The organism is Ancylobacter aquaticus (assembly GCF_004339465.1).
GTDB classification, from domain to species: domain Bacteria; phylum Pseudomonadota; class Alphaproteobacteria; order Rhizobiales; family Xanthobacteraceae; genus Ancylobacter; species Ancylobacter aquaticus.
In genome coordinates this window covers 1,172,231-1,228,596 of the sequence record NZ_SMFY01000002.1, presented here as the reverse complement: position 1 = coordinate 1,228,596, position 56,366 = coordinate 1,172,231, and the positions used below count along the sequence as shown (strand labels likewise).

51 protein-coding genes and 1 riboswitch (1 of these 52 cut by a window edge) are annotated in these 56,366 nt (G+C 68.7%); of the genes, 31 read left to right on the top strand and 20 right to left on the bottom strand.

Annotated elements, in window-relative coordinates:
- Positions 1 to 38 precede the first annotated feature (38 nt).
- A complete protein-coding gene (locus EV667_RS15335; protein ID WP_245516166.1) occupies positions 39 to 383 on the top strand; it encodes a hypothetical protein in 345 nt (114 codons plus the stop codon).
- Positions 384 to 435: 52 nt separating this feature from the next.
- Complete coding sequence (gene copM / locus EV667_RS15330) at positions 436 to 843, top strand: CopM family metallochaperone (RefSeq protein WP_131836159.1); 408 nt, start codon at positions 436 to 438, stop codon at positions 841 to 843.
- A 212-nt stretch (positions 844 to 1,055) separates the two neighbouring features.
- Here the strand turns inward: copM and ctrA are convergent, their stop codons facing one another.
- Positions 1,056 to 1,757 carry a response regulator transcription factor CtrA gene (gene ctrA, locus EV667_RS15325; RefSeq protein WP_131836158.1) on the bottom strand — a complete coding sequence of 234 codons (702 nt, stop codon included), beginning with the start codon at positions 1,755 to 1,757 and terminating at the stop codon, positions 1,056 to 1,058.
- 522 nt (positions 1,758 to 2,279) lie between these two features.
- On the opposite strand from ctrA, the gene EV667_RS15320 reads away from it, so the two are divergent.
- Entirely contained in the window at positions 2,280 to 2,678 is a 399-nt protein-coding gene (locus EV667_RS15320; protein WP_131836157.1) for a flagellar export protein FliJ, read from the top strand.
- A gap of 6 nt (positions 2,679 to 2,684) precedes the next feature.
- Here EV667_RS15320 and EV667_RS15315 read toward each other — a convergent pair whose 3' ends face one another.
- Positions 2,685 to 3,311, bottom strand: coding sequence for a GNAT family N-acetyltransferase (locus EV667_RS15315; RefSeq protein WP_131836156.1), 627 nt, complete (start codon positions 3,309 to 3,311; stop codon positions 2,685 to 2,687).
- 166 nt (positions 3,312 to 3,477) lie between these two features.
- Between EV667_RS15315 and EV667_RS15310 the strand changes: the two genes are divergently transcribed.
- Entirely contained in the window at positions 3,478 to 4,578 is a 1,101-nt protein-coding gene (locus EV667_RS15310) for a sulfate/molybdate ABC transporter ATP-binding protein (protein WP_131836155.1), read from the top strand.
- A gap of 6 nt (positions 4,579 to 4,584) precedes the next feature.
- Here the strand turns inward: EV667_RS15310 and tmpT are convergent, their stop codons facing one another.
- From tmpT to recQ, 4 genes are all read right to left on the bottom strand, one after another.
- Positions 4,585 to 5,223 carry a thiopurine S-methyltransferase gene (gene tmpT / locus EV667_RS15305; RefSeq protein ID WP_131836154.1) on the bottom strand — a complete coding sequence of 213 codons (639 nt, stop codon included), beginning with the start codon at positions 5,221 to 5,223 and terminating at the stop codon, positions 4,585 to 4,587.
- Between the two features lie 60 nt (positions 5,224 to 5,283).
- Entirely contained in the window at positions 5,284 to 6,249 is a 966-nt protein-coding gene (locus tag EV667_RS15300) for a YVTN family beta-propeller repeat protein (RefSeq protein WP_425359034.1), read from the bottom strand.
- Positions 6,250 to 6,441: 192 nt separating this feature from the next.
- Positions 6,442 to 6,987, bottom strand: coding sequence for an SRPBCC family protein (locus EV667_RS15295; RefSeq protein ID WP_131836153.1), 546 nt, complete (start codon positions 6,985 to 6,987; stop codon positions 6,442 to 6,444).
- Positions 6,988 to 7,115: 128 nt separating this feature from the next.
- The gene (gene recQ, locus EV667_RS15290) at positions 7,116 to 8,954 is read right to left on the bottom strand and encodes a DNA helicase RecQ (RefSeq protein WP_131836152.1); all 1,839 of its coding nucleotides are present in this window, start codon (positions 8,952 to 8,954) and stop codon (positions 7,116 to 7,118) included.
- 151 nt (positions 8,955 to 9,105) lie between these two features.
- Here recQ and cbiB point away from each other — a divergent pair, with 151 nt between their 5' ends.
- Positions 9,106 to 10,086 carry an adenosylcobinamide-phosphate synthase CbiB gene (gene cbiB, locus EV667_RS15285; protein WP_131836151.1) on the top strand — a complete coding sequence of 327 codons (981 nt, stop codon included), beginning with the start codon at positions 9,106 to 9,108 and terminating at the stop codon, positions 10,084 to 10,086.
- A 3-nt stretch (positions 10,087 to 10,089) separates the two neighbouring features.
- Here the strand turns inward: cbiB and EV667_RS15280 are convergent, their stop codons facing one another.
- The 4 genes from EV667_RS15280 to cobU form a co-directional block, all read right to left on the bottom strand.
- On the bottom strand, positions 10,090 to 11,529 hold the full coding sequence (locus tag EV667_RS15280) for a cobyric acid synthase (RefSeq protein WP_207907777.1): 1,440 nt from the start codon (positions 11,527 to 11,529) through the stop codon (positions 10,090 to 10,092).
- 229 nt (positions 11,530 to 11,758) lie between these two features.
- Positions 11,759 to 11,983 carry an NINE protein gene (locus EV667_RS15275; RefSeq protein WP_131836149.1) on the bottom strand — a complete coding sequence of 75 codons (225 nt, stop codon included), beginning with the start codon at positions 11,981 to 11,983 and terminating at the stop codon, positions 11,759 to 11,761.
- A gap of 123 nt (positions 11,984 to 12,106) precedes the next feature.
- Positions 12,107 to 12,727, bottom strand: coding sequence for a cob(I)yrinic acid a,c-diamide adenosyltransferase (gene cobO / locus EV667_RS15270; protein WP_131836148.1), 621 nt, complete (start codon positions 12,725 to 12,727; stop codon positions 12,107 to 12,109).
- Entirely contained in the window at positions 12,724 to 13,239 is a 516-nt protein-coding gene (gene cobU / locus EV667_RS15265; RefSeq protein ID WP_131836147.1) for a bifunctional adenosylcobinamide kinase/adenosylcobinamide-phosphate guanylyltransferase, read from the bottom strand. The genes cobO and cobU overlap by 4 nt, the downstream gene beginning before the upstream one ends.
- 169 nt (positions 13,240 to 13,408) lie before the next feature.
- A riboswitch (cobalamin riboswitch) is annotated at positions 13,409 to 13,617 on the top strand.
- A gap of 115 nt (positions 13,618 to 13,732) precedes the next feature.
- Between cobU and cobW the strand changes: the two genes are divergently transcribed.
- From cobW to EV667_RS15235, 6 genes are all read left to right on the top strand, one after another.
- A complete protein-coding gene (cobW, locus tag EV667_RS15260) occupies positions 13,733 to 14,800 on the top strand; it encodes a cobalamin biosynthesis protein CobW (protein WP_131836146.1) in 1,068 nt (355 codons plus the stop codon).
- Between the two features lie 124 nt (positions 14,801 to 14,924).
- Positions 14,925 to 18,434, top strand: coding sequence for a cobaltochelatase subunit CobN (gene cobN / locus EV667_RS15255; RefSeq protein ID WP_131836145.1), 3,510 nt, complete (start codon positions 14,925 to 14,927; stop codon positions 18,432 to 18,434).
- Complete coding sequence (gene cobG / locus EV667_RS15250) at positions 18,431 to 19,639, top strand: precorrin-3B synthase (protein ID WP_131836144.1); 1,209 nt, start codon at positions 18,431 to 18,433, stop codon at positions 19,637 to 19,639. Before cobN ends, cobG begins: the two co-directional genes overlap by 4 nt.
- The gene (locus tag EV667_RS15245; protein ID WP_131836143.1) at positions 19,640 to 20,275 is read left to right on the top strand and encodes a precorrin-8X methylmutase; all 636 of its coding nucleotides are present in this window, start codon (positions 19,640 to 19,642) and stop codon (positions 20,273 to 20,275) included.
- On the top strand, positions 20,272 to 21,006 hold the full coding sequence (locus EV667_RS15240) for a precorrin-2 C(20)-methyltransferase (RefSeq protein WP_131836142.1): 735 nt from the start codon (positions 20,272 to 20,274) through the stop codon (positions 21,004 to 21,006). Before EV667_RS15245 ends, EV667_RS15240 begins: the two co-directional genes overlap by 4 nt.
- Complete coding sequence (locus tag EV667_RS15235) at positions 21,006 to 21,767, top strand: precorrin-3B C(17)-methyltransferase (protein WP_131836141.1); 762 nt, start codon at positions 21,006 to 21,008, stop codon at positions 21,765 to 21,767. The genes EV667_RS15240 and EV667_RS15235 overlap by 1 nt, the downstream gene beginning before the upstream one ends.
- Before the next feature lie 155 nt (positions 21,768 to 21,922).
- Here the strand turns inward: EV667_RS15235 and EV667_RS15230 are convergent, their stop codons facing one another.
- A complete protein-coding gene (locus EV667_RS15230) occupies positions 21,923 to 22,705 on the bottom strand; it encodes a cobalt-precorrin-6A reductase (RefSeq protein ID WP_131836140.1) in 783 nt (260 codons plus the stop codon).
- Between EV667_RS15230 and cbiE the strand changes: the two genes are divergently transcribed.
- The 10 genes from cbiE (at position 22,704) to glgX (ending at position 39,028) form a co-directional block, all read left to right on the top strand.
- Positions 22,704 to 23,975, top strand: a complete 1,272-nt coding sequence (cbiE, locus tag EV667_RS15225; RefSeq protein ID WP_131836139.1) for a precorrin-6y C5,15-methyltransferase (decarboxylating) subunit CbiE — start codon at positions 22,704 to 22,706, stop codon at positions 23,973 to 23,975. The two genes, EV667_RS15230 and cbiE, sit on opposite strands and share 2 nt — an antisense overlap.
- On the top strand, positions 23,972 to 24,370 hold the full coding sequence (locus EV667_RS15220; protein ID WP_091435872.1) for a cobalamin biosynthesis protein: 399 nt from the start codon (positions 23,972 to 23,974) through the stop codon (positions 24,368 to 24,370). Before cbiE ends, EV667_RS15220 begins: the two co-directional genes overlap by 4 nt.
- Positions 24,367 to 25,125, top strand: a complete 759-nt coding sequence (gene cobM, locus EV667_RS15215) for a precorrin-4 C(11)-methyltransferase (protein ID WP_131836138.1) — start codon at positions 24,367 to 24,369, stop codon at positions 25,123 to 25,125. Before EV667_RS15220 ends, cobM begins: the two co-directional genes overlap by 4 nt.
- Positions 25,126 to 25,261: 136 nt before the next feature.
- On the top strand, positions 25,262 to 26,596 hold the full coding sequence (locus tag EV667_RS15210) for a cobyrinic acid a,c-diamide synthase CobB (protein WP_131836137.1): 1,335 nt from the start codon (positions 25,262 to 25,264) through the stop codon (positions 26,594 to 26,596).
- A complete protein-coding gene (locus EV667_RS15205) occupies positions 26,593 to 26,970 on the top strand; it encodes a DUF423 domain-containing protein (protein WP_131836136.1) in 378 nt (125 codons plus the stop codon). Before EV667_RS15210 ends, EV667_RS15205 begins: the two co-directional genes overlap by 4 nt.
- A gap of 90 nt (positions 26,971 to 27,060) precedes the next feature.
- Complete coding sequence (locus EV667_RS15200; protein ID WP_131836135.1) at positions 27,061 to 29,562, top strand: glycogen/starch/alpha-glucan phosphorylase; 2,502 nt, start codon at positions 27,061 to 27,063, stop codon at positions 29,560 to 29,562.
- A gap of 260 nt (positions 29,563 to 29,822) precedes the next feature.
- The gene (gene glgB / locus EV667_RS15195; protein WP_131836374.1) at positions 29,823 to 32,063 is read left to right on the top strand and encodes a 1,4-alpha-glucan branching protein GlgB; all 2,241 of its coding nucleotides are present in this window, start codon (positions 29,823 to 29,825) and stop codon (positions 32,061 to 32,063) included.
- A gap of 15 nt (positions 32,064 to 32,078) precedes the next feature.
- Entirely contained in the window at positions 32,079 to 33,347 is a 1,269-nt protein-coding gene (gene glgC, locus EV667_RS15190) for a glucose-1-phosphate adenylyltransferase (RefSeq protein ID WP_131836134.1), read from the top strand.
- A 51-nt stretch (positions 33,348 to 33,398) separates the two neighbouring features.
- Positions 33,399 to 34,856, top strand: a complete 1,458-nt coding sequence (glgA, locus tag EV667_RS15185; RefSeq protein WP_131836133.1) for a glycogen synthase GlgA — start codon at positions 33,399 to 33,401, stop codon at positions 34,854 to 34,856.
- Complete coding sequence (gene glgX / locus EV667_RS15180; protein WP_131836132.1) at positions 34,853 to 39,028, top strand: glycogen debranching protein GlgX; 4,176 nt, start codon at positions 34,853 to 34,855, stop codon at positions 39,026 to 39,028. Before glgA ends, glgX begins: the two co-directional genes overlap by 4 nt.
- A 4-nt stretch (positions 39,029 to 39,032) precedes the next feature.
- On the opposite strand, the gene EV667_RS15175 is transcribed toward glgX, so the two are convergent.
- A complete protein-coding gene (locus EV667_RS15175; protein WP_131836131.1) occupies positions 39,033 to 39,332 on the bottom strand; it encodes a hypothetical protein in 300 nt (99 codons plus the stop codon).
- A 241-nt stretch (positions 39,333 to 39,573) separates the two neighbouring features.
- Between EV667_RS15175 and EV667_RS15170 the strand changes: the two genes are divergently transcribed.
- The 4 genes from EV667_RS15170 to modC all read left to right on the top strand — a co-directional run bounded on the left by EV667_RS15170 (position 39,574) and on the right by modC (position 42,743).
- Entirely contained in the window at positions 39,574 to 39,813 is a 240-nt protein-coding gene (locus EV667_RS15170) for a hypothetical protein (protein WP_131836130.1), read from the top strand.
- Positions 39,814 to 39,987: 174 nt separating this feature from the next.
- On the top strand, positions 39,988 to 40,794 hold the full coding sequence (modA, locus tag EV667_RS15165) for a molybdate ABC transporter substrate-binding protein (protein ID WP_131836129.1): 807 nt from the start codon (positions 39,988 to 39,990) through the stop codon (positions 40,792 to 40,794).
- Positions 40,795 to 40,932: 138 nt separating this feature from the next.
- Positions 40,933 to 41,622: a molybdate ABC transporter permease subunit gene (gene modB / locus EV667_RS15160; RefSeq protein WP_131836373.1), complete on the top strand. Its 690-nt coding sequence runs from the start codon at positions 40,933 to 40,935 to the stop codon at positions 41,620 to 41,622.
- A 2-nt stretch (positions 41,623 to 41,624) separates the two neighbouring features.
- Positions 41,625 to 42,743 carry a molybdenum ABC transporter ATP-binding protein gene (gene modC, locus EV667_RS15155; RefSeq protein WP_131836372.1) on the top strand — a complete coding sequence of 373 codons (1,119 nt, stop codon included), beginning with the start codon at positions 41,625 to 41,627 and terminating at the stop codon, positions 42,741 to 42,743.
- Here modC and EV667_RS15150 read toward each other — a convergent pair.
- The gene (locus tag EV667_RS15150; RefSeq protein WP_131836128.1) at positions 42,727 to 42,921 is read right to left on the bottom strand and encodes a hypothetical protein; all 195 of its coding nucleotides are present in this window, start codon (positions 42,919 to 42,921) and stop codon (positions 42,727 to 42,729) included. The genes modC and EV667_RS15150 overlap by 17 nt on opposite strands.
- Positions 42,922 to 43,014: 93 nt before the next feature.
- On the opposite strand from EV667_RS15150, the gene EV667_RS15145 reads away from it, so the two are divergent.
- On the top strand, positions 43,015 to 44,133 hold the full coding sequence (locus EV667_RS15145) for a glycosyltransferase (protein ID WP_131836127.1): 1,119 nt from the start codon (positions 43,015 to 43,017) through the stop codon (positions 44,131 to 44,133).
- Positions 44,134 to 44,165: 32 nt separating this feature from the next.
- On the opposite strand, the gene EV667_RS15140 is transcribed toward EV667_RS15145, so the two are convergent.
- From EV667_RS15140 to xylF, 7 genes are all read right to left on the bottom strand, one after another.
- A complete protein-coding gene (locus EV667_RS15140) occupies positions 44,166 to 44,576 on the bottom strand; it encodes a winged helix-turn-helix domain-containing protein (RefSeq protein WP_131836126.1) in 411 nt (136 codons plus the stop codon).
- Positions 44,577 to 44,645: 69 nt separating this feature from the next.
- A complete protein-coding gene (locus tag EV667_RS15135) occupies positions 44,646 to 46,013 on the bottom strand; it encodes a PepSY-associated TM helix domain-containing protein (RefSeq protein ID WP_131836125.1) in 1,368 nt (455 codons plus the stop codon).
- A 104-nt stretch (positions 46,014 to 46,117) separates the two neighbouring features.
- Positions 46,118 to 46,675: a copper chaperone PCu(A)C gene (locus EV667_RS15130; RefSeq protein WP_131836124.1), complete on the bottom strand. Its 558-nt coding sequence runs from the start codon at positions 46,673 to 46,675 to the stop codon at positions 46,118 to 46,120.
- Between the two features lie 86 nt (positions 46,676 to 46,761).
- Entirely contained in the window at positions 46,762 to 47,175 is a 414-nt protein-coding gene (locus tag EV667_RS15125) for a hypothetical protein (protein WP_245516165.1), read from the bottom strand.
- Between the two features lie 84 nt (positions 47,176 to 47,259).
- Positions 47,260 to 48,078 carry an ATP-binding cassette domain-containing protein gene (locus EV667_RS15120; protein WP_131836122.1) on the bottom strand — a complete coding sequence of 273 codons (819 nt, stop codon included), beginning with the start codon at positions 48,076 to 48,078 and terminating at the stop codon, positions 47,260 to 47,262.
- Between the two features lie 10 nt (positions 48,079 to 48,088).
- Positions 48,089 to 49,441: a sugar ABC transporter permease gene (locus tag EV667_RS15115; RefSeq protein ID WP_131836121.1), complete on the bottom strand. Its 1,353-nt coding sequence runs from the start codon at positions 49,439 to 49,441 to the stop codon at positions 48,089 to 48,091.
- A 120-nt stretch (positions 49,442 to 49,561) separates the two neighbouring features.
- On the bottom strand, positions 49,562 to 50,557 hold the full coding sequence (xylF, locus tag EV667_RS15110) for a D-xylose ABC transporter substrate-binding protein (protein ID WP_245516198.1): 996 nt from the start codon (positions 50,555 to 50,557) through the stop codon (positions 49,562 to 49,564).
- A gap of 336 nt (positions 50,558 to 50,893) precedes the next feature.
- On the opposite strand from xylF, the gene EV667_RS15105 reads away from it, so the two are divergent.
- The 5 genes from EV667_RS15105 to EV667_RS15085 all read left to right on the top strand — a co-directional run.
- A complete protein-coding gene (locus EV667_RS15105; protein WP_207907755.1) occupies positions 50,894 to 51,931 on the top strand; it encodes a LacI family DNA-binding transcriptional regulator in 1,038 nt (345 codons plus the stop codon).
- Between the two features lie 35 nt (positions 51,932 to 51,966).
- A complete protein-coding gene (gene xylB, locus EV667_RS15100) occupies positions 51,967 to 53,424 on the top strand; it encodes a xylulokinase (protein ID WP_131836119.1) in 1,458 nt (485 codons plus the stop codon).
- Positions 53,421 to 54,740 carry a xylose isomerase gene (gene xylA / locus EV667_RS15095; RefSeq protein ID WP_131836118.1) on the top strand — a complete coding sequence of 440 codons (1,320 nt, stop codon included), beginning with the start codon at positions 53,421 to 53,423 and terminating at the stop codon, positions 54,738 to 54,740. The genes xylB and xylA overlap by 4 nt, the downstream gene beginning before the upstream one ends.
- Positions 54,741 to 54,904: 164 nt before the next feature.
- Positions 54,905 to 55,540: a L,D-transpeptidase gene (locus EV667_RS15090; RefSeq protein WP_131836117.1), complete on the top strand. Its 636-nt coding sequence runs from the start codon at positions 54,905 to 54,907 to the stop codon at positions 55,538 to 55,540.
- Positions 55,541 to 55,587: 47 nt separating this feature from the next.
- Positions 55,588 to 56,366 carry the 5' portion of an amino acid ABC transporter substrate-binding protein gene (locus EV667_RS15085; RefSeq protein ID WP_131836116.1) on the top strand. 235 nt of this gene lie beyond the right edge of the window, so only the first 779 of its 1,014 coding nucleotides appear in the window; the start codon lies at positions 55,588 to 55,590; its stop codon lies beyond the right edge, outside the window.

The window sequence follows — 56,366 nt, the reverse complement described above, 5'->3', positions numbered from 1 at the left end:
GGGATGACTGGATGCACGCGCGGAGATGGCTTCGACTGATGCTGGCGCTGCTCGCGCTGGGCGCCGCTCTGGCGAGCCCGGCGGCGGCGACCCGGGCGATGGCCGCGCCCGCCATATCTTCCTCCGCAATATCTTCCTCAGCCGTGCCTTCGTCCGCCATGCCCTGCCACGAGGCGATGCTCGATCAGGCTCCGCCCTCGCTCCACGGCGTGCCGACGCCCTTGCACCTGTGCTGCGTGCTGAGCCAGAACGTGGCGACACCGTTGTCCGCGCCGGTGCTGCCCATCCCAGTGGCCGCCCGGGTGACACTGGCGCCGCCGGCGGGAGTGCCGTTGGCGGGCCTCGCCCCGCCAATCCCGGTGCGGCCGCCCCGCGTCCTCTGAGCGTCCCGCGCGGCCGGACCGGCCGCTCTCCCACCCTCAGAGGATTTTCAACATGAACCGTCTTATTCGCGCCGGGCTTCTGGCCACCGGCCTTGCCGTCTTCGCGACACCGTCTTTGGCGCAGGACGCGGCGTCACCGCCGTCTTCCGCCCACGGCATGGACCATGGCGCGATGGATCACAGCACTCACACGGGTGCCGCCGCCAGCCCCTCGACGCAGGCATTCGAGGCTGCCAATGCCCGCATGCACAAGGACATGGCGATCCCCTTCACCGGCAACACCGACATCGACTTTGCCCGTGGCATGATCCCCCATCATGAAGGGGCCATCGCCATGGCGCGGGTCGAACTCGAACACGGCAAGGACCCGGAGTTGCGGGCACTGGCGGAGGAGATCATCAAGGCGCAGGAGGGCGAGATCGCCTTCCTCAAGGCCTGGCTGGCCCGAAACGCCAAATAGGCGACGGCAGGGGCTTTTAAAAGAGACGTCATCCCGGACGGCCGAACGGCCGATCCGGGATCGCTCGCACGAGGGGGCAATCGCGACTCTCGCCGTGTGCGGCCGGTAGGACGGCCGGCGAGGGCGCGCCACCACGCCAACCGGACCCGCCAAACAAAAACCCCGCCTTGCGGCGGGGCTCAAGTTTGGGAGGGTTCGACAAACGCGAGAAATCAGGCGGACATGCGGTCCGACTCGTTGCCGGCGTCGCGCAGCACATAGCCGCGGCCCCAGACGGTCTCGATGAAATTGTGCCCCTGCGACGCGTTGGCGAGCTTCTTGCGCAGCTTGCAGATGAACACGTCGATGATCTTCAGCTCCGGCTCATCCATGCCGCCATAGAGATGATTGAGGAACATCTCCTTGGTCAGGGTGGTGCCCTTGCGCAGCGAGAGGAGCTCCAGCATCTGGTACTCCTTGCCGGTCAGGTGAACCCGGTTGGTGGCGACCTCGACCGTCTTGGTGTCGAGATTGACCACCAGATCGCCCGTGGTGATGACCGACTGGGCATGGCCCTTGGACCGGCGCACAATGGCGTGGATGCGGGCCACCAGCTCGTCCTTGTGGAACGGCTTGGTAAGGTAGTCGTCGGCGCCGAAGCCGAGGCCCTTCACCTTGTCCTCGATGCCGGCGAGGCCGGAGAGGATGAGGATCGGCGTCTTCACCTTGGCGACGCGCAGTCCCTTGAGGACGTCATAGCCCGACATGTCGGGCAGATTGAGGTCCAGCAGGATGATGTCGTAATCGTAGAGTTTGCCGAGATCGACGCCCTCTTCCCCGAGATCGGTCGTGTAGACGTTGAAGTTCTCGGACTTAAGCATCAACTCGATGCTTTGCGCGGTCGCGCGGTCGTCCTCGATGAGCAAGACGCGCATGCCAATCCCCTTCCCTCGCCATGGCCCCGGGGGGTTCAGCGCTCAACCGGACTCTTCCAAGCCGAGCGTGACCCCACCCCGCGCCCGGCTCGACACACACCGATTCGTTACTTCGTGAAACAAGGGGTAACAAAAACCGATTCCCGAGCACAAGCGGCGACACGAATTATCTTCGAGTCTTCCCGCAAGAGTTTGTCCGAAAATCGGAATTTCTCATCCCGATCTCTGAAGTTGAATCTTAACAAGTGTGCCTAAGTGAGTCCCTCGACTCCGCTTTCACGGGCGCCGCGACCCCACCGGACGACATCGCGATCATTAATGAGCCCGGTAAACAAATCGTTTCGATCCGGAGGGCTTGTGACGCTTTCCCCGGCCCCCGCTACCTTTTCAGCAAAAAGAGTAAGGAAGCGGCAACATCTGTTGGCGAAAATGCCCCTGCCGCGGCGTGATGGCGGCACGTGACGACCGCCTTGTCGCGCCCATCGGGGAAGCGGGCGGACGACGGAACGGAGTAAGCCGACCATGAAGTCGCTCGACACCCTCATCCGCCTCAAGCGGTTCCAGGCGGAAGAAAAGCGCCGCCATCTGGCGCAGATCGAGACCATGATCGCGGAGTTCGGCCGCATGTCGCGCGATCTCGAACGCGAGATCGACGCCGAGGAGCAGCGCTCGGGCATTACCGACACCCAGCATTTCGCCTACTCGACCTATGCCCGCGCCGCCGCGACCCGTCGCGACAATATGCGCCGCTCCGCCGACGAGCTGAAAGGCCAGCTCAGCGAGGCGCGCCTTGCCCATGACGAGGCGCTGGACGAGTTGAAGAAGATGGAGGCGCTCGGCGAGCGCGAGCGCGTCGAGGCGCCGGTCGAGATGGCGCCGCGCAATATCGCCGGCCGCGCCCGCGCCGTGCTTGGCGCCTGAGACGGATCAGTCGGCCTCTATGACAGGCACATGCGGCGCCGCCGCGCGCGCCAGCAGCCCCGTGAGCCGGGGATCGTCGACGATCTCCACCGCGCTCGCATAGGGGCGGAAACCCGCCTTGAGGTAGAAATTCAGCGCCCCCTGCTTGTCATGGGTGCAGGTGTGGACATGCACACGTCGCGGCTGGCGCGCCCACGCCAGAGCCAGCGCCCGGTTCATCATGAAACGCCCGGCGCCGCTGCCCACCATGTCAGGCACCAGCCCGACAAAGGCGAGCTCGATCTCGCCCGGCACGCGGCAATCGAGCTCGATATAGCCGACCTCCACGCCGTCCTTGCGCAGCACCAGCACATCCACCTCCGGGTCATCGAGGATGGCGGCGAGTCCCGCGTCGACCATCGCCAGTCGCGAGAACCACAGCCAGTCCTCGCCGACGCGGCGAAACAGGGCGCGGTACCAGCCCGGCGCGGGTGCGTGCTGCCGCTCCAGCGTCAGGCCCTCGCTGGCCCGCTCCGGCAAAGGCGGTGGCGGGCCGGTCATTTCCAGCATCGTCACCACGGCCGCGATCTTGCCGGGCGGCAGCGGCGTATAGCCATCGAGATTGAGGACAAGCGGGGCAGCGGGGTCGGTCATTCCAGGGGGTATCCGGTGAGGCGTGCCCCCGTTCTAGCGCCAATCCCCCGTTCGCCGCCATGGGGAGGCCGCGCGACCCCGTTCGGCGTCGGGCGGGGTTCACAGCGGCGAATTTTCGGATATCTTGCGGATAATTCCATTTAGTACATCTAATGAGAGTGAATTCATGACGGTCGCCGTCACCATCGATCAGGTCGGCAAGAGCTTCGGCAACGGTGCGCCGGCGCTTTCCAACGTGTCGCTGGATGTGAAACCCAGCGAGCTGGTGGCGCTTCTGGGGCCTTCCGGCTCCGGCAAGACCACGCTGCTGCGCATCGTCGCCGGGCTGGAGCAGCCGAGCCATGGCCGGGTGCTGTTCGACGGGCATGACGCGCTCTCGGTGCCTGTGCGACGGCGCGGCATCGGCTTCGTTTTCCAGAACTATGCGCTGTTCCGCCATATGACGGTGGCCGAGAATGTCGCCTTCGGCCTGCGCTCGCGCCCGCGCGCCGAGCGGCCCTCCGAAGCCGAGATCCGCTCGCGCGTGGCCGATCTTCTCGCGCTGGTGCAACTGGAGAGCTTTGGCGGGCGTTTCCCGGCGCAGCTTTCCGGCGGCCAGCGCCAGCGCGTGGCGCTCGCCCGTGCGCTCGCCATCGAGCCCAAGGTGCTCCTGCTGGACGAGCCCTTCGGGGCGCTCGATGCGCTGGTGCGCAAGGAACTGCGCCGCTGGCTGCGCGAACTGCACGACCGGACCGGCCACACCACGCTGTTCGTCACCCACGACCAGGAAGAGGCGCTGGAACTCGCCGACCGGGTGGTGGTCATGGGCAAGGGCAAGATCGAGCAGATCGGCACGCCGGACGATGTGTATGACCGGCCGGAAACCGCCGCCGTGTTCGGCTTCATGGGCGAATCAAGCCGCATCGAGGTCGACGTGAAGAACGGCGTCGCGCTTGCCGGTTCCACCGCCATCGCGGCGGCGACCCTGGCGGTGCCGGACGGGCCGGGCCTGCTCTATGTGCGTCCGCACGACGTGACGCTGGGCCTGCACGGCACGGCGGGGCTGAAGGGGCAGGTGCGCGCCTTCCGCCGCCACGGCGCTATCCGCCGCGTCGAGATCGCGGTCGGCACCGCCGTCCTGGAGGCCGACATCGCCCCCACCGTGCGGGTGCCAATCGGCGAGAAGGTTGCGGTGCGGCTCGACCGCGCCCGCCTCTTCGCCTCCGATGGCCCGGGCGTCGACACCAAGGCTCCGCCGGCCCACCAGCCGGGCGATTACGCGATCTGAAGAACTTCAGCGCCGCTCCAGCTTCCACACGTCCTCCACCACCGGCTCCTTGCCGCGAATGCCGCCCTTGAGAGGGTGCTTTTCCAGCAGCGAGGGATGGTAGGGCGCGCCATAGAGCCGGCGCACCTCGTGCTCATCGACGGCGAAGGGCGGGCCGACGGTGAGGCTCTGGTCGTAGTCGAAGGTGATCAGCAACTGCCGGGCGCTGTGCGTGAGATGCACGAGATGGCCGGCATAGCGTTCGCGCATGGCCTCCGGCAGGGCGACCAGCGCGGCGCGGTCATAAATGGCGTCGACAGGCCCCAGCACGTCGCGCGTGAGGTCGAAGATGTCGCCGACGAAGACGGTGATTCCCTCCGCCGCGAAGCGCTCCAGCGGGCCGATCTCGGAAATCTCGGGCGCGACGCCGAGTTCGGTGAACAACTGCTCGACGGCGAGGCGGCTCAGCTCCGCCCCGGCGACTGTGAAGCCGTGGGCCAGAAGCCAGTGCAGATCATGGCTCTTGCCACAGAGCGGCACGAACACCCGCGCGCCGGGGTGGACGCCGAGTGCCGAAAAATGGCGGACCAGCAAGGGGTTGGCCGCGCCCTCGTGAAAGGCGATCTCGTTCGCTTCCCATTGCTTGTGCCAGAAATCGGGGTCCATGGCGGTAGCTTCCTCTTGTGCCGGTGGCGTCATAGGGAGCCGGGCAGACGCCCATTTATGTCACTGCTGTGTCCGGCGGATGAAGGCGCCGAAGGCGCGCGGGCCGTCGGCGACAGGGATCGTCTCCACCACTTTCAGCGTCGCGCTGTCGATGATCTCCAGCGTGTTGGCCTCCCAGCAGGCGACGGTGACGAAGGCGCCGTCGCCGCTGGCCGCGATGCCCTCGGGATAGTCTCCGACCGGAATGGCCGCGAGTTTTTCCAGCGTCTGCGTGTCGAACACGGTGACGGTGGAATCATACTGGTCGGTGACGAAGGCGCGGCCCTGAGCCAGCGCCACCGCATAGGGGCGTTCGCCGACCTTTACCGTCGCCACCACCTTGCGCGCGGCAAGATCGATGATGCTGACGTCGTTCGAGGCAACATTGGCGGTGTAGGCACGGGTGCCCGCCGCGTCGACGGTGATGCCGAAGGGGCGGGCCCCGACGGGGATGGAGGCGAGGCGGGTGAGGGTGGCGGTGTCGATCAGGCTCACCGCGTCGGAATCGCGGTCGGCGGAGAGAAGCAGCGCGCCATCCGGCGTCACCGCGAGGCCGGAGGGGGACTGGCCCACCTTCACCTCGCCGGTGACGGCGCCGGTTGCGGCATCAACCGCGAGGATGCGGTGCTGGTACCAGTCGGCGACATAGGCCGGGCTGCCGGAAGGGTGGACGGCGACGCCGAGCGGCCCGTCGCCGAGGTTGACGCGGTGGGTCACGGTGCGGGTCGTGGCGTCGACAATGCTCAGCGCCTTGCCGTCGGGCGAGGTGACGAAGGCGCGGGCGCCATCCGGGCTCACCGCGATGCCGGCCGGCTTGCCGGGGATCGGCAGGGTGGCGACGACCTTGCGGGTGGCGAGATCGACGATGGAGAGGGTTTCCGCCGGCTGCGAGGTGACGAAGGCCTCATCCGCATGGGTGGGCGGGGCGAGGAAGAAGAGGACGCTGGCCGCGAGTACGGGCAGAAACCGCCGCCATGCGGCCGTCACCCCGGACGACCGAAGGTCGATCCGGAATCGCGTTGAGGCCTCGGGCGATCCTGGCGCACGCTGGTGCGCGGCCGGGATGATGCCGGGCGGGAGGGAAGGCCCTGCGGGGCGCCAGGTCCCCTCACCCCAGCCCTCTCCCCGTCGGGGAGAGGGCGCGAGGCGCGTTCGCATCGGTGCCGACGCCGTCACGGCTCAGCTGCCGCCCTCGATCTGCTTCTTCAGCTCGCCGAGCCCGGCCTTGTAGAGGCCCGTGACCGCGTTGACGGCGGCTTCGTCGTTCAGCTCCGGCGGCGGGTCGTTGTTGGGGTAGCCGCGATAGAAGGCGCCGCGCCACTCTACCTCGGACTTTGCCCCGCCATCGGCCGGGGTGACGATGAGCCAGGACGAGTAGTTCGTCACCGGCAGCACCGCGACGTCGACCTTCTCGATCCGGTACATCAGGGTCATCTTTTCCGGCTCGAACTTGGCGACCTCTTCCTCGACGGTGGCGCCGTTCTTCAGGGTGAGGGTGCGCTTGGCGCCCGGGGCGTTGCCGCCGGTGCCCTCGGTCTTGGCGACCACCGGAATCCAGCCACCATCCTGGAAATTGGACACTACGGCCCACACCTTGTCCGGCGGGGCGTTGATCTCGATTTTTTCGGAAATCTTCTGGCGGGTCGGGCCGTGGGCGCCCGCCACACCGAGGGTGGCCAGCATGGAGGTTGCGGCCAGCGCCGCAGTCAACAGTTCAAGCTTCATCGTTTCCATCCCGGAACAGGGTTCATTCCGGACTTTTGCGTCCGTTGCCCCGCAGTCTAGGGAGGGATTCGGCGTTCGTGAACTCTCTTGCGTGTGGAAAATTTCCCGGGTCGAATTCTTTTGGGCTGTTACGAGAATTCTTTGAGAATCTTAAGAAACGCCGCGCCGAAGGCTTCGAGCTTGGCGGCGCCGACGCCCTTGACGCCGGCCAGCTCGGTGCGGCTGCGTGGGTGCTCCACCGCCATCTCCTCCAGCGTCTTGTCGGCGAAGACGACATAGGCCGGCACGTTGCGCTCCTTGGCGAGATCACGGCGCAGCGCCTTGAGCTTGCCGAGCAGCGCCGCCTCGGCCGGAGCCAGTTCAGCCCCGCTGTCGGAGCGGGCGAAACGCTCGCGCGAACGCTTCACCGGGGCGCGCAGGGTGAAGGTGCGGGTGCCGCCGAGCACGGCGAGGCCGATCTCGGTGAGGGTGAGCGCGCCGAAGCGCGTCGGGTCCGCGTGCAGCGCGCCGGTTGCGACGAGCTGGCGCAGCAGCGCCCGCCATTCGGTGGCCGGCTTGTCGCCACCGGCGCCGAAATCGGCGAGCTTGTCATGGCCGCGCCCGCAGATCTGGTCGGTGCGCTGGCCGGTGACGACGCTGGCGAGATAGGCGGCGCCGAAGCGCTCGCCGGTGGCGCGCACGAGCCGCAGCACCAGCTGGGCGTCGGCGCTGGCGTCGATCACCTTGGGCGGGTCGCGACAGACATCGCAGGCGCCGCAGGCCTTGGCCCGCTCGCCGAAATAGCCGAGCAGCACGGCGCGCCGGCAGGTGACGGCCTCGCAGAAGCCGACCATGGCGTCGAGCCGGCGGGCCTCCACCATCTTGCGCTCGGGCGGCGAGGGCTCCTCGTCGAGGAAGCGGCGGCGGGTGGCGATGTCGCCGGCGGAATAGAGCAGCAGCGCTTCCGCCGGCTGGCCGTCGCGGCCGGCGCGGCCGATCTCCTGATAGTAGGATTCCAGCGTGCCCGGCGCATCGGCGTGCAGCACATAGCGCACATCCGACTTGTCGATGCCCATGCCGAAGGCGACGGTGGCAACCATTACCACCCCGTCCTCGGCCAGAAAGGTTTCCTGATTGGCGGCGCGCGCCTCCGGGCTCATGCCGGCATGGTAGGGCAGGGCGCGGATGCCCGCAGCGGAGAGCCGCTCGGCGGTCTCGTCCACCTTCTTGCGCGAGATGCGGTAGATGATGCCGGCCATGCCGGGGCGGGCGCGCACATAGCTTTCGATCTGCCGCGCCGGGTCCTTCTTGTCCTCGACGGCGATGAAGATGTTGGGCCGGTCGAAGCCGGAGACGAAGACGCGCGCCTGCCCGCCGAACAGCCGCTCGACAATGTCGTCGCGGGTCGCCTTGTCGGCGGTGGCGGTCATCGCCACCAGCGGCAGCCCGGGGAACATCTCGCGCAGCCGGCCGAGGCCGAGATATTCGTTGCGGAAGGAATGGCCCCATTGCGAGATGCAATGCGCCTCGTCCACCGCCACCAGCCCGAGGCTGAAGCGGGAGAGGGCGGCGAGCATGCGCTCGGTCAGCAGCCGCTCGGGGGCGAGATAGAGCAGGCGTACCTCGCCCGCCGCCACCCGCCGCCAGATCGCGACATTTTCCTCGCGCGGCTTGCCGGAATGGATCGCCTCGGCGGCCACCCCCTGCAGCTTCAGCGCGTTCACCTGATCGTCCATCAGCGCGATGAGCGGCGAGACGACGATGGAGAGCCCGCCCTTCACCAGCGCGGGCAGTTGGTAGCACAGCGACTTGCCGGCGCCTGTGGGCATTACGGCAAGCGTCGGCACACCGGCGAGGATCGAATCCACAACTTCCTGCTGGCCCGGCCGGAAACGGTCGAAGCCGAACACCTCGGCCAGCCGCGCCCGCTTCGCCTCCTCGATGTGAGGCGGCAGGATGCCGTGCGATGAGGTGACGGGAATGTTCATTCCGCGCGTATTCGTCCGGTTAGGCGGGCATGGCGGCGCCGCAGGTCTTGATAGCGGTCGCGCGGGCGGAAATGGTGGTGCCGCGCGGCCGGCGGATTCGTTTGTCCCGGAAGCGGTGACGAGAGAATCACGTCCGAGAGAATCACTTGCGATGAGCCTCGAACTTACTCTTGGTTTAACCCTCGCGGCGCTGCTGTTCGAGGCCGCCTTCGGCTATCCCTCGTTTTTGCTCGCCCGGATCGGCCATCCGGTGACGTGGATCGGTCGCCTGATCGGCTGGCTCGACCGCCATGTCAACCGCGACGCTGCCGCCCCCCGCGAGCGGCGCCTCGCCGGGATGGGGGCGCTGATCCTCATCATAGCAGTGAGTGGCGGGGCGGGGCTGCTGGTGCAGGGCCTCGCGATGAGAGTGCCGTTCGTCGGCCTGCTGCTCGCCGCGCTGGCGGGTTCCAGCCTGCTGGCCCAGCGCAGCCTGTACCAGTTCGTCGGCGCCGTGGCGGAGGGGTTGGAGACCAGCCTTGAGGAGGGACGGCGGGCGGTTTCCCACATCGTCGGGCGCGACCCGGACAAGCTCGACGAGGCCGGGGTGGCGCGGGCGGCGATCGAGAGCCTCGCCGAGAACTATTCGGACGGCGTGGTGGCGCCCGCTTTGTGGATGGCGGTTGCCGGGCTGCCGGGGGCGGCGATCTACAAAGGCGTGAACACCGCCGACAGCATGATCGGCCATCGCGATGCGCGGCACCTCTATTTCGGTTGGGCGGCGGCGCGCTTCGACGACCTGATTAACCTGCCGGCCTCGCGCCTTTCCGGCGCGCTGATCGTGATCGGGGCGCTGTTCGTGCGCGGGGCCTCGCCGTGGCGGGCCATCACCGCGATACGGCGCGACGCGGCGCGCCACCGCTCGCCCAATGCCGGCTGGCCGGAGGCGGCGATGGCCGGGGCGCTCGGCATCGCCATTGCCGGGCCGCGCCATTATGGCGGCACGCTCTCGGTGGACGGGCTGATGGGCGAGGGCGGGCGCTATGAGTGCACGGCCAAGGATATCCGCCGGGCGCTGGCGCTCTACCGCGCGGCGGATGCGGTAATGGTGGGGCTGGTGGCGGTGCTCGCGCTGGTCGTGTGGGGGTGGTGAGGGCTAGCGCGCCAGTTTGAGCAGCCGATCCAGGTCGACATGCCGCTCCAGATGCGCGGCGAGGGCGTCGAGAGTTGATTCCACGCCGGCGTCGTAGTCGAGCCCGCTGGGCGGCGCGCCGAGCGTCGTGAGCCAGTGCGCGCGCTGGCGGTCGTCGGCGAACAGGCCGTGCGCATAGGTGCCCATCACGCGTCCGTCCGGCGATATCGCGCCCTCTTCGCCTGCGCCGTCGATCGCACAGAAGGGCCGGGCGCGGCCGGGGCCTTCGGTCACGCCCATATGCATCTCATAGCCGGAAAACGGCACGCCGCCGGCGGTGCCGGTGACGGCCACCAGCCGCTTTTCGCCCGAGAGCACCGTGTCGACAGCGAGCAGGCCGAGGCCGGGCACGGTCGAGGGCGGGCCTTCCACCCCTTCCGGGTCGGCCAGCGTGCGCCCCAGCATCTGGTAGCCGCCGCACAGGCCGAGCACCCGTCCGCCGCGCCTGATATGGGCGAGAAGGTCGATGTCCCAGCCCTCGCGCCTGAAATCGGCGAGGTCGGCAATGGTGGATTTCGAGCCGGGCAGCAGCACCAGCGCCGCATCGGCCGGGAGCGGCGTGCCGGGGCGCACGCGCACCACCTCCACGCCGGGCTCGGCCTCCAGCGGGTCGAGATCGTCGAAATTGGCGATGCGCGGAAGCAGCGGCACGGCAATGCGGATTCTCGCGCCGGGCTTTGGCAGGGCGGCGGCGTCAAGCGCCAGCGCGTCTTCCGCCGGCAGGCGACGGGCCTCGGGAAAGAAGGGGATGAGGCCGAGCGCCTCCCAGCCGGTACGGGAGGCGATCGCGCTCATGCCGTCGGCGAACAGCGCCGGGTCGCCGCGAAAGCGGTTGACCAGGAAGCCGACGATCATCGCCGCGTCGTCCACCGGCAGCACGGTCCTGGTGCCGACCAGGCTGGCGATGACGCCGCCCCGGTCGATATCGCCGATGAGGATAACCGGCATATTCGCCACGCGGGCAAAACCCATATTGGCGATGTCGTTGGCGCGCAGATTGATTTCGGAGGCAGAGCCCGCGCCTTCCACCAGCACGAGGTCGGCCTCGCCGCGGAGGATGCCGTAGCTTTCCAGCACAGCGGCCATGAGGCCGGGCTTGAGTTTCTGATAGTCGGCCGCCTTCGCAGTGCCCTGCGCGCGACCCTGCACCACCACCTGCGAACCGATATCGCTTTGCGGTTTCAGCAGCACCGGGTTCATGTGGACCGAAGGGGCCACCCGGGCGGCGCGGGCCTGCAGCGCCTGCGCGCGGCCGATCTCGCCGCCGTCTGACGTGACGGCGGCGTTGTTCGACATGTTCTGCGGCTTGAAGGGGCGGACGCTCAGCCCGCGCAGCGTGAAGGCGCGGGCGAGGCCGGCGACGATCAGCGACTTGCCGACATCCGAGCCGGTGCCCTGGAACATCAGGCCGAGGGGCGCGCGACGGGGAGGGCTCATAGGCTCCTCCCTGACGACCCATCACAGCGGTCATGGCCGGGCTTGGCCCGGCCATCCACGCCTTTGATCGGCGCGAAGACGGCGCGGATCCCCGGGTCAAGCCCGGGGATGACGATGGTAAATGGGAAGGCGCGTGGGAGATTCCGGAAAGTCGTGGATCCCCGGGTCGAGCCCGGGGATGACGGCGTGCCGGCGCCTAGCCGCGCCGTGCTTCCAGATAATCCACGCGGCGCTCCAGATTGACCTCGCGCACCATGCCGGGAATGAGGAACAGGTCGATGATCTGCCCGATGCCGAGCAGGCCGACGGTCAGCAGCCAGAGCGCACCCGTCCAGTAGCGGCCGGTATAGAAACGCTGGATGCCGCAAACGCCAATCAGGCCAAAGCACCAGAAAAGATAGGCGATGGGGGTGGAACGCATCGAAGCGTTTCTCCATGAAAGCACCACGCCGCAACACTCGGCGTCCAACATCACATAAGAATGTCGAAGCGGAATTGCGAGATCGCCCGCTGCAATTTCTTGCAGTTTCTTGCTGGCCGCGCATCAGAACTCGATGCCCTTCTGCGCCTTCACCCCGGCTTTGAAATGGTGCTTGACGAGGCCCATCTCGGTGACGAGGTCGGCGGCCTCGATCAGTTCCGCCTTGGCGTTGCGGCCGGTGACGACGATGTGCAACCCCTCGCGGCGGGCGCTGAGCGCCGCCACCACCTCGGTGAGCGGGAGATACTCATAGCGCAGGGCGATGTTCAGCTCGTCGAGGATGAGCAGGCCGATATGCGGGTCGTCCATCATCTCGCGCACCTTATCCCAGGCGCGGCGGGCGGCCGCGATGTCGCGGGCGAGGTCCTGCGTCTCCCAGGTGAAGCCCTCGCCCATGGAATGCCATTCCACGCGCGGCCCGAAACTCTCCAGCGCGGTGCGCTCGCCCGATTGCCAGGCGCCCTTGATGAACTGCACCACGCCGACCTTGGCCCCGTCCGGCTGGCCGAGCGTGCGCAAGGCGAGGCCGAAGGCGGCGGTCGACTTGCCCTTGCCGGGGCCGGTGTGGACGATGAGCAGGCCCTTCTCGACGGATTTCGCCGCCACTTCCGCGTCCTGCACCGCCTTGCGCTTTTCCATCTTGGCGCGGTGGCGGGCGGCTTCTTCGGGGGAAATATCGCTCATAGGGCGCTTCCTTTCACGAACAGCGGCAGGCCGGCCACCATGAAGACCACGCTGTCGGCGCGGGCCGCGACCTGCTGGTTGAGCCGGCCCTGCGCGTCGCGGAAGCGGCGGGCCAGCGCGTTGTCCGGCACGATGGACAGCCCGACCTCATTGGAAACGGCAATCACCGGCCCGTCATGGCTTGCCAGCGCCTCCACCATGGCGGCGCTCTCCGTTGCCAGATCGGCCTCCGCCAGCAGGCGGTTGGAAAGCCAGAGGGTCAGGCAATCCACCAGCACCGGCCGGCCGGGGGGCAGCGCCTTCAGCGTGGCGGCAAGGTCATGAGGGGCGTCCAGCGTCTGCCAGCCGGCGGCGCGACGGGCACGATGCTGAGCGATGCGCTCTTCCATCTCGCTATCCCACGCCTGCGCGGTGGCAATGTAGCTCCAGGGCGAGGGGCGTTGCGCGAGAAGGGTTTCGGCGTGCAGGCTCTTGCCGGAGCGGGCGCCGCCAAGCACAAGCGTCAGTGCCATGGGGCACCGGCAAAGGCCGGGCGATGCGTCGTCATCCCAAGAGGCTCCCCAATATCTGCCCAAGCGCTACCGGCGCCGATCCGGCGAGCGGCGGACTATAGCCGGGGAGGACAGCCGGGCAACCGCCCGCCAGGGTCAGCTCGGTTTGACATTGCCGGCCAAGCCTCCTTAAGTGGCCGCGACCGTCGGTTTCCTCCCGCCAGGGAGGGACGAAGAGGGAATGCGGTGCGGGGCATGCTTAGGGCCCCAATTCCGCGGCTGCCCCCGCAACTGTGAGCGGCGAGCCTCAGCCGGAAGCCACTGGAGATTCTCTCCGGGAAGGCGGCGACGAGGCAGCGACCCGCGAGCCAGGAGACCTGCCGGTGGTCCGGTCGTACGTGCCGGCGGGGTGCCCGGCAGACAGGCAGAGCCGTGCTCAGGCGCGCGGCTTCGCGCGGGAATTCCTTTCCGCGACCGACGCATCCCGCGAATCCGTTGCTCGTGGAGATGCCCTATGTCCGTCGCCGATTCCCATCCCGCCGCGCTCGACCGTGTGCCCTGCACCATCGTCACCGGCTTTCTCGGCTCGGGAAAGACCACCCTCATCCGCCATGTGCTGGAGAATGCCGGGGGACGGCGCCTCGCGGTGATCGTCAACGAGTTCGGCGATGTCGGCATCGATGGCGAGATCCTGAAGGGCTGCGGCGTCGAATCCTGCCCGGAGGAGAACATCGTCGAGCTGGCCAATGGCTGCATCTGCTGCACCGTGGCGGATGATTTCGTGCCCGCGCTCGACGCCATCCTCGCGCTGGAGCCGAAGGTCGACCACATCCTGATCGAGACCTCCGGCCTCGCACTGCCCAAGCCTTTGGTGCAGGCGTTCCACTGGCCAGCGATCAAGAGCCGGGTGACGGTGGACGGGGTGGTCGCGGTGGTGGATGGCGAGGCGCTGGCCTCCGGCCGCGTCGCCCACGACCATGACGCGCTGGCGGCGCAACGCGCGGCCGATGACAGCCTCGACCATGACGACCCGATCGAGGAAGTGTTCGACGACCAGATCGCCTGCGCCGATCTCGTCCTCCTTACCAAGGCTGACCTGATCGACGCCGCCGCGCAGGCGAAGGCTCGCGCCGCGCTCGACGCCGAGCTGCCCAAGGGGGTGCGGGTGGTGAGCGTGACCGACGGGCGGATCGACCCGGCAATCCTGATGGGCCTCGGCGTCGGCACCGAGAACGACATCGAGAACCGCAAGACCCATCACGATGACGAGCTCGACCACGACCATGACGATTTCGACAGCTTCGTCGTCGATGTCCCGGAGATCACCGACCCTGCCGAGTTCGCCGCCCGGGTGGCGCGGGCGGCGGACGAGGCCGACGTGCTGCGGGTGAAGGGGTTTTTGCCCGTCGCCGGCAAGAAGATGCGGCTGCTGGTGCAGGCGGTGGGCCCGCGCGTGGCGCATCATTTCGACCGGCCCTGGGGCACGGGCGCCCGCACCGGCCGCCTCGTCGCCATCGGCCTGAAGGGGCTGGACCGGGCGAAGGTGGAGGCGATCCTCGCCGGGGAGAGCGTGGCGGCGTGAGCCTCCCGTCATCCCGGACGGCCGCGAGGCCGATCCGGGATCGCCAGCCGGCATGAACGGCAACCGATCCCGGCTCTGCGCTGCGCTTCGGCCGGGATGACGATTTCAGGAGAGCCGCCACCCCATGCATATCCTCACCACCACCTCCTCCAGCCTCGACGATCTGGTCGAGCCGGTCGATCTCGGCCAGACGCCGGGCGAGATGGTGGTGGTGTCCTTCGCCGACAGCGACCTCGGCGCGCTCGCCGCCGCGATGGCGCAGGCGCCGCAGGGAGGGGCCGGGCTGCCGAGCCTGCGGCTGGCCAATCTGCGCGACCTCCGGCACCCGATGTCGGTCGATCTGTGGGTCGACAAGGTGGGGTCCCGAGCCCGCATCGTGGTGGTGCGGCTGCTCGGCGGGCTCGACTGGTGGCGCTATGGCGTCGACCGGCTGGCGGCCGAGGCGCGGGCGCGCGGCTTCGCGCTCGCGGTGCTGCCGGGCGAGGACCGCGACGACCCTCGCCTTGCCGAGGCCTCGACCCTGGAAGCGGCCGAGTTGGCGGCGCTGCTAGGTTATTTCCGGGCCGGCGGGCCGGCGAATATGGGCGCGCTGCTGCGGGTTCTCGCCGGACATGCAGGCCGGGAGATGGATGCCGCTCCGCCCGCAGCGTTGCCGCTGGCGGGATTTTATGAAGGGGGCGGTGCTTCCCTCCTCACGACCGGGCTTGACCCGGCCACCCAGCCGTCCCGACCGGTCCTCGCGGAAAAACTGGGGCCCCGGGTCAAGCCCGGGGACGAGGGGGGCGCTGAGCGGGCCCGTCCCGCCATCCCCCTTATCTTCTACCGCTCCATGGCGCTGGCGGGCGATACGGCGCCGGTCGACGCACTGTGCGCCGCGCTGGTCGCGCGGGGGCTCGACCCCCGGCCGATCTTCGTCGCCAGCCTCAAGGAGCCGAGCTCCATCGCCTTCCTGAAAGGGGCGCTGGCAGGCATGGAGCCGGCCGTCATCCTCACCCTCACCGCCTTCGCTGCCGCCGATCCCGGGGAGGCGACCGTGCTCGACGGGCCTGACGTGCCGGTGCTGCAGGCGGTGGTCGCCACGACAAGGCGCGAGGCATGGGCGGAGGGCGCGCGTGGGCTCACCAGCGCCGACCTCGCCATGCATGTGGTGCTGCCGGAACTGGATGGGCGGGTAATGGCCGGCGCGCTCTCTTTCAAGGCGCCGGAGGAAACACCCGCCGTGCCGGGCTTCGCGGCGCTGGCGAACCGGCCCGAGCTGGACCGGGTGGAGCAGATCGCCAACCGGGTCGCTGCGCTGGCGCGGCTGCAACGCCTGCCGCGCGCGCAGCGGCGCCTCACCGTGCTGATGCCCGATTATGCCGGTGCCCCCGGCCGCACCGGCTGGGCGGTAGGGCTCGACGTGCCGGCGAGCGTTCTCGCGCTACTGGAGGATTTGAGCGCGGCCGGCTACCGGGTGGAGGGGATACCAGCGGATGCGCGGGGGCTGGTGGAGGTGGTGCAGGGCGGGAATCGGACGCCACCGTCATCCCGGACGGCCAGCGGCCGCTCCGGGATCGCGGCCAGCGCCGAGGCGTCAGGCGATCCTGGCCTTGCGCACGATCCCGGCTCTGCGGCTTCGCCTTCGGCCGGAATGACATATTTTGAGGCCGGCCATGGCGCAGCGCCTGCTTCTCTCGCCCTCGCCGCCTACCGCGCGCACCTCTCCGCCCTTCCGCCCGAGGCGGTGGCGGCGGTTGAGGCGGCGTGGGGCCCGGCGGAGGACGACCCGGATGTGATCGACGGCGCCTTCCGTTTCCGCGCCGCCCGCTTCGGCAATGTTGCCGTGGCGCTGGCGCCGGAGCGTGGTTCGGTTGCCGAGCGGCGGGCGCAGTATCACGACCCCGCGCTTCCGCCGCGTCATGGGCTGCTGGCCTTCGGCCTGTGGCTGCAAGGTGGAGCGGATTCTCTGGTCCATATGGGCGCGCACGGCACGCTGGAATGGCTGCCGGGCAAGCATGTGGCGCTCACCCGTGGCTGCTTCCCCGAGCTTGTGCTCGGCGCCCTGCCGGTGGCTTATCCCTTCATCGTCTCCAATCCCGGCGAGGCGGCGCAGGCGAAGCGGCGGATCGCAGCGGTGACGCTTGGTCATCTCCCGCCCCCGACCGTCGAGGCCGGGCTTGCCGATGAACTGGGCGCGCTGGAGCGTCTGGTGGACGAGTATGCGCAGGCCGACGGGCTCGACCGCCGCCGCCGCGAGCGCCTTGCCCGGTTGATCGTCGAGGAGGCGACCCGCACCGGGCTCGCCCGCGATGCCGGGCTCGACGCCGGGGCGGATGCCGACGAGGCGCTCAAGCAGATCGACGCCTTTCTTTGCGACATCAAGGAGATGCGGCTTAAGGACGGTTTCCATGTCTATGGCCGGGGCGCCTGCGGGGAGGCCGAGCGCGACGGGCTGCTGGCGGCACTGGACGGGCGGCGCGTGGCCGCCGGGCCTGCCGGCGCGCCGGGGCGCGGGCGCACGGACGTGGTGCCGACCGGGCGCAACCTCTTCACCAGCGACCCCCGCGCCCTGCCGACCCCCACCGCCATGGACCTCGGCCGGCTGGCGGCGGAGGAAGTGCTGCGCGCCTATGCGCAAGCACATGGCGACTGGCCGCGCGCGCTGGTGCTCGATCTCTGGGGCAGCGCCACGCTGCGCACCGGCGGCGAGGAAATCGCGCAGGGGCTGGCGCTGATCGGCGCGCGGCCGGTGTGGGACCCCGGTTCGGGCCGCGTCACCGGCATCGAGGTGCTGCCGCCGGCCGCGCTGGGGCGTCCGCGCGTCGATGTCACGTTCCGCATTTCGGGGCTGTTCCGCGACCTGTTTCCGGCGCAGATCGCGCTCATTGACGCCGCTTTGCGCGCGGTGGCGCGGCGCGAGGAAACCGAGGACGAGAACCCGCTGCGGGCGGCGGGCGAGGGCGCGGCCCGCATCTTCGGCACGGCGCCCGGGGCCTATGGGGCCGGGCTGGAGAGGGCCAAGGGCGGCATCGAGCGGGAGGCGCTGGGCGCCGCCTATCTCGCCAGTGCCTCGCACGCCTATGGCGGCCCGGAGGGCATTGCGCGGCAGGCGGAGGGGTTCGCGGCCCGGGTGGCGACGGCGGATTTGCTGGTCCATGGCGCCGACGATCCCGGCCGCGACCTGCTGGAGGGCGATGCCGACCTCGCTTTCCTCGGCGGCTTCGCGGCGGCGGCGGAAATGCTGGGCCGTACGCCGGATATCGTGGTGCTCGACACTTCCGACCCCGCCCGGCCGGTGGCGCGGCCGCTGGAGACGGCGCTCGCCCGCCTTGTGAGGGGCCGCACCAGCCCGCGCTATATTGACGGGCTCAAGCGCCACGGGCCGCGCGGGGCAGCGGAAATCGCCGAGACTGTGGACCGGCTGATCGGCTTTGCGCAGGCGACCCGCGCCGTGCCAGGCCATCTGATCGACGCGCTTCATGCCGCCTATGTCGGCGATGTTCAGATGCGTGATTTCCTTATCGAAGCCTCGCCCGAGGCGGCGCAGTTCGTCGCCGGCCGGCTCAAGGGCGCGCGGGAAAACGGGCTCTGGCACCCGCGCCGCAACGATGTCGCGGCCGATCTCGCCCACCTCGCAGGGGAGGCGGCGGAATGAGTGCTGTCGAGACCCCGAGGCGCGGCGCCTGCCCGAGCCTTCCCGAACCGATGCAAACCGGCGACGGGTTGCTGGCGCGGCTTCAGCCTCTGGCGCCGCTGAACCTCGACCAACTCGCCGGGCTGGCGCGGCTCGCCGCCGAACTCGGCAATGGAATCATCGAGGTGACGGCGCGCGGCAAGCTGCAATTGCGCGGGCTGCGGGCGGAGACAGTGCCGGGCCTTCCTGAGGCGGTGGCGGCGCTCGGCATCGAGGTGCCGCAGGGGTTTCCGGTGGAGGTGAGCGCGCTGGCCGGGCTCGACCCGATGGGCCGTGTTGACCCGCGTCCGCTGGCGCGGGCGATCTCTGATGGTGCCGCCCACCTCGTGCCGCGCCTCGCGCCGAAAGCATCCGTGGTTGTGGATGGCGGGGGGCTCTTCCGGCTCGGCGGGCTGAAGGCGGATATCGCGGTGAGTGCCGGTGCCGGGTGGCATTCGGTCGCGCTGGCGGGCGTGCCGCTGGGAGAGGTGGAACCGGCGCGGGCGGCGGAACTGGTGATCGCGCTGCTGGAGCAACTCGCCGCGCGAGGCACCTCGGCGCGGATGGCGGAACTGGTGGCCGGGGAAGAAATCGAGAATCTTCGCACCGTCTTCGGCCTTGCCCCGCCCGCCGCCACGCCGGATGAAGGCATCGACCCGGTGGGGCGGCATGCGCTGGGCGATGGCCGCTTTGCCTTGGGCGTCGGCCTTGCCTTCGGGCAGGTCGAGGCGAAGGCGCTGGCGGCTTTGGCAGAGGCGGCGGCGCAGGCCGGGGTGCGCCACGCCGAACCCGCCGCCGGCCGGGCGCTGCTGCTGGTCGGGCTCACCACCGAGGCGGCGCGGGGGCTGCGGGAGGTGGCAGCCGGGCTCGGTTTCCTCACCGACGCCACAGACCCGCGCCGGCGCGTCTATGCCTGCGCCGGGCGGCCCGCCTGCGGCTCGGGGCGGATTGCGACGCATGAGCTGGCCGCGGAACTGGCGCCGCTGCTGGATGGGCGCGATCTCCACGTTTCCGGCTGTTCAAAAGGCTGCGCGCACCCCTCAAAGGCAGCGCTGACCATTGTGGGGCTGGACGAGGGGGCGGGTCTCGTGGTCGAAGGCACGCCGCGCGATGTTCCACGGGCGGTGCTGCCGTTCGACGGACTCGCGCGCCACGTGCACGCGCTGATGCAGAAGGATCTGGCCTGAGTGTCCACCCCGTTCGACTATGAGCGCGACGGCAATGCGATCTATGAGCGCTCCTTCGCCATCATCCACGAAGAGGCCGAACTCGGCCGCTTCACGCCCGACGAGGCGGATGTCGCGGTGCGGATGATCCATGCCTGCGGGCTGGTGGAAGCCGCCTTCGCCATTGATTTCGACCCCGGTCTCGTGCGTGCCGCCCGCAACGCCTTGCAAGCGGGTGCGCCGATATTGTGCGACGCGCAGATGGTGGCGCATGGCGTCACCCGCGCCCGCCTGCCGGCGAACAATGAGGTGATCTGCACCCTGCGCGAGCCCGCCGTTCCTGAACTCGCCGAGCGGCTCGGCACCACCCGCTCGGCCGCCGCGCTGGAACTGTGGCGCGATCATATGGAAGGCGCCGTCATCGCCATCGGCAATGCGCCGACCGCCCTTTTTCGCCTGTTGGAAATGCTGGACGCCGGCGCGCCGAAGCCGGCGGCGATTCTGGGTATCCCCGTGGGCTTTGTCGGTGCGGCGGAATCCAAGGACGCGCTGGCGCTCGGCGAGCATGGCGTGCCCTGGCTGGTGGTGCGTGGCAGGCTGGGCGGCAGCGCCATGACGGCGGCGGCGGTGAACGCGCTGGCGAGACCGGGTCTATGAGCGTGACCTCGTGTGGGCGGCTGATCGGCGTCGGCGTCGGGCCGGGCGACCCGGAACTGATCACGCTGAAGGCGGTGCGGGCGCTGGGGCAAGCGGATGTGGTCGCCTATTTCGCCAAGCTCGGCAATGGCAGCCATGCCCGCGCCATCGCCCACGCCCATTTTCGCATCGGGGCGGAAGAACTGCCGCTCGGCTACCCCGTCACAACCGAAATGCCGAAGGACGAGGCGCCCTATCGCACGGCGATCACGGGCTTTTATGAGGCGGCGGCGCAGGCGGTGGCGGCCCATCTCGACGCCGGGCGCACAGTTGCTGTGCTCTCCGAGGGCGACCCGCTGTTCTATGGCTCCTACATGCATTTGCATGTCCGCCTTGCCCATCGCTACCCCACCGAGGTCATCGCCGGCGTCACCGGCATGTCCGGCTGCTGGTCGCAGGCCGGCACCCCGATAGCGCAAGGCGACGACGTGCTGTGCGTGCTGCCGGGCACGCTGCCGGAGGAGGAACTGGCGCGGCGGCTCACCGGGGCGGATGCTGCTGTCATCATGAAGGTCGGGCGCAATTTGCCGAAGATACGCCGGGCGCTGGCGGTTGCCGGACGGCTGGAGCGGGCGCTCTATGTCGAGCGTGGCACGATGAGTGGCAGCCTATGCGAGCGGCTGGCGACGCGGGGGGACGGCCCCGCGCCCTATTTCGCCATCGTGCTAGTGCCGGGCTGGGAGACGCGCTGATGGCCAAGGGCAAACTGTTCATCGTTGGCCTCGGGCCGGGCGAGGCGCGCTACCTCATTCCGGAGGCTAGCGACGCGCTCAGCGAGGCCGAAGCGCTTTATGGCTACCAGCCCTATCTGGAGCGCATTCCCGCGCGCGAGGGGCAGGCGCGACACCCCTCCGACAACCGCGAGGAACTGGTGCGCGCTGGCGCGGCGCTGGCCCATGCGGCTGGCGGCGCCCGGGTGGCGATGGTCTCGGGCGGCGATCCCGGCGTGTTCGCCATGGCGGCGGCGGTGATCGAGGCGATCGAGGCCGGGCCGGCGGAATGGCGCGCGCTCGATCTTGTCATCGTGCCGGGTATCACCGCCATGCTGGCCGTGGCGGCCAAATGCGGCGCCCCGCTGGGGCATGATTTCTGCGCCATCTCGCTCTCCGACAATCTCAAGCCCTGGGAGGTGATCGAGAAGCGGCTGCGGCTGGCGGCGCAGGCGGGCTTCGCCATGGCCTTCTACAACCCGGTGTCGAAAGCTCGCCCGCACCAGCTCGACACCGCCTTCGACATATTGCGCGCCGAGCTGCCGGTCGGGGTGCCTGTCATCTTCGGGCGCGCGGTGGGCCGGCCGGACGAACGCATGCGGGTGGTGCCGCTCGGCCATGCGCGTGGGCACATGGCTGACATGGCGACCTGCATCATCGTCGGCTCGCCGGAGACGCGGCTGGTCGAGCGCCCCGGCCTGCCGGCGCTGGTCTACACCCCGCGCCGCGCCGGGGACGAGTGATGCCGGGTGGGTGTGCGCCCGCTAATGCCGCGTCAGGTCCGGGCTTGGCCCGGTCTTCTGCGCCGTTGGCCCTTCCGCCGCCAAAGTCGTGGCGCCCTGGGTCGAACCCGGGAATGACGGCGAGCGGGCGGGCGGGGCTGGCGAGGACCGGACGGCTAAAGGGCGGGGCGGAGCGTTTCCAGCCAGTCCAGCACCTCGCCGACGCTTGCCACGGTCTCGACCTCGGGCCGGACCGGGCGGGCGACCATCACGACCTCGATGCCGAGCACGCGGGCGGCGGTGATCTTGCCATAGGTCGCCGCACCGCCGCTGTTCTTGGAAAGGATGGCGTCGATGCGGTGGGCGGCGAGCAGGGCCCGCTCGTCTTCTTCCGCGAACGGGCCGCGCGCTTCGATATAGCTCGCCTGCGGCACATCGAGCGGCGGCTCGACAGGGTCGATGCTGCGCACGAGATAGTGGTGCTGCGGTGCTGCCTCCAGCGCCCGGACCTCATTGCGGCCGAGCGCCACCAGCACCCGGCGCGGGGCGGGGCCGAGTTTTTCCACGGCCTCGGGAAGAGTGGCGGCCTGCGTCCAGAGGTCGCCGGGCTCGCATTGCCATTGCGGGCGCAGCAGAGCGAGCAACGGCACGCCGGCGCTCTGCGCGGCCTGCGCCGCGTTGCGCGAGATGATCGCGGCGAAGGGATGGGTGGCGTCGACCAGCGCGTCGATGCGCTCCGCCTTGAGATGCGCCGCGAGGCCGGCCGCGCCGCCGAAGCCACCGGAGCGGGTGGGGGCGGGCGAGGGCAGCGGGTTGCGCGTGCGCCCGGCAAGCGACAGGCTGACGTCGAATCCCCTACGCGCGGCGAGGGCCGCCGCGAGTTCGCGTGCCTCGGCCGTGCCGCCGAGGATGAGCAGGCGCGGGGCGCCGGTTTCCCGGATCGAGAAGGGTGTGGTCATGCCCGGCAGTGAAACCATCGCGCCAAAGCCGTCAACTACCGCGCGGGCCGAGGCGTGCTGGCTCACCCTCGTCGGCATCGGTGAGGACGGGCTCGACGGCCTTGCCCCGGTCGCGCGCGGGGCGGTGGAGGCGGCGGAGATCGTGTTCGGCGGCGCCCGGCATCTGGCGTTGGCCGGCGCGGCGGTGAGGGGCGAGGCGCACGCATGGCCGAGCCCGTTCGCGCGCGGGATCGAGCAGGTGCTTGCCCTGCGTGGTCGGCGGGTCTGCGTGCTGGCCTCCGGCGACCCGTTCCTGCATGGCGTCGGCGCCACGCTGGCGCGGCAGGTGCCGGCGGGTGAGATGCGCGCCTTTCCCGCCCCTTCAGCCTTCAGTCTCGCCTGCGCCCGCCTCGGCTGGCCGCTGGCGGAGGTGACGTGCCTGACCGTCCACGGCCGTTCGCTGGACCTCGTGCGGGCGCATCTGCACCCCGGCCGGCGGCTGCTGGTGCTGACCTCCGACGGCGCCGGGCCGAGCGGGATCGCCCGGCTGCTGGCGGCAAGCGGCTTCGGCAGCTCGGTGCTGACCGTGCTGGAAGCGCTGGGCGGCCCGTGCGAGCGGGTGCGGGCGACGCGGGCGGAAGGCTTCGCCCTGACGGATATCGACCCGCTGAACCTCCTTGCCATCGAGGTGGCGGCGGGGCCCGGCGCGTGGATCATTCCCCGCGCGCCGGGTCTGCCCGACGAATTGTTCGAGCATGACGGACAACTCACCAAGCGCGAAATCCGCGCGGTGACGCTCTCCGCTCTGGCGCCGCGCCGGGGCGAACTCTTGTGGGACATCGGCGCCGGGGCAGGCTCGGTCGGTATCGAATGGATGCTGGCCGATCCCTCGCTCACCGCCATCGGCATCGAGGAACGGCCCGAACGGGCAGTGCGGGCGCGGCTCAATGCCTGTGCGCTCGGCGTGCCGGGGCTGGAGATTATCGAAGGTCAGGCGCCCGGCGCGCTAGCCGGCCTTCCCGCCCCCGATGCCATTTTCATCGGGGGCGGGGCGAGCGAGCCCGGCGTGCTGGAGGCGGCGGTGGCCGCGCTCAGGCCCGGCGGCCGGCTGGTCGCCAACGCGGTGACGCTGGAGACAGAGGCGCTGCTGATCGCCCGCCATGGCGCGCAGGGCGGCGATCTCGTGCGCCTTTCCATCGCGCGGGCGGTGCCGGTCGGCGGGCTCACCGGCTGGCGGCCGGCGATGCCGGTGACGCAGTGGACATGGACCAAGCCGGGGGGCGGCGCATGATTGTCGCCGGCATCGGCAGCCGACGCGGCGTCACCTCCGAAGAGGTGTGCGCCGCCATGCGCGGGGCGATGGAGCGCCATGGCGTGAAGCTGTGCGACATTTCGCTGATGGCGACCCCGGCGGCCAAGGGCAGCGAGGCCGGCATAATCAAGGCGGCGCTCGATCTCGGGCTGCTGCTGGTGATGGTGCCGCAGCGCCAGCTTGAAGCAGCGGGCACGCGGGCGATGACCCATTCCGAGCGCGTGGTTGCTCTGATGGGCGTGCCCTCGGTCGCCGAGGCCTCGGCGCTGGCGGTGGCGGGCCGGCGCTCGGCGCTGATCGGGCCGCGCTTCGTTCTGGGGCCCGTGACCTGCGCCTTCGCGCGGGAGGCAGAGAAGGAGGCGCAGACATCGTGACGGTGCATTTCATCGGCGCCGGGCCGGGCGCGGCGGATTTGATGACGCTACGCGGGCGCGACCTCATCGCCCGCTGCCCGGTGTGCCTCTATGCCGGCTCGCTGGTGCCGCCGGATGTGCTGGCGTGGTGCCCGCCGGGCGCGCGCCTCGTTGATACCGCGCCGCTCTCGCTCGACGAGATCGAGGCGGAGTTCGTCGCGGCGCACGCGGCCAGGCTCGACGTGGCGCGGCTGCACTCGGGTGACCTGTCGATTTATTCGGCGGTGGCCGAGCAAATTCGGCGGCTGGAAAAGCACGGCATCGCCTATACGCTCACCCCCGGTGTGCCGGCCTTTGCGGCCGCCAGCGCCGTGCTGGGGCGCGAATTCACCGTGCCCGGGCTGGCGCAGAGCCTCGTCATCACCCGGGTTTCCGGCCGCGCCTCGGCCATGCCGGCGGGGGAGACGCTGGCCGCCTTCGGCGCCACGGGGGCGACGCTCGCCATCCACCTCGCCATTCACGCGCTGGAACAGGTGGTGGCGGAGCTTTCGCCGCTCTATGGCAGCGACTGCCCGGTGGCGGTGGTAGTGGAGGCGTCGCGCCCGGATGAGCGGGTGATCTCAGGCACGCTGGGCGACATCGTCGCGAAGGTCGCGGCCGAGCCTGTAGAGCGCACCGCGCTTATTCTGGTCGGGCGGACGCTGGCGCCGGAGCATTTTCGCGAAAGCGCGCTTTATGACGCGAGCTATCAGCGACGGTTCAGGGGGCGGGAATGAGGGGGCACCTACCGGGCATCCTTCGAGGCTCGCTGCGCGCGCACTTGAGGATGACGTTGCTCTTCAAGAACTCCGTCATCCTGAGGTGCCCGGGCACGGCCCGGGCCTCGAAGGATGCTAACGCCGAGCGCTGCCCATGACCGCCCGCGCGTTCATCATCGCCGCCCCTCGCTCGGGCTCGGGCAAGACCACGGTGACGCTCGGCGTGGCGGCGGCGCTGCACGCGCGCGGAGTGCGGGTGCGGGCGGTGAAATCCGGGCCCGACTATATCGACCCCGCCTTCCATGCCGCCGCCACCGGCGAGCCGGGGCTGAACCTCGATAGTTTCGCCATGCCGCCCGTTCTCATCGACGCGCTGGCGGCGCAGGCGGGGGCGCAGGCCGACATCGTGCTCATCGAGGCGTCGATGGGCCTCTTCGACGGCATCGAGGGCGAGGCCGGGCGCAGCGGCGCGGCGGCCGACCTCGCCGCCCGGCTGGGCCTGCCGGTGGTGTTGGTGCTCGACATTTCCGGCCAGTCGCAATCCGCCGCCGCCGTGGTGCGGGGATTCGCCACGCACGACCCGCGCGTGCGGATCGCCGGTGTCATCCTCAACCAGGTGGCCAGCGAGCGGCACCGGGCGCAGGCGAGCGCCGCCATTGCGGGCCTGGGCATCCAGATATTGGGCAGTCTGCCGCGCGATGGGGCGGTGCGCCTGCCGGAGCGGCATCTCGGCCTCGTGCAGGCGGGCGAGCATCCCGCGCTCGCGGCGCAGCTCGCCGCGCTCGCGGAGCGGGCGGAAAAGCATATCGACCTCGACGCACTCCTCGCGCTGGGGGCGCCGCTGCCCGCGTCCGGCCCGGCGCCGGTGGCGCTGGTGCCGCCCGGCCAGCGTATCGCGCTGGCGCAGGATGTGGCGTTTTCCTTCGCCTATGAGCATGTCGTCGCCGGCTGGCGGCGGGCGGGGGCGGAAATCCTGCCCTTCTCGCCGCTGGCGAATGAGGCGCCTGACGCCGATGCCGATATTTGCTGGCTGCCCGGCGGCTACCCCGAGCTGCACGGGGAAACGCTCGCGCACGCCTCCCGCTTCCTCGACGGGCTGCGGGAATTCGCCCAGACCCGGCCGGTGCATGGCGAATGCGGGGGCTTCATGGTGCTGGGCCAGTCGATCGAGGATGCGGAAGGGCGGGTGCATCCGATGCTCGGGCTGCTCGGCCATGCCACCAGCTTCGCCAAACGCCGGCTCAATCTCGGCTACCGCCAGGCGGTGACGCTTCATGCCTCGCCGCTGGGGCCGGCGGGGACAAGGCTGCGCGGCCATGAATTCCATTATGCCAGCGTCACACAAGCCGGCGACGATGCGCCGCTGGTCGAACTGAGCGATGGTCAGGGTAAGGGGATGGGACCTTCGGGCAGACGCCGGGGGCTGGTCTCGGGAACCTTCTTCCACGTCATCGCCACGGACGGCCACGCAAGCGGAGCAGAGCCATGAACGCCTTTCGCAGACTTCTGGTGTTTCTCGCCGGCCTGATGGGCGCGGCGGGCGTGGCGGCGGCGGCAGCGGGCGCGCATATGACTGCCGCGCCGAATTTGACCACGGCCGCCACCTTCCTCATGCTGGGGGCGAGCGCCGTGGTGGGAGGCTGCGCGCTGGCCGTGGTGCGCGGGCCGGGCTGGTCCTTCGCCAGCGTCGGGGCCGGTGTCATCGCGCTGGGCACGGTGCTGTTCAGCGGTACGCTGGCGCTTCGGGCGCTCTGGGACATCGTGGTATTTCCTATGGCCGCACCCATCGGCGGGACTATGCTCATCCTCGGATGGCTTGTGCTCGCCCTGGCCGCCATTGAGCGGGAACCTCGCGCCGGTTGAGTTGGCCAAAAGGTTGCATCCGGCAACGGTGAGATCAGCGGCTTCCCGTTCCACAGGGAAGGCAAGCCGCAACGGGAGCACACACTGCACATGTCAGTCGAGGTTGATGAGAAGATGCTGGACACGCCGGAGACACCCGCCCGCCCGATTTCCGCGCAGGGTGACGAGGTCGCCAAGTTCCGTGCGGCGGTCATCTCCAAGCTCACCTATGCGGTGGGCAAGAACCCGGCGGCCGCGAGCGATCGCGACTGGTTCCTTGCTACCGCCTTCGCCACGCGCGACCGCATCGTCGACCGCTGGATCACCTCCACGCGCCAGACTTATTCGGAAGGCCGCAAGCGAGTTTATTACCTCTCGCTGGAATTCCTCATCGGCCGGCTGCTGTTCGACGCGCTGACCAATATCGAGATGCTGGAGACGGCGCGCTCGGCACTGGGCGATCTCGGCGTCGATCTCGACCGACTGCGGCAGGTGGAGCCGGACGCGGCGCTGGGCAATGGCGGCCTTGGTCGCCTCGCCGCCTGTTTCATGGACAGCATGGCGACGCTCTCCATCGCCGCCTATGGCTACGGCATCCGCTACGAGAACGGCCTGTTCCGCCAGATGATCAAGAATGGCTGGCAGCAGGAATATCCCGAGGACTGGCTGTCCTTCGGCAACCCTTGGGAATTCGAGCGCCCCGAGGTCTATTACGACATCGGCTTCGGCGGCTCGGTCGAGGCGATCGCCACCAGCAGCGACCGCAAGAAGCAGGTCTGGCACCCCGCCGAGACGGTGGAGGCGGTGGCTTATGACACGCCGATCGTCGGCTGGCGCGGGCGGCATGTGAACACGCTCCGCCTGTGGTCCGCCCGCGCGGCCGATCCGATCCGGCTCGACGCCTTCAACCAGGGTGACCATGTCGGCGCGCTGGTCAACCAGGTGAAGGCCGAGGCGATCTCCAAGGTGCTCTACCCCTCCGACGCCACCCCGGCGGGGCAGGAGCTGCGGCTGCGACAGGAATATTTCTTCACCGCCGCCTCGCTCCACGACCTGATTCGCCGCCACGTCGACAGCTTCGGCGATGTGCGCTCGCTGCCGGACAAGGTGGCGATCCAGCTCAACGACACCCATCCCGCCATCGCCGTCGCCGAACTGATGCGGGTGCTGGTCGACGAGAACGACATCGAGTGGGACGAGGCGTTCGACATCACGGTGCGGACCATCTCCTACACCAACCACACCCTGCTGCCGGAGGCGCTGGAGACCTGGCCGGTGCCGCTGATGGAGAGGGTTCTGCCGCGCCACATGCAGATCATCTACCAGCTCAACGCCAAGCATCTGGAGCGGGTGCGGACCGAGTTCCCCGGCGACGACGCGCTGCTCGGCGCGGTGTCGCTGATCCAGGAAGACCACGGCAGACGCGTGCGGATGGGCAATCTCGCCTTTCTCGGCTCGCACTCCATCAACGGCGTGGCCGGGCTGCACAGCGAGCTGATGACCACCACGGTCTTCAAGGATTTCTACCGTCTGTTCCCCGAGCGGATGAACAACAAGACCAACGGCATCACCTTCCGCCGCTGGCTCTACCAGGCCAATCCCGGCCTTACCAATCTGCTCGTGGAAGTGTGCGGGCCGGGCGTGCTGGACGACGCCTCCCAGCTCACCAAGCTGGAAGCGATGGCCGAGGATACCGCGCTGCAGGACCGCTTCATGGCGGTGCGCCGGCAGAACAAGGTGGCGCTCGCCCGGCTCATCCGAGACCGGCTCGACATCAAGGTCAATCCCGGCGCGCTGTTCGACGTGCAGATCAAGCGCATCCACGAATACAAGCGCCAGCTGCTGAACGTGCTGGAGACCATCGCGCTCTATGACGCGATGCGCGCCAACCCGACGAAAAACTGGGCGCCGCGGGTGAAGATCTTCTCCGGCAAGGCGGCCGCGAGCTACCAGATGGCCAAGCTGACCATCAAGCTGGCCAATGACGTGGCCAAAGTGGTCAATGACGACCCCACCGTGCGCGACCTGCTGAAGGTGGTGTTCCTGCCAAACTACAATGTGAGCCTTGCCGAGGTGGTGATCCCGGCGGCGGACCTGTCGGAGCAGATCTCCACCGCCGGCATGGAGGCCTCCGGCACCGGCAACATGAAGATGGCGCTCAACGGCGCGCTCACCATCGGCACGCTCGACGGCGCCAATGTCGAGATCAAGCAGCATGTCGGCGACGACAACATCTTCATCTTCGGCCTGACCGCCGCCGAGGTCGAGCAGCGCCGCGCCGCCGGTGTCGACGAGGCCGGCGCGATCCGCAACTCGCAGCATCTCGGCGAAGTGCTCGACGCGGTCGGCTCCGGCGTGTTCTCGCCGGACGAGCCGGACCGCTTCAAGCCGCTGGTCGACGCCCTGCGCTACCACGACTACTTCCTGGTCACGACCGATTTCGACGCCTATTGGGACGCCCAGCGGCAGGTCGACGCGCGCTGGAACAGCCGGCCGGCGTGGTGGAAGTCGAGCATCATCAACACCGCCAATATGGGCTGGTTCTCCTCGGACCGAACCATTTCCGAATATGCCAAGGATATCTGGAACGTCCCGGTGCGGACGCTCCGCTGACGGGAGGCGGGCCGCCGGCTTGATTGCCGGCGGCCTCGTTCCATTTGCCGGCTTTTCTCCAATGGCCTCAGCCCGTCGCGAGCGGCATTTTGCCGAGGCACGGGCTGTTCCCGTTCGCCCGCGCCTTGCTGGTAGGGCGGCATTTACCTGATGCCGCGTTATGTGGCTGCGACGTGTGGACTTTGTGCTGGCGGTAGAGGAACCTTCACTGTGCACGGGGCTTGTCCCCGGTGTTTAAGGCTCAGGAAGGGTTGGCAGTGATGCATCCGTGGCAGGCGCCCGAAGGCGAGGTCGACGCTCTCGTCGCAGGCCGTCATCACGACCCGTTCTCGCTGCTCGGCCCGCATGTGACGCCGCAAGGTCTGGTCCTGCGCGCCTTCGTTCCTGATGCGCGGACGCTGGAGGCCATGGAGCCGGACGGCACGGCGATCGCCGTGCTGCAACTTCGCCACGGCGCCGGTTTCTTCGAGGGGCTGGTGCCCGGCCGCCCGGCCTGGGCCCGCTACCGGCTTCGCGCCCGCAACGAGGGTGGCGAGTGGCTGATCGACGACCCCTATTCCTTCGCGCCCGTACTCGGCCCGCTCGACGACCATCTGCTGGTCGAGGGTACCCACCGCACGCTCTATGAGCGACTTGGTGCCCATCCCGATTCCCATGAGGGCATCGACGGGGTGCGCTTCGCCGTCTGGGCGCCGAACGCCGCGCGGGTCTCGGTGGTCGGGGATTTCAACCAGTGGGACGGGCGCCGCCACCAGATGCGCAAGCGCGTCGACAGCGGGCTGTGGGAAATGTTCGCGCCCGGCGTCGGCGAGGGCACGATCTACAAATATGAGATCGTCGCCGCCGACGGAAGGCTGCTGCCGCTGAAGGCCGATCCGTTCGGCTTCGCCGGCGAGTACCGGCCGGCGACCGGCTCGATTGTGGCGCGCACCGATAATTTCGCGTGGAGCGATGCCGACCACATCGCCTCCCGCGCCGAGGGCGAGGCGCGCCGCAAGCCGATGAGCACCTATGAGGTGCATCTGGGCTCGTGGCGGCGCGGCGAGGAAAACCGCTTCCTTACCTATGACGAGCTGGCCGACCAGCTGATTCCCTATGTGCAGTGGATGGGCTTCACCCATATCGAGTTGCTGCCGATTTCCGAACACCCGCTGGACGCCTCCTGGGGCTACCAGCCAATCGGCCTGTTCGCGCCGACCAGCCGTTTTGGCGAACCGGCCGGCTTCGCGCGCTTTGTCGACAAGGCGCATCAGGCGGGACTTTCGGTGATCCTCGACTGGGTGCCCGCGCATTTCCCTACCGACATTCACGGGCTGTCGCATTTCGACGGCGGGCCGCTCTACGAGCATTCCGACCCGCAGCGCGGCTTCCACCCGGACTGGAATACGGCGATCTACGATTTCGGCCGGCGCGAAGTGGCCAATATGCTGATCGCCAACGCGCTGTATTGGCTCGACCGTTTCCATGTCGACGGGCTGCGCGTCGATGCGGTGGCCTCGATGCTCTATCTCGATTATTCGCGCAAGCACGGGGAATGGTCGCCCAACCCCGATGGCTCCAACGACAACAAGGACGCGGTGTCGTTCCTGCGCCGGGCCAACGAGATCATCTATGCCGAGCATCCCGGCACGGTGGTGATCGCCGAGGAATCCACGTCCTGGGCCGGCGTTTCCCAGCCGGTGTTCGCCGGCGGGCTGGGCTTCGGCTTCAAGTGGAACATGGGCTGGATGCACGACACGCTCGACTATCTGTCGACCGAGCCGATCTACCGCCCCTGGCACCACAACAAGCTGACGTTTGGCTTCACCTATCTCTACTCGGAAAATTTCGTGCTGCCGATCTCGCATGACGAGGTCGTGCACGGAAAGGGCACCGTGCTCACCCGCATGCCGGGCGACGACTGGCAGCGCTTCGCCAATATGCGCGCCGGCTACGGCATGATGTGGGCCTATCCCGGCAAGAAGCTGCTGTTCATGGGCCAGGAATTCGCCCAGCGCGGCGAATGGAGCGAGGAGCGCTCGCTCGACTGGCACCTGGTCGGCATGGGTCCGCACCATCGCGGCATGCAGCTTCTGGTGCGCGACCTCAACCTCGTCTACCGCGAGATGCCGGCTTTGCACACCCGGGACTGCGAGCCGGAGGGATTCAGCTGGATCGTCGTCGACGATGCCAGCCAGTCAGTGTTCGCCTGGGCCCGCTATGGCGACGGGGACGACGCCCCTGTGGTGATGGTGGCGAACCTTACCCCCGTTCCGCGCACCGACTACCGCGTCGGCTTCCCGCGCACCGGGCGCTGGCGCGAGATTCTGAACACTGATGCCGCGCTCTATGGCGGTTCGGGCATGGGCAATCTCGGCGAGGTGACGGCGGTCGACGCGCCGGCGCACGGGCTTGCAGCCAGCGCGTCGCTTGTGCTGCCGCCGCTCGCCACGCTCTATTTCAAATGGGAACCGGAAAGCCGCACCGACACGGCCGATGGACCAAAGCAGAACCAGAACTGAGGGAGACGACGCGACATGGCACGGCCGACCCTACCGAACGCACCACTGGCCCGCTCCGCGATGGCGTATGTTCTCGCCGGTGGCCGTGGCAGCCGCCTGATGGAGTTGACCGACCGGCGCGCCAAGCCGGCGGTCTATTTCGGCGGCAAGTCGCGGATCATCGACTTCACGCTTTCCAACGCCATCAATTCCGGCATCCGCCGCATCGGCGTCGCCACCCAGTATCAGGCGCACAGCCTGATCCGGCACATGCAGCGCGGGTGGAACTTCCTACGCCACGAGCGCAATGAGAGCTTCGACGTGCTGCCGGCCAGCCAGCGCGTCTCGGAAACCATGTGGTATCTGGGGACGGCTGACGCGGTGTATCAGAACCTCGACATCATCGAGGCCTATGACACCCGCCACATCATCATCCTGGCCGGCGACCATGTGTACAAGCAGGATTACGAGATCATGCTCCAGCAGCATGTCGACACGGGCGCCGACGTGACGGTGGGCTGCCTGGAAGTGGCGCGGGAGGAGGCGAGCGCCTTCGGCGTCATGCATGTCGACGAGAAGGACCGCATCATCTCCTTCCTGGAAAAGCCGAAGGACCCGCCGGCGATGCCCGGCCGGCCGGACAAGGCGCTGGCCTCGATGGGCATCTATGTCTTCGAGACCAAGTTCCTGATCGACCAGCTGCGCCGCGATGCCGCCGACCCGCTGTCGACGCATGATTTCGGCAAGGACATCATTCCCTACATCGTCAAGAACGGCACCGCCTCGGCGCATCATTTCTCGCGCTCCTGCGTGCGCTCCGACCAGGAGACGGCGCCCTATTGGCGGGATGTGGGAACGGTGGACGCCTATTGGGAGGCCAATATCGACCTCACCGGCGTGGTTCCCGAGCTCGACCTCTACGATCGCGACTGGCCGATCTGGACCTATGCCGAGATCACACCGCCGGCCAAGTTTGTGCATGATGACGAGGGGCGGCGTGGTCTGGCGACCTCCTCGCTGGTTTCGGGCGGCTGCATCATCTCCGGCTCCTCGCTGCGCCGGGCGCTGCTGTTCACCGGCGTGCGGATCAACTCCTACGGGGCTATCGAGAACGGCGTGATTCTGCCTTACGTCGAGATCGGCCGCTCGGCCCGGTTGAAGAACGTGGTGATCGATTCGCATGTCCGCATCCCCGATGGGCTCGTCGTCGGCGAGGACCCGGAGCTGGACGCCAAGCGCTTCCGGCGGACGGAAAAGGGCATCTGCCTCATCACCCAGACGATGATCGACAAGCTGGCGCTGTAAGGCGCGGACGGTCGTCGTCCGCTCATTTCATTTCAGGATTCGGGATCGGGCGTGGCATCGTTCAAGGTTCTTTCCGTCGTCTCGGAAGTCTTTCCGCTGGTGAAGACCGGCGGCCTCGCCGATGTGGCCGGCGCCCTGCCGGCCGCGCTGGGGCACCATGGGGTGGAAACGCGCACCCTCATTCCCGGCTATCCCATGGTGCTGGCGTCGCTCGGCACGCGCGAGGCGGTGCATCGCTTCGACGACCTGTTCGGCGGGCCGGCGACACTGATCGACGGGCGCGCCGGCGGCCTCGACCTGTTCGTGATCGACGCACCCCATCTCTATGACCGGCCCGGCGGACCCTATATGGGCCCCGACGGGCTCGACTGGGACGACAATGCGCGGCGCTTCGCGGCATTGGGCGCGGTGGCGTCCGGCATCGGGCTCGGGCTGGTGCCGGGCTTCGTGCCCGATATCGTGCACGCCCATGACTGGCAGGCAGGCCTCGCCCCGGCCTATCTCTACTATGCCGGCACACGGCGGCCCGGCACAGTCATGACGATCCACAACATCGCCTTTCAGGGGCAGTTCCCCGCCCACGAGTTCGGCATGCTCGGCCTGCCGCCCCACGCCTTCGGCCTGCACGGGGTCGAGTATTACGGCATGGTCGGCTACCTCAAGGCCGGGCTCCAGCTGGCCGACCGCATCACCACGGTTTCCCCGGGCTATGCCGGCGAAATCCTGCTGCCAGAGGCCGGCATGGGGCTTGATGGGCTGCTCAACGCGCGAAGCCATCTGCTCACCGGCATCCTCAACGGCCTTGACGATTCGGGGTGGAACCCAGCCACCGATACGCTGATCGCCAAACCCTTCGATGCGAAGTCGCTGAAGGCGCGCGCGGCCAACAAGGTGGCGCTGAAGGAGGCGTTCGGGCTCGACCCGGACCCCGGCGCGCTGCTGTTCGGCGTGGTCAGCCGCCTGTCCTGGCAGAAGGGGCTGGACCTGCTGGCGGAGAGCCTCGACACGCTGCTCGGCCTCGGTGCGCAGCTCGTGCTGCTCGGGGCGGGCGACGCGGATCTGGCCGGGCGTTTCGCCGGTGCGGCGCATGTCCATCCCGGCCGCATCGGCGTGCAACTCGGCTATGACGAGGGCGTCGCCCACCGCATTCAGGCCGGGGCGGACATGCTGATCGTACCCTCGCGCTTCGAGCCCTGCGGCCTCACCCAGCTCTCCGCGCTGCGCTATGGCGCGCTGCCGCTGGTGGCGCGGGTCGGCGGGCTCGCCGATACGGTGATCGATGTCAATGAGATGGCGCGCTCGGCGGGGGTCGGCACCGGCATCCAGTTCGCGCCCGTCACCACGCCGGCCTTGCAGATGGCGCTCAAGCGAGCCGCAGGCCTGTGGGGCGACCCGGCGCTGTGGCAGAAGCTGCAGCGCAACGCCATGGCGACCGACGTTTCCTGGAAACGCGCGGCGCGCCAGTACGACACGCTGTTCCGGGCGCTGGCGGCGGAGCGGGCGGGGTGAGCGACGTCACCGTCTCGGCCGGAAGCCCGGAACCGCTCGGCGTCGCCGCCGATGCGCGCGGCGTCAATGTGGCGGTGTTTTCAGCCAATGCCACCCGCATCGAATTCTGCCTGTTCGACCCGGCGGGCGAAGCGGAGATCGCCCGCCTCGTGCTGCCGGAGCGCACGGGGGATGTGTTTCACGGCCATATCGCCGGCGTGCCGGCCGGCGCCCGCTACGGCCTGCGGGCGGCCGGGCCGTGGGCGCCGCAGGAAGGGCATCGGTTCAACCCTGCCAAGCTGCTGGTCGACCCCTATGCGAGCCGGCTCGACCGGCCGTTCCGGCTCGATGCCGCAATGTTCGACACCCGCGCCAGCGGGGCGGAGCGGGACGAGACCGACAGCGCCTTTGCCATGCCCAAAGCTGTTGTGCCGCCCGCGATCGTGATGCCGGAAGCGGGCGCTGTGGCAGTGTCGCGGCCGCCCTTCCGCTGGGACCGGCAGGTGCTGTACGAACTGCATGTGCGCGGCTTTACCATGCGCCATGACGCCATTCCTGCCGCGATGCGCGGCACTTTCGCAGCGTTGGCGCAGCCGGCAGCGCTGGACCATCTGGTGCGGCTCGGCGTCACCACCGTCGAACTCATGCCGTGCATGGCGTGGATCGACGAGCGCCATCTGCCGCCGCTGGGGCTCACCAATTACTGGGGCTATAACCCCGTGCTGTTCGGTGCCCCCGATCCGCGCCTTGCCCCGGGCGGCTTCGAGGAGATTTCCCGCACCATCGCCACGCTTCACGCGGCGGGGATTTCCGTCGTGCTCGATGTGGTGCTGAACCATTCCGGCGAGAGCGACGCGCTGGGTCCGACGCTGAGCCTGCGCGGGCTCGACAACGCCACCTATTACCGCCACGCGAGCGACGACCCCTCGCGTCTCATCAATGATGCCGGCACCGGCAACACGCTGGCACTTGAGCGGGCGCCGGTGCTGCGGCTGGGCATGGACGCGCTGCGGCGCTGGGCGGCCTGCGGGCTGGATGGCTTCCGCTTTGACCTCGCTGCCACGCTGGGACGACGGCCGGAGGGTTTCGACCCCGAGGCGCCGTTTCTCGCCGCCATGCAGCAGGACCCGCAGCTGCGCGACCTCGCGCTGATCGCCGAGCCCTGGGACATCGGGCCGGGCGGCTATCAGGTCGGGCATTTTCCGCCCGGCTGGGGCGAGTGGAACGACCGTTTCCGCGACACGGCTCGGCATTTCTGGCGCGGCGATCAAGGCGTGGCGGGCGAGCTGGCGACGCGGCTGGCGGGTTCCTCCGACATCTTCGCCGGGCGCCACCGCCCGCTCTCGCGTGGCATCAATTTCGTCACCGCCCATGACGGCTTCACCCTGGCCGACCTCGTCGCCTTCGCCGACAAGCGCAACGAGGCCAATAGTGAGCACAACCGCGACGGCACCGACAACAATGTGAGCTGGAACCACGGCGTCGAGGGCTGGACCGACGATGCCGCCGTCAACGCCGCCCGGCGCGGCGATGTGCGGGCCCTGCTGGCGACGCTGCTGGTGGCGCGCGGCACGCCGATGCTGACCATGGGCGACGAGTGCGGGCGCTCGCAGGCCGGCAATAACAACGCCTATGCGCAGGACAACGAACTGACCTGGCTCGACTGGTCGAAGACCGATGCCGCGCTGGCCGACTTCACCGCGCGCCTCGTCAAGCTGCGGCTCGCTCATCGCGCCCTGCGCGGCGAGGCACCGCTGACCGGGCGGCCGGTCGATGGCAGCGGCATCGCCGATGTCGACTGGCGCGACCCCACTGGGGGCACGGTGCGCTGGAACGACGGCAGCACGCGCGCATTGGTGGCGGTGTTTTATGCGCCGGAGGCCGGTGGCGAGGCCGCCGACCGAGTCGCGGTTGCGCTCAACGCGTCCGACAGCGTGCAGGCGATTGCCTTGCCGGTGCCGCGCGACGGCTTTGTGTGGCGGGTGGCGGCCGATACGGCACAGCCCGACAGGCAGGCGGAAGAGACGGCGGAGGAGGGGTGCGAGGTGGCGCCGCGCGCGGTGCTGATCCTCACGGAAGACGCACTGCCGACGGCGCCGCGCCGCGTGGCCGATTCCGATCTGCTGGCAAAGCTCTCCACCGCGGCCGGTATTGACGCCAAGTGGTTCGCGGCGGACGGCACGCCGCAGAAGGTGGGTGACGATACCAAGCGGGCGCTGCTCGCCGCGCTGCGGCTGCCGGCCGGTACCCATGGCGAGGCGTGCGACAGCCTCGCCCTACTTTCCGCACAGCATTTCGACCGCGACATTCCCTTTGCCGCCGTTCTGCGCGAAGGCGTGGCGCCGCTGCTGATGCTGGCGGGCGAGGCGGCGCAGGCGCCGCGCCGGCTCGACCTCCATCTTCGGCTGGAGGATGGGCAGGAGATCGACTTCCCCGTGCGACCGGAGGATGGTACGCGCCGGAGCGTCGAGCGACCGGACGGCCGGCTGGCGCTGGTGCGCGCGATCACCCTGCCGGAACTGCCGCTGGGGCGGCATGTGCTGCGGCTCGGCGCGGCCGAATGCCGGCTCACTGTCGCCCCGCCAGCCTGCTACCTGCCGCCGGAACTGGAGGGCGGGCGGCGCCTGTCCGGCATCGGCACGCATCTCTACACGCTCCGGCGGGGCGAGGCCGACCAGGGCATCGGCGATTTCACCGCGCTGGGCGAGCTTGCGGTGCGGGCGGCGCAGGCGGGCGTGCGCACGGTCGGTCTCAACCCGCTGCACGCGCTGTTCCCCGACGACCGGGAGCGGGCCAGCCCCTATTCGCCGTCCGACCGGCGATTTCTCGACCCGATCTATATCGACGTCGCCGTGTTGGGCGCCGACCTCGCCGGATTTGCGGGCGTCGCCGCCAGGCACGCGGTGGACTATCAGGGCGTCTGGGCGGCCAAGCAGGCGGCACTCAGGATCGCTTTCGCCGCCTTCGAGCGACAGCCCGACGCGGATTTCGACCGCTTCGTCGCCGAGGGCGGCGCGGCGCTGCGACGCTTCGCCTTGTTTCAGGCCATTGCCGGCGCCTACCCGGGTACGTCCTGGCGCGACTGGCCGGACGGCCTGAGCCTCGCCGGTAGTGCGGCGGTCGAGGCGTTCGGCAGCGCCCATTCGCAGGCGTTCCGCTTCGCGCTCTGGCAGCAATGGATCGCCGACCGCCAACTGGCCAGCGCGGCGGAGCGGTCGCGAGCGGCGGGTTTGTCACTCGGCCTCTACCGCGACCTCGCCGTGGGCACCGCGCCTGATGGGGCCGAGGCCTGGGCCGATGCGGACATGCTGATGGCGGGCGTCACCATCGGCGCGCCGCCCGACCCGCTGGGGCCGGAAGGGCAGAACTGGTGCCTGCCGCCTTTCGACCCGCTGGCGCTGCAGCGCGACGGCTATGGCCGTTATGCCGGGCTGGTCGAGGCCAATATGCGCCATGCCGGCGCGCTGAGGATCGACCATGTGATGGGGCTGCGCCGGCTGTTCCTCATCCCCGATGGCGCGCGCGGGTCGGAAGGCGCTTATCTCGCCATGCCTTTCGAGGCGCTGGCCGCGCAGGTGGCGCTGGAAAGCACGCGGGCGAAGTGCCTCGTCGTCGGCGAGGATCTCGGCACCGTGCCCTTCGGCATGCGCGACCAGCTCAACGCCGAGCGCATGCTGTCCTATCGCGTGCTGTGGTTCGAGCAGAAGGCCGGGGTGTTCACGCCACCGCAGGACTACCCGGCACTGGCGGCGGCCTGCGTCTCCACCCATGACCTGCCCACGCTGGCGGGGTGGTGGGAGGGCGCGGACCTCGATGAACGCCATGCGCTCGGACTGTTGGACGCGGACGCCTATGCGGCAGGGCTGGTGGAGCGCGCGGCCGAGCGCGGGCATATCTGCACGGCGCTGCTGAAGGAAGAACTGATCACCGCGCTGCCGGCGGTCGATGCGCCGCTGGACGATGCTCTGCTGGGGGCAATCCATGCCTTCGTTGCCCGCACCCATGCCGGGCTGGCGCTGGCGCAGCTCGACGATCTGGCCGGCGAGACGGTGGCGGTGAACCTTCCCGGCACGGACAAGGAGCGGCCGAACTGGCGGCGCCGGCTATCGCTTCCGCTCGATGCGGTGATGGATAGCCCGCGCGCCAAGACCGCGCTCGCCGCCATGGCGGGCGAGCGCGGCGGGGAGCCGTAACGGCTTACGGCGTGGTCGGCGCCGGAGTCGCGGGCGCCGGATCGGCAGGTGCCGGGGTAACAGGCGCGGGCTCGGCCGGGGTGCTCGGCTGGACGGCCGGGTCATTGGCCGGCGGCATCGTCACTTCAGGTGCCGGCGGGGGCGGGGTAATGGGATCGGCCGCTGGGGGAACCGTCGGGCTCGCGGCGGGCGGGGTGGGATTTTCCGTCGGCTGCGGGGTCGTCCGTCCCGAGTACTGGACGGCGGCATAGGCGGCGATCACAAGAACGATCGCTGCCACGATCAGCATCATAGTGCGGCTCATTGAAGCGCGTCTCCGGCTTGGTGCCCGCGGGCAAGTCCGTTGGGGGAATCCACAGGAGGCCGCCGGCCCGTTGGTGTGGACGCAGCAAAATGGCGCGCCCTGCGGATTTACCGTTGTGGCAACGTCGCGATTAGACGAAAGTTCCGGGGCCATTCCGTCGCAGGCGCGGTGCCAGCAAGCGCATTGCGTCCACACGGTCGCCATGTCCGTCGCAAAGACGGCGCGAAGGGAGGGGAAGACCATGCCGCAAGCCGATTTCGACGTCGTCACTCTTTCGCCATCCACGGTGCGGGTGATGCACCGCTTCGCCCACCACATCTACGAATTCGCCCTGGTTGAGGACGGCAGCGGCCGCCGCATTGTGCGTCGCGGTCCGCAGATTACCTTCGGGCGCGACGGTGATGTTCCGGCCCTCGAACTTCTGAGTGCCGCCGAGTTGGTGGCTGCCGCCACGGCCCGCCATACCGGCATGATCGACTGATACGGCGCGGCGCGTGGACGCCGCCCGTTCCGGTGCTTTCCTTTTCCAGACGATGTCGCGCTCCGCCGTGGCGGAGTTCGTGCGCTCGCGCGCATTGGCGCTGGAAACCTGCGTTCGATCATGTATATGGTGAGATACATGTATATGTTCGGATATAGGTTCGCAGGTCTCCTCATGCCGTCTCGCCGCTCGTTCCTCCGTTCGTTTCTTCGCCCGTTCCCGGCGGCGGTCGTCCTTGCCGCCCTTGCCGGCGGGCCGCTCGCCACCGGCGCGGTGCAGGCGCAGGAGACCCCCACCGTCTTCGCGGCCGCAAGCCTGACCAACGCCTTCCAGGACATCGGCAGGCTCTACAAGGAGAAGACCGGCAACGACGTGGCCTTCTCCTTCGCCGCCTCCTCGGCGCTCGCCCGGCAGTTGGAAGCCGGCGCGCCGGCGGCAATCTTCGCCTCGGCCGACGCCAAATGGATGGACTACACGGAAGCTAAGGACCTGACGCTGAAGGCCACCCGCGTCACCCCGATCGGCAACAGCCTCGTGCTGATCATGCCGGCGGACACGGCGAAGGCGGTAACGCTCGATCCCAATTTCGACTGGCTGGCCTTCCTCGGCGCGGACGGGCGCATCGCCACCGGCCTTACCGACAGCGTGCCGGCCGGCATCTATGCCAAGGCGGCGCTGACCAGCCTTGGCGCGTGGGAGAAGGTGCGGCCCCGCATTGTCGGCGCGGAGAGCGCACGGGCCGCGCTGGCGCTGGTGGAGCGCGGCGAGGCGTTCGCGGGGATCGTCTATTCCACCGATGCGGCGATTGCGAAGAACGTCACGGTCGTCGCCACCTTCCCGGCCGGCAGCCACCCGTCGGTGGAATACCCGTTCGAGATCGTCAAAGGCCAGGACAACACGGCGACGCGGGCCTTTTTCAACTTCCTCACCGGGCCGGAAGCGAAGGCGGTTTATGCCAAATATGGTTTCGTGGTGAAGTGAGCGCCGCCTGCCACGGCAGCCGATACGTCATCCCGGAACGGCCGCTGGGCCATATCCGGGATCGCGTTCACAATCATCGTCGAGCGATCCCGGCTTTCCGGCTTCGCCTGCGGCCGGGATGACGATCTTTCGATGGACATGCTCACCCCCGAGGAATGGACCGCCGTCGCCCTCAGCCTGCGCGTGGCGTTCTGGGCGACGTTCTGGAGCCTGCCGTTCGCCGTGCTGACCGCGTGGGTGCTGGCGCGGGGGCGGTTTCCCGGACGAAGCCTGCTCGACGGGTTGGTCTATCTTCCGCTCGTGCTGCCCAAGGTGGTGGTGGGCTATCTGCTGCTGCTCAGTCTCGGTGGGCGCGGCTTCATCGGCCAGTATCTCGACGCCTGGTTCGGCATCAAGCTGATTTTCACCACGGCGGGGGCGACGGTGGCCGCTGCCGTGGTGAGCTTTCCGCTCACCGTCAACGCCATCCGCCTGGCGCTGGAGGCGGTGGACCGGGGGCTGGAGACGGCGGCGCGCACACTCGGGGCCTCAAGGCTCGACGTGTTTTTCTCGGTGACGCTGCCGCTGATGCTGCCGGGCATACTGTCCGGCGCGCTGCTGGCCATCGCCTCGGCATTGGGCGAGTTCGGCGCCACCATCACCTTCGTTTCCAATGTCGAGGGCCAGACCCGCACCATCCCGCTCGCCATCTACAGCGCCACCCACATGCCCGATGGCGACGCCATGGCGTTGCGGCTGACGCTCGTCTCCGTGGTGCTCGCGCTCGGGTCGCTGCTGCTGGCGAGCGTCGTTGACCGGCGCATCCGCGTGATGATCGGGCGGGCGTGAGCATGATCGAGGTCGCCATCCGTCTTGCCCGGCCCGGCGGCTTCGCGCTGGACTGCGATTTCACCGTGCCGGCCCGTGGCGTCACCGCGCTGTTCGGCCGCTCCGGCGCCGGCAAGACCACCATCATCCAGGCAGTAGCGGGGGTGGTGCGGCCCGATGCCGGGCGCATCGTGGTGGCCGGCGAGGTGTTCTTCGATTCCGCCCGTCGCATCGACGTGCCGATCGAGGCGCGGCGTGTGGGCTATGTGTTCCAGGACGCGCGGTTGTTCCCGCATCTCCCGGTAGAGCGCAATCTGCGCTATGGCGAGCGCCGAAGCCGGGCTGTCGAGCGGCCGATCGGCTTCGAGGCGGTGGTGGCACTGCTCGGCATCGGTCACCTTTTGGCGCGCCGGCCGCATACGCTTTCGGGTGGCGAGCGCCAGCGCGTCGCCATTGGCCGGGCGCTGCTGGCGCAGCCGCGCCTGTTGCTGATGGACGAGCCGCTGGCGGCGCTGGACGAGGCGCGCCGGACGGAAATCCTGCCCTATCTGGAGCGGCTGCGCGACACGATGGGCCTGCCCATCCTTTATGTCAGCCATTCCCTCGACGAGGTGCTGCGCCTCGCCGACACGCTGGTCGCGCTGCGCGAGGGGCGGCAGGTGGCGGCGGGTCCGTTGGCACAGGTGATGTCGCAACCGGACATGCTGCCGGTGCTCGGGCGCTTCGACCTTGGCACGCTGCTCGACTGCGAGGTCGTCCGGCACGATGCGGACTACGCGCTTTCCACCCTCGCTTTCGCCGGCGGGGAATTGCGCGTGCCGCAGGTGGAACGTGCCGTCGGCGCGACGGTGCGGGCGCGGGTGCGTGCGCGCGACGTGGCCATCGCGCTGGCGAAGCCCGAGAGCGTGTCGGTTTCCAACCTGCTGCCCGCAATGGTGGAGGACGTGCGGGCGCAGGAGGGCCCCTATGCCGACATCGCGTTGCGTGTCGGCGAGGGGCGGCTTGCCGCCATGGTGACTCGCGAGAGCGCGGAGCGGCTCGGTTTGCGGCCGGGGCTCACTGTTTGGGCGATGGTCAAGTCGGTGGCGGTGGAAGGAAGCCGTCCGGAGTTTCGCGATGCCGGCCCTACGGCACCTCGATGATCGGCGCCACGCCGGGCCCGACCGCCTGTTCGTCGCGCACGAAGCCGATGGCGGCGAGAACGACCAGCGCGAGCACCAGCGCGATCAGCACCAGCCGCACCGGCGTCGAGCGCCGCCCGATCACCCCGATGGCGATCAGCAGCAGAAGAATGAGAATGACGAGGATGATGGTCTGCATGATGAACCCGAACGCGGTGGCGGAAGTCGCCGGGACAGAGTGAACACGATCCACAGGGTGCGGCAACCCCGGCCGCCCCGATAGCGAAGCGCGATGGGCGTGGCCTTTTCAACCATCGGCCGTTTATTGCCGCTTCACACGCCGTTGCCCGGCCAATCCGTTGGTGAGAGACTTGAATCTGCGCCGGCCCCCTTCTGGATTTCCTTGATGGCCCCCCGAATTTCCATCGTCATGGCCACCTATAATGGCGCGGCATTCCTGGAGGAGCAGCTTTCCAGCCTTGAGCGGCAGAGCCTGCCGCCTGCCGAGCTTGTCATCAGCGACGACGACTCGTCCGACGGTACCGACGACATCATCGCGCAGTTCGCCAAACGGGCGCCGTTCCCGGTCAGCATCGGCAAGAACAGGCCGGGACTGGGCTTCCGGGATAATTTCCTGCGCGCAGCGGAGCGGGCGAGCGGAGACTGGATCGCTTTCTGCGACCAGGACGACGTCTGGCGCGAGGACAAACTGGCGCGCTGCGCGGACCATATGGCGCAGCCGGAGGTGACGCAGATTTCCCATCAGGCCCGTCTCATTGCGCAAGACGGGGCATTTCTGGGCCTTTTCGATCAGGGCATCGTCACGTCAGGCGTCAGACGGCCGCTTTTCTACGATGTCTGGGGTACATTCTGGGGGTTCTCCCTGGTGGTGCGCCGCGACGTGCTGGGCGCGGCGCCGATCGACCCGCGCTTTGTCGACTATGTCGACCCGCGCTTTCGCATCTCGCATGACCGCTGGGCGTTTTTCCTCGCCCAGACCTTGGGCCGCACGGTCGAGATCGCCGAGCCGCTCGTCGACTATCGGCAGCATTCTGCCAATCTGTTCGGTGCGACGGGCCGGCCACCGGAGGCGGCCGAGACGCGACAGTCTGTGATCGAGAAAAATGCGGGCTATATCGCCGCCACGCGGCGCATGGTCGAGATCGTCCAAGGGCTGCCGCACTCGGTGGAGAAGGATTTTCCCGCCTTCGACCGGCAGCAGGCGGAGGCGGTGTATCTCCACGCGCTCCGCCAACTGGAGGCACGAGACAGGATTTACCACGGCACGGCCATGACATCCGCAGTGCTGTGCCTTCGCACGCTCCTCGCCGGCCTCTACCGAAACGCCCAGAACGACACGATCCGCTGGCGGTCATTCGCGAAGGATATGGCCTTCAGTTTGAAGAACTGAGAAGGGCTTCAATCCGTCGGGCGTTGGGCGCCTCAGAGGATTTCCACCCCCGCCTCAAGCGGCGCCAGCGCGGCGCGCAGCTCGTCGACGGCGGTCCGGCTGGCGGCGGCGCTCGCCTGCTCGATCTCGCGATAGAGCGCGATCAGCCTTTCGCCGAAAGGGGTGAGATCGGTGCCGTGGCCGCGCCGGCCGGGATGGGTTTCGACCACCGGCTGGCGGAAGCTGCGGCCGATTTCGTCCACCAGCAGCCAGGCGCGGCGATAGCTCATGCCGAGCGCGCGGGCGGCGGACAGGATGGAACGCTCGCTGCGGATGGTTTCCAGCAATTCGATCATGCCCGGCCCGATATGGCGTCCGTCGCCGAAATAGACGCGGATGAACAGCCCGTCGCGCGGGCGGCGGGCCGTGAGCTCGTCCGCGTCCGTGGTTTTCGTGTGTGCCATGCGCGCCTCTTCCCTCCCGCACGATGTTAGGGGAAGAGGCGCGCGGCTGGAACCAGCCTGCGTGGAGCTTTAAGCCGCGCGCAGCTTTGGCCGGCGCCGGGCGAAGGCGAGGTCGAGCAGCACCATCACCACCAGAGACGCTCCGACCAGCGGGAAGATGATGCCGACCACCGCCATGATCGCAATCAGGCCCCACATCACGCCCGCACTGGTCGGGGCGGGCGGAATGCCGAGCGAGCCGGCCGGACGGCGCTTCCACCACATCACCCCGGCGGAGACCGCCATAAGGATGATGGCGAGGCAGACCACCAGCAGGAACAGTTGGTTGGCCAGCCCGAATTCCTGCCCCATGTGGAAATTGATGCCCCATTCCATCGCCTTCGCCGCGGGCCCGTAATCGGCATAGGAGAAGTCGATCAGCGGCGCGCCAGTGTACTGGTCGAGATGCACGACGCGCTGCAGCGACAGGTCGTCGGGGTAGACGGTGGCGGAATAGACCCCGCTCGCCCCGCTTGGCAGGCTGAGCGTATAGCCGGGCGACACGCCGAGCTTGTCGACGATCGACGCCGCCTGGTCGACGCCGATGGGCGCCCCGGCGGCGGGGGTCGATTCCGGCATCTTCGCCTGTTCCAGCGACCATGTGGTTGGGCCGTTGACGTGGGCGAGGTGCTCGTCCGACATCGGCACGTTCTCATAGAGGCCGGAGGGGTAGCCGTAATTGGAGCTGTTGGCCCACTCATTGACCGTGTTGCCCCACACCAGCGACCACGGCATGCCGGACAGCGACATGAAGGCGATGACCACGCCGGCGAAGGCGCCGGTGACGGCGTGAAGGTCGCGCCAGAAGACGCGCTTGCGCGGCGTGCCGCGCACGCTCACGATACCTCCCGCCTGCTTGCGCGGCCACCAGAGATAGAAGCCGGTGGCGACCAGCAAAATCGACCAGCCGCCAACGATCTCGATGATACCGTTGGCGACGGTGCCGAATTCCGCCAGGCTGTGCAGCCGGCGCATCCACCACATGATGGTCCCGCGATCCGGCAATTCGCCGAGGACGCGCGAATCATAGGGGTCGACATAGACCGAGCGGCGCTCGCCCTCGCTGGTCTTGATCACCACCTCGGCCGAGGCGGTGGGATCGACCGGCGCGATGAACTTCAGCGCCGTGCCGGGGCGCGAGGCGAGCGCGGCGTCGATCCAGGCGCTGGGCGCTTCGACCGGGGTGGCGCGGGCCTCCACGACCTTGAGCTGGTGGTGCCAGAGATTGTCGATCCCGTCGCGGAAGAGATAGAGGCCGCCCGTCACCGACAGCAGGATCAGGAAGGGCAGCACCAGCAGGCCGGCATAGAAATGCCAGCGCCAGACGGCACGGTAGAGATTGGCCGAGCGCTCTTCGGCGTCGCGGCCCTGGATATCGGACAGAGTCGTGGTGTTCATCGGAGAGGTTCCGGAAAAGCGAGGGCGACAGCACGCGGCGAGCCCCGGCCGTCACGCGGGACGGCCGGCCTCAAGCCGCGCGGCGGGCGATCCGTTGGCGGGGCTTAGTTGGCGGGTGTGCCGTGGTCGTGGCTGTGCCCGTCATGGCCGGAAGCTTCCGAGCCCTTCGGACCACCCATGCCCTCGATCTTGAAGGAGACGTTCACCGTGCCGGCCTTGGCGAAGGTGAGCGTGCCCTTGAAGCTCTCGCCTTCCTTCAGCGGCTGCTTGAGGTCCATCAGCATCAGGTGGAAGCCGCCCGGCGCCAGCTTTGCCTCGCCATCGGCGGGGATGTCAATCCCGTCGGGCAGCATCCGCATGGTCATGATGCCGTCCTTGACCGACATCTCGTGGATCTCGACATGGCCGGCGATTTCGGCGGTGGCGGAGACGAGGCGGTCAGCTTCCTTGCCCTCGTTCGCGATGGCGAGATAGCCGCCACCGACCTTGGCGCCGGCGGGCGTCATGCGCGCCCAGGGGTGCTCGATTTCGAGGTTGCCGATCTTGTACTCGTGGGCGAAGGCCGGCTGGATGGCGAACAGGCCGAGCGCGGCCGCGACGATGACGAAGCCGACGCGGTCTTCGGTGTGGCGGAGCGCGCGGTGCAGAATGGTGCGGATCATGATGGTCTCCCTCGATGCCGGCGGGGCGCGCGAGGCGAGCCTGCGGCCGGTGTTGCGACTGACGTTCTGCGGAAAAGCGGCAGGCGTCAGGCGCGGGGAGGGGCCCGGATATGGCCGGGAGAGCGCTCGGGAGTGCGGGCAAGGCGGGCCGGAGGCGGCGGCAGATGGCTGGCCTCAAGCGGGGCGGTCGGCAGCGCGACCGTCGCCGCCACGGGCGGCGGCAGGGCGGCGGCGGGGGCCGCCTGGCAGCCGGTGAGGCAGCAGTCGGGCGTGTGGCGGGCGGGCTCGCCGGGAGCGGCAGGGTCGCTATGGCTGCTGAGGCAGAGCGCCTGGCCGAAGGCGTCGAGGGTGACGCCGCCCGCCGCATGGGCACCGCTGGCGATGCCGCCGAAAAGGGCCTGCAGCACCAGCACATAGGCGACGGCAAGCACCAGCGCCCACCGGCGCAACGGGGCGCCGGCCGGTCGGGCTTGTTCGGTCGTCAGGGCGATGGTGGACACGGCGTGCTCCCTCGCCTGCGTCATATCACAGGCTGGGAGGAGCCGGAACAGCGGCACGCCGCCGCTGCCCGGTCCGTCGTTCGCTCAGTCGGCGGCAGCGCCCGGGCCGGCCAGCGCGCCGGGCGGGCTCTTGCCGAGAATGATCATGCCCAGCACCTCGTCCTTGGTGACGTCGGAGGTGCGCGCGGTGCCGACCAGCTTGCCGTTCTTCATCACGCTCACCCGGTCCGCGAGGTCGAACACGTCGTGGATGTCGTGGCTGATGAGGAAGATGGCGATGCCTTCGGCCTTGAGCTGCTTGATCAGTTCGGCCACCTGCGCCGTCTCCTGCGGGCCGAGCGCGGCGGTCGGCTCGTCCATGATCAGGATCTTGGCGTTGAAATGGATGGCGCGGGCGATGGCGACCGACTGGCGCTGCCCGCCGGAGAGGCCGCGCACCGGCTCCTTGAACTTGCGGAAGTTCGGGTTGAGCCGGCCCATCACCTCGCGCGTGGCCGCTTCCATGGCGACATCGTCGAGCGTGCCCCACGGGGTCATCAACTCGCGACCGAGGAACAGGTTGGCGGCGGCGTCGACATTGTCGGCGAGCGCGAGCGTCTGGTAGATCGTCTCGATGCCGTAGCGCTTGGCGTCGCGTGGGTTGGTGATGTCCGCCTTGTCGCCATTGACGCGGATCTCGCCGGCATCCGGCTTGTACGCACCCGCGAGGATCTTGATCAGGGTCGACTTGCCGGCGCCGTTATGGCCGAGCAGGGCGACGACCTCGCCGGCATAGAGGTCGACCGTGACGTCGTCGACGGCACGGATGCCGCCGAAGGAGATGCAGATGTCCCGCATCTGCACGGCGGGCGTGCCTTCGATGTGCGAGGCGCCGGGGGCGAGGGGGGATGTGACGGCGTTCATGTCGCGCTCCTCACTTGATCCGCTTGCGGTAGACCGTGTCGATCCACACGGCGAAGACGAGCACGATGCCGACCACGATGTTCTGGTAGGGCGTGTCGACGCGCATCAGCACCATGCCCGATTGCAGGCTCTGCATCACCAGCGCGCCGAGCATGGCGCCGGCGATGGTGCCGGCGCCGCCGGCGAGCGAGGTGCCGCCGATGACGGCGGCGGCAATGACGTAGAGTTCGTCCAGCGTGCCCTGGGCATTGGTCGCCGAATTGAGCCGGGCGGTGGAGATGGCGGCGCCAATGGCCGCGAGCGCCCCCATAAGCGCGAACACCGCGAGCGTCACCCGCTTGGTGTTGATGCCGGCGAGTTCGGCGGCTTCCGGGTTGCCGCCGATGGCGAAGACGTAGCGGCCGAAGCGGGTGCGGTTGGTGACGAAAGTCATCACGATGCCGACCGCCAGAGCCACCAGCACCGGAATGGCGAAGCCGAAGCTGATGGCGATGCCTTCCGGTGGCACGGTGAGGCCGGCGGCCTCGGCATAGCGGCGGGCGAGCACCGGGGGCAGGGTGTACGCATTGACCACCAGCGTGGCGGCGATAACCGCCAGGCAGCCGGCGGAAACGATGACGAACTCGGCCCAGATCGGCTTCTGCGGAAAATGGAAGCGCTGGCGCTGCCGGCGCGCCTGAATGGCGGCGAAGGCGATGGCGAGGCAGGCGACGACGGCGATCACCCAGCTCCACATCTCGCCGACGGACCCATTGGCACCGCCGCCGAGCAGCTTGAAATTGTCGTCGACGAGCGGGATCGTCTTGCCCTCGGCCACCGCCCAGGCGGCGCCGCGCCACACTAGCAGGCCGCCCAGCGTGACGATGAAGGCCGGCACGCCGAGATAGGCGATGACGAAGCCGTGCAAGGTGCCGATGGCGGCGCCGGCGGCGATTCCGATGGCGAGGGTGAGGACAATCACCGCCGGATGGTTGAAGCCGAAGGTTGGGAGCAGGGTGCTGACCTGGAACACCGCCATGATCATGCCGGTGACGCCGAGAATGGAGCCAACCGACAGGTCGATGTGGCGCATCACGATCACCAGCACCATGCCGGTGGACATGACGGCGATGGACGAGCTCTGGACCGACAGGTTCCAGAGATTGCGGGCAGTGAGGAAGGTGCCGCCGGCGAGGACGTCGAACACCACCCAGATAACGGCAAGCGCGCCGAGCATGCCGAGGAAGCGGACGTCGATCTCCAGCGCACCGATGAAGCTGGTGGGCGCGGAGGCGGGCGCCGATCCCGAGCCGGCGGTTGGTGCGGGAGAGCCCGGCGGGCGGGCGGCGGGGATGGGAGACTGGGTAGTTGTGGTGTCGGTCATGAGCATCCTCTCCCCGCCGCGCGCGTGACTGGGCGCGGTGTCGCGTGGGCAGGCGGCGGGGGTGGCCCCCGCCGCACAATGGCTACCGCATCTGTCGCGGGCGGATCAATCGCAGCTCGATCAATCGCACGCCTTCACCGTGCCCGGCTTCACGCCTTGGCAGACGGTGGCCTTCGGCACCCAGCCGGCTTCGATGATCACGTCGAGATTGTCCTTGGTGATCGGCACCGGGGTGAGGAAGGTCGAGTTCATCGGGACCTTCTTCGGACCGTCGGTGAAGGTGGTGGTGCCCGTAACCGCCTTGGGGTCGGTGCCCTTGGCGAGATCGAGGGCGATTTCGGCGGCGCGCTTGCCGAGTTCGCGGGAATCCTTCCACACCGACACGGTCTGGGTGCCGAGCGCGATGCGGTTGAGAGCCGCGAAATCGGCGTCCTGGCCGGAGACAGGCACGGAGCCGGCAAGGCCCTGCGCGGACAGCGCGGCGATGGCGCCGCCGGCGGTGCCGTCATTGGAGGCGACGACGGCGTCGACCTTGTTGTTGTTGGCGGTCAGGAACTGCTCGGCGTTGCGCTGGGCGTTGGCCGGCAGCCAGCTGTCGGAATAGGCCTCGCCGACATTCTTGATGTCGCCCTTGTCCATCGCGGCCTTGAGCGCTTCCATCTGGCCGGAGAACAGGAAGTCGGCGTTCGGATCGGCGGCCGAGCCCTTGATGAAGATGTAGTTGCCCTTCGGCTTGATCTTCATCACTTCGGTGGCCTGGATGCGGCCGACTTCCTTGTTGTCGAAGGTGATGTAGTAGGCATAGGGGTTCTCGATCAGCCGGTCATAGCCGACCACCGGGATGCCTTCGTTCTGCGCCTTGGCGATGGCCGGGGCGATGGCGTCGGAATCCTGCGCCAGGATGATGAGCGAGGTGGCGCCCTGGGCGATCAGCGCCTCGACATCGGACAGCTGCTTGGAAGCCGAGGACTGGGCGTCGGCCGAGATGTACTTGGCGCCGGCGGCTTCGAGCGCCTTCTTGATCGCGGCCTCGTCGGTCTTCCAGCGCTCTTCCTGGAAGTTCGACCAGCTCACGCCGACCACGGGCTGCTGGGCGTGGGCGGCGCCCATCGCCATCACGGTGGTGAGGGCCACGGCGGAGATCGTCAGTTTAAGATTCATGCTTTCCTCCCAAAGGGGTGCGACAGGCCGGTGCCGGAGGTTTCGCGCGCACTCCCAAAGGGGCGCGCATGCCTCGGTGCTTTTTTCTGACGTCCGAACCTCAATCGAGGGTCGGGCGTCGGCATATTGGCCGGCCACCAACGGACCGGCAGTGGGGTTTCACCTCGTCTTAGCGGGGCGCTGGAGGGCAAGGTAACAAATTGCGAGGGCTTCGGCTCCTCGCTCTTTTGGCTAAAGCGACGCTCCACAGCCTGAGTTGCGTACCTCAGATTTTGAGGGCAACATGGCGTCATGTCCAGAGGTGTTTCGCGCATAACCCTGCAAGACGTTGCCCGCGAGGCCGGCGTTTCGCTGGCCACCGCCGACCGCGTGCTCAACGGTCGCGCCGGGGTGCGGGGCGTGACGGCCGAGCGGGTGAAAGAGGCGGTTTCCCGCCTCGGCTACCGCCCGAACCTGGCCGCCGCCCGGCTTGCGCGCGGGGAAACCTATCGTTTCTGCTTCGTGCTGCCAGTCGGCTCCAACGTGTTCATGCGGATGCTGGGCGAGCAGGTGGCGAACACCGCGAGCTGGCTGGCCGCCAACAACGCCTATATCGACACGCTGCGCGTCGACGTTTTCGCGCCCGAGACGCTGGCGGCGGCGCTTGAGGGGTTGATGGGCCATTATGACGGGGTGGCCGTCGTCGCCCTCGATCATCCGCGCGTGCGGGTGGCGATCGACGATCTTGTCGCCTCGGGCGTGGCGGTGGTGACGCTGGTGTCGGACGTGCCGGCCTCGCACCGGCTGCATTATGTCGGCATCGACAACATCGCCGCCGGCCGCACCGCAGCCACCCTGCTCGGGCGCTTCGCCGGGGGAAGGCGCGGCGCCATCGGCCTCATCGTCGGCACGCCGGCGCTGCGCGACCATGCGGAGCGGCAGTTCGGCTTCACCCAGGTGATGGCTGGCGAATATCCGGCGCTGAAGGTGCTGCCGGTGCGGGAGAGCCTCGACGAGGACGAGCGCAACGAGGCCATCGTCACGCGGATGCTGCGCGACGTGCCGGACCTTGTGGGGCTCTACAATGTCGGCGCCGGCAATCGCGGCATTGCGGCCGCGATCTCGGCCGCCAACCGCGCCGGCGACCTCGTCTTCATCGGCCACGACCTCACCGACGACACGCGGCGCTTTTTGCTGCGCGGGGTGATGGACGCGGTCATCAACCAGGATGCCGGGCACCAGTCGCGCTCGGCCGCTCGGGTGCTGCTGGCCCATTGCGCCGGCGAGCCGCTGATGAACGAACAGGAACGCATCCGCATCGACATCTTCCTGCGGGACAACCTGCCGTGACGTTTTCTCTCCGTTTTGCCGAAAGGGTGTGAGGCATGTATCTCGGCCTCGATATTGGAACCTCCGCCATCAAGGCGGTGCTGGTCGACGACGCGCAAAGCGTGATCGCGACGGCGGAGACGCCGCTGGCGATCGCGCGTCCGCAGCCCGGCTTCAGCGAACAGAGCCCGGAAGACTGGTGGCAGGCGACGCTGGCCAGCATCGACACGCTGAAGGCGGAGCAGCCAAAGGCGCTCGCCGCCGTGCGCGGAATCGGCCTTTCCGGCCAGATGCACGGCGCGGTGCTGCTCGACGCCTTCGGCAAGGTGCTGCGCCCCGCCATATTGTGGAATGACGGGCGCTCTTCCGCCGAGTGCCGCGAACTGGAGGCGCGTTTTCCGGCGCTGCACCAGATCGCCGGCAATCTCGCCTTTCCCGGCTTCACCGCACCCAAATTGATGTGGGTGCGCAAGCATGAGCCGGACCTGTTCGCCCGCATGGCCAAGGTGCTGCTGCCCAAGGCCTATGTCGGGTTCCGGCTCACCGGCGAGATGGTCGAGGAAATGTCGGACGCTTCCGGCACGCTCTGGCTCGATGTCGGCAAGCGCGACTGGTCGGACGAGGCGCTGGCCGCCACCGACATGTCGCGCGAGAACATGCCGCGCCTTGTCGAGGGCAGCGCGGCGGCCGGGCGCATCAAGCCGGAGCTGGCGGCGCGCTGGGGCATGGAGACCCCCCCGGTTCTCGCCGGCGGGGCAGGCGACAACGCCGCTGGCGCTATCGGCCTCGGGGCCATCGGCGCCAATGACGCGTTCGTCTCGCTCGGCACGTCCGGCGTGCTGTGGGCGACGACGGACCGCTACGCGCCCAACCCGCAATCGAGCGTCCACGCTTTCTGCCATGCCATTCCCGCCACCTGGCACCAGATGGGGGTGATCCTGTCCGCCGCCTCGGCGCTGGGCTGGTGGGCGAATGTGGCGAAGGAGGCGCCGGGCGACCTGCTGGCCCCGCTGGGCGAGGCGCCGAAGGCTCCCTCGCGCGCGACCTTCCTGCCGTATCTCTCCGGCGAGCGCACGCCGCACAACGACACCGCGATCCGCGCCGCCTTTGTCGGCATGGACCACGACACCGGCCGGGACGAACTGACCCAGGCGGTGCTGGAGGGCGTGTCCTTCGCCTTCAAGGATTGCCTCGACGCGCTCTCCGCTGCCGGCACGAGGCTTACCCAGGCCGACGTCATCGGCGGTGGCTCGCGCTCCCGCTTCTGGACGGCGGTGCTCGCCAGCGTGCTGGGCATTCCGCTCAACCGGGTCGAGGACGGCGAGAGGGGCGGGGCGTTCGGCGCCGCGCGGCTCGCCCGTATGGCGGCGACCGGGGAAAGTCCGGCTGAGATCTGCCTGCCGCCGCGCCGCATCGAGACCATCGAACCCGACCCCGTTCTTCAACAGGCCTATGCGGAACGGCACGCGCTCTACAAGGCGCTGTACCCCGCCCTCAAGGGAGTGACGTCATGACCGCCCGCTTCTTCCCCTCCATCGAGACGCTGAAATATGCGGGACCGGAGAGCCGGGACCCGCTCGCCTTCCACTGGTACGACAAGGACCGGATGGTGCTGGGCAAGCGCATGGAGGACCATCTGCGCTTCGCCGTCGCCTATTGGCACAGCTTCACCTGGCCCGGCGGCGACCCCTTCGGCGGCGAGACCTTCCTGCGCCCGTGGATGCATGGCGCCGACGAGATGGCGCTGGCGCGTGCCAAGGCGGACGTGGCGTTCGAGCTGTTCGACATTCTCGACGTCCCGTTCTTCGCCTTCCACGACCGCGATATCGCCCCCGAGGGCAAGACGTTGGCGGAATCCAACGCCAATGTGCGCGCCATCGCCGAGATTCTCGCCCGCAAGATGGAGGGCTCGAAGACCAAGCTGCTCTGGGGCACGGCGAACCTGTTCTCCAACCGCCGCTTCATGTCGGGTGCCGCCACCAACCCGGACCCCGATGTGTTCGCCTATTGCGCCTCGCAGGTGAAGAACGTGCTGGAAGTGACGCACGAACTCGGTGGCGAAAACTATGTGCTGTGGGGCGGCCGCGAGGGCTATGAGACGCTGCTCAACACCGACCTGAAGCGCGAACTCGACCAGATGGGCCGCTTCCTCAACATGGTGGTCGAGCACAAGCACAAGATCGGCTTCAAGGGCACGATCCTGATCGAGCCGAAGCCGCAGGAGCCGACCAAGCACCAGTACGATTTCGACGTCTCCACCGTGTACGGCCTGTTGTGCCGCGCCGGGCTGGAGAAGGAAGTGAAGGTCAACATCGAGGCCAACCACGCCACGCTGGCCGGCCACAGCTTCGAGCACGAGATCGCCATGGCGGCGGCGCTCGGCATCTTCGGCTCCATCGACATGAACAAGGGCGACGCCCAGTCCGGCTGGGACACCGACCAGTTCCCGACCAATGTCGAGGACACCGCGCTCGCCATGTACGAAATCCTGCGCGCGGGCGGCTACTCCACCGGAGGCACCAATTTCGACGCCAAGGTGCGCCGCCAGTCCATCGAGCCGGAAGACCTCGTCATTGCCCATGCGAGCTCGATGGATGTGTGCGCCCGCGCCCTTCTGATAGCCGCCGACATGATCGAGGACGGCGCGCTGCAGAAGGCGGTGGATGAGCGCTATGCCGGCTGGGACGCGCCGCAGAACAAGGCGATGCTGACGGGTGAAAGTTCGCTGGAGGCCGTCGCCGCCCGCGCCGAGGCGCAGTCGCTGGACCCGCAGCCGCGTTCCGGCCGGCAGGAGCGGCTGGAAGCGCTGGTCGGCACCTATCTGCGCTGACGGCTTCCGACAGGTCTGCGCCGGCCGGCCGTGTCTGGCCGGCGCGGATTTCATCACACTGTGATTGACTTGACGTCATTTCCCCCGTTCGATCCGTGCTAGGGAGCGACCCGTGACTCGGCGGCCCGCCTTGGCGTGTGCCAGGCCTTCAGAGGGGAAGTGACATGCGTCTTCGTTTGATGGGAGCAGGCCTGATGGCGGCGGCGGCGGTGGCCGTTGCCCTTGTGCTCCCGCTCGGCACGGCCAACGCCCAGATGCGCCCGACAGCGGGCATGGGCAACCAGATCGTCGATGTGCCGGAAAAGCCCGGCTATGTGCCCTCGCCGGGCGAGGAACAGCTGGACCCGGCGTTCCGCCGGCAGCCGGTCTATTTCCGCACCAATGAGCCGCCGGGCACCATCATCGTCCACACCAATGAGCGCTTCCTCTATCTCGTGCTCGGCGACAACCGGGCGCTGCGCTACGGCATCGGCGTCGGGCGCGACGGCTTCCAGTGGGCCGGGCTGCAGAAGGTGAGCCGCAAGGCGGAATGGCCGGACTGGACCCCGCCGCCGGAAATGATCCAGCGCCAGCCTTATCTGCCGCGCTTCATGGCCGGCGGGCCGGGCAACCCGATGGGCGCTGCCGCGCTCTATCTCGGTTCCACCGTCTACCGCATTCACGGCACCAACATGCCGAACACCATCGGCATGGCGATTTCGTCGGGCTGCTTCCGTCTGGTCAATTCCGACGTGCAGGATCTCTATAATCGCGTCCCGGTTGGGACGAAGGTGGTCATCCGGCAGGCGCCGGAACTGTGAGCGGCGCACGTCTCGCGGCTCGCCTTTCGATCGGATCTGGGGGAAAGATGAACAGGATCGCAACCGCGCTGGCCGCCGCCGGCGTTCTTCTGACGGCCGGCGCCGCTCAGGCGAGCACGCTCGCCGACGTGAAGGCACGCGGCATGCTGAAATGCGGCGTCAGCCAGGGCCTCGCCGGCTTCTCGGCCAAGGATGACAAGGGGCAGTGGAGCGGCTTCGACGTCGATCTCTGCAAGGCGGTGGCGGCGGCGATCTTCGACGATGCGTCGAAGGTCGAGTATGTGCCGCTCTCCGCCGAGGCGCGCTTCCCGGCCCTGCAGAAGAGCGAGGTCGACCTGCTCTCGCGCAACTCGACCTGGACGATGCAGCGCGAGGCCGATCTCGGCCTGATGTTCGCCGCCGTCTCCTATTATGACGGACAGGGTTTCATGGTGCCGGCGGCCAAGAACGTGATGGGCGCGCTGGAGCTTGGAGGCTCCAAGGTCTGCACCCAGAGCGGCACCACCAGCGTGCAGAACGCCGAGGACTATTTCCGCCAGAACAAGATGGAGCTGGAGCTGATCCAGCTGCCCAGCGTCGACGAGGTCGTGAAGGCCTATGCCGACGGCAAGTGCGATGTGCTGACCACCGACGTGTCGCAGCTCTACGCACTGCGTCTGAAGCTCGGCACGCCGGCGGACCATGTCGTGCTGCCCGACGTCATCTCCAAGGAGCCGCTCGGCCCCGTGGTGCGGCAGGGCGACGACAACTGGCTCAACATCGTCAAGTGGAGCTACTACGCGCTGGTGAACGCCGAGGAACTCGGCATCAGCACGCAGACGCTCGA

Excerpts from the sequence above, each read along its gene's own strand:
- EV667_RS15335 (WP_245516166.1), top strand. The coding sequence starts at position 39 with ATGCTGGCGCTGCTCGCGCTGGGCGCCGCTCTGGCGAGCCCGGCGGCG.
- copM (WP_131836159.1), top strand. The coding sequence starts at position 436 with ATGAACCGTCTTATTCGCGCCGGGCTTCTGGCCACCGGCCTTGCCGTC.
- ctrA (WP_131836158.1), bottom strand. The coding sequence starts at position 1,757 with ATGCGCGTCTTGCTCATCGAGGACGACCGCGCGACCGCGCAAAGCATC.
- EV667_RS15320 (WP_131836157.1), top strand. The coding sequence starts at position 2,280 with ATGAAGTCGCTCGACACCCTCATCCGCCTCAAGCGGTTCCAGGCGGAA.
- EV667_RS15315 (WP_131836156.1), bottom strand. The coding sequence starts at position 3,311 with ATGACCGACCCCGCTGCCCCGCTTGTCCTCAATCTCGATGGCTATACG.
- EV667_RS15310 (WP_131836155.1), top strand. The coding sequence starts at position 3,478 with ATGACGGTCGCCGTCACCATCGATCAGGTCGGCAAGAGCTTCGGCAAC.
- tmpT (WP_131836154.1), bottom strand. The coding sequence starts at position 5,223 with ATGGACCCCGATTTCTGGCACAAGCAATGGGAAGCGAACGAGATCGCC.
- EV667_RS15295 (WP_131836153.1), bottom strand. The coding sequence starts at position 6,987 with ATGAAGCTTGAACTGTTGACTGCGGCGCTGGCCGCAACCTCCATGCTG.
- recQ (WP_131836152.1), bottom strand. The coding sequence starts at position 8,954 with ATGAACATTCCCGTCACCTCATCGCACGGCATCCTGCCGCCTCACATC.
- cbiB (WP_131836151.1), top strand. The coding sequence starts at position 9,106 with ATGAGCCTCGAACTTACTCTTGGTTTAACCCTCGCGGCGCTGCTGTTC.
- EV667_RS15280 (WP_207907777.1), bottom strand. The coding sequence starts at position 11,529 with ATGTTCCAGGGCACCGGCTCGGATGTCGGCAAGTCGCTGATCGTCGCC.
- EV667_RS15275 (WP_131836149.1), bottom strand. The coding sequence starts at position 11,983 with ATGCGTTCCACCCCCATCGCCTATCTTTTCTGGTGCTTTGGCCTGATT.
- cobO (WP_131836148.1), bottom strand. The coding sequence starts at position 12,727 with ATGAGCGATATTTCCCCCGAAGAAGCCGCCCGCCACCGCGCCAAGATG.
- cobU (WP_131836147.1), bottom strand. The coding sequence starts at position 13,239 with ATGGCACTGACGCTTGTGCTTGGCGGCGCCCGCTCCGGCAAGAGCCTG.
- cobW (WP_131836146.1), top strand. The coding sequence starts at position 13,733 with ATGTCCGTCGCCGATTCCCATCCCGCCGCGCTCGACCGTGTGCCCTGC.
- cobN (WP_131836145.1), top strand. The coding sequence starts at position 14,925 with ATGCATATCCTCACCACCACCTCCTCCAGCCTCGACGATCTGGTCGAG.
- cobG (WP_131836144.1), top strand. The coding sequence starts at position 18,431 with ATGAGTGCTGTCGAGACCCCGAGGCGCGGCGCCTGCCCGAGCCTTCCC.
- EV667_RS15240 (WP_131836142.1), top strand. The coding sequence starts at position 20,272 with ATGAGCGTGACCTCGTGTGGGCGGCTGATCGGCGTCGGCGTCGGGCCG.
- EV667_RS15235 (WP_131836141.1), top strand. The coding sequence starts at position 21,006 with ATGGCCAAGGGCAAACTGTTCATCGTTGGCCTCGGGCCGGGCGAGGCG.
- cbiE (WP_131836139.1), top strand. The coding sequence starts at position 22,704 with ATGCCCGGCAGTGAAACCATCGCGCCAAAGCCGTCAACTACCGCGCGG.
- EV667_RS15230 (WP_131836140.1), bottom strand. The coding sequence starts at position 22,705 with ATGACCACACCCTTCTCGATCCGGGAAACCGGCGCCCCGCGCCTGCTC.
- EV667_RS15220 (WP_091435872.1), top strand. The coding sequence starts at position 23,972 with ATGATTGTCGCCGGCATCGGCAGCCGACGCGGCGTCACCTCCGAAGAG.
- EV667_RS15210 (WP_131836137.1), top strand. The coding sequence starts at position 25,262 with ATGACCGCCCGCGCGTTCATCATCGCCGCCCCTCGCTCGGGCTCGGGC.
- EV667_RS15205 (WP_131836136.1), top strand. The coding sequence starts at position 26,593 with ATGAACGCCTTTCGCAGACTTCTGGTGTTTCTCGCCGGCCTGATGGGC.
- EV667_RS15200 (WP_131836135.1), top strand. The coding sequence starts at position 27,061 with ATGTCAGTCGAGGTTGATGAGAAGATGCTGGACACGCCGGAGACACCC.
- glgB (WP_131836374.1), top strand. The coding sequence starts at position 29,823 with ATGCATCCGTGGCAGGCGCCCGAAGGCGAGGTCGACGCTCTCGTCGCA.
- glgC (WP_131836134.1), top strand. The coding sequence starts at position 32,079 with ATGGCACGGCCGACCCTACCGAACGCACCACTGGCCCGCTCCGCGATG.
- EV667_RS15175 (WP_131836131.1), bottom strand. The coding sequence starts at position 39,332 with ATGAGCCGCACTATGATGCTGATCGTGGCAGCGATCGTTCTTGTGATC.
- EV667_RS15170 (WP_131836130.1), top strand. The coding sequence starts at position 39,574 with ATGCCGCAAGCCGATTTCGACGTCGTCACTCTTTCGCCATCCACGGTG.
- modA (WP_131836129.1), top strand. The coding sequence starts at position 39,988 with ATGCCGTCTCGCCGCTCGTTCCTCCGTTCGTTTCTTCGCCCGTTCCCG.
- modB (WP_131836373.1), top strand. The coding sequence starts at position 40,933 with ATGCTCACCCCCGAGGAATGGACCGCCGTCGCCCTCAGCCTGCGCGTG.
- modC (WP_131836372.1), top strand. The coding sequence starts at position 41,625 with ATGATCGAGGTCGCCATCCGTCTTGCCCGGCCCGGCGGCTTCGCGCTG.
- EV667_RS15150 (WP_131836128.1), bottom strand. The coding sequence starts at position 42,921 with ATGCAGACCATCATCCTCGTCATTCTCATTCTTCTGCTGCTGATCGCC.
- EV667_RS15145 (WP_131836127.1), top strand. The coding sequence starts at position 43,015 with ATGGGCGTGGCCTTTTCAACCATCGGCCGTTTATTGCCGCTTCACACG.
- EV667_RS15140 (WP_131836126.1), bottom strand. The coding sequence starts at position 44,576 with ATGGCACACACGAAAACCACGGACGCGGACGAGCTCACGGCCCGCCGC.
- EV667_RS15135 (WP_131836125.1), bottom strand. The coding sequence starts at position 46,013 with ATGAACACCACGACTCTGTCCGATATCCAGGGCCGCGACGCCGAAGAG.
- EV667_RS15130 (WP_131836124.1), bottom strand. The coding sequence starts at position 46,675 with ATGATCCGCACCATTCTGCACCGCGCGCTCCGCCACACCGAAGACCGC.
- EV667_RS15120 (WP_131836122.1), bottom strand. The coding sequence starts at position 48,078 with ATGAACGCCGTCACATCCCCCCTCGCCCCCGGCGCCTCGCACATCGAA.
- EV667_RS15115 (WP_131836121.1), bottom strand. The coding sequence starts at position 49,441 with ATGACCGACACCACAACTACCCAGTCTCCCATCCCCGCCGCCCGCCCG.
- xylF (WP_245516198.1), bottom strand. The coding sequence starts at position 50,557 with ATGGCGATGGGCGCCGCCCACGCCCAGCAGCCCGTGGTCGGCGTGAGC.
- EV667_RS15105 (WP_207907755.1), top strand. The coding sequence starts at position 50,894 with ATGTCCAGAGGTGTTTCGCGCATAACCCTGCAAGACGTTGCCCGCGAG.
- xylB (WP_131836119.1), top strand. The coding sequence starts at position 51,967 with ATGTATCTCGGCCTCGATATTGGAACCTCCGCCATCAAGGCGGTGCTG.
- xylA (WP_131836118.1), top strand. The coding sequence starts at position 53,421 with ATGACCGCCCGCTTCTTCCCCTCCATCGAGACGCTGAAATATGCGGGA.
- EV667_RS15090 (WP_131836117.1), top strand. The coding sequence starts at position 54,905 with ATGCGTCTTCGTTTGATGGGAGCAGGCCTGATGGCGGCGGCGGCGGTG.